Raw genomic sequence first — 54,034 nt, forward strand, 5'->3', positions numbered from 1 at the left:
GCGCGGTATCTCGTCCATGGCTATCCTTTGCAGTCCCGCCCTGGCCCCCCAGGCGCCCTTGGTCACGAGACTAGCATGCGAGGCGCACAGTGTCGAGATATGCGCACCATAATGCTGATCTGACCACGTGCCTGGAAGCGGCCTGGCGGCCTAGCGCCCCATGCCGCGCCGGCGCAGGCCGAAATCGTGGCCCACCACCAGCAAGGTGCTGGCCACCAGGCTGGACAGGCCCACGATGAGCTGGATCAATTTATCGTCAGGCAAGATCCACAGCGACGATGCCGGCGTCTCGCAACCGGTGGCGGCACTGATCAGGGGCGCCACCCAGGCCGCGTCCGGCGTCACGTCGAGCACGACGGCGCCATCGGCGCTGGTCTGCAGATAGATATCGCCGCCTTCGGCCAGGGTAAAGCAGATGCCCACGCCCGTTTCGGTGGCGCGGATATTGTCCTGCATGCTGCGGTTATGTTCTTCGATCCACACTTCCACGTCATACGGCGTTTCCAGGTGTTCCCACGGGCGGGGACGGAAACGGGGGCGGACATCGTTATCGGTATTGTCCATCTTGCTATCTACTGGGCCTGACATGCTTGCTCCATCTGCGGTGATGCGGCGGACCCCTCGCCCGCCATCCGCCATTATCCACCGTTCACGGGAAATCCGGTATGCCAGTGTCACCCATCATCAGAAAAACTGACAACCATCAACTTTTTACATCAAATCACCTGACCTATAATGGCGGCCACTTCATTTTTACAGGCTATACATGCAAGGCATCAAACGCAAAATCGTCTACGTCAGCGCCTTTGAAATCATCGGCATGGCCATCTCCACCGCCTGGCTGACCCTGCTTTCGGGCGAATCGGCCACCAGCACGGGACCGCTGGCAATGATGATCACCAGTATCGCCGTGGTCTGGAACCTGCTCTACAACACGGCCTTCGAATACTGGGAAATCCGCCAGGTATCGCGCACGCGCACCGTGAAACGCCGCATCCTGCATGCGATCGGCTTCCAGATCACCTTGGTGATGTATCTGATCCCCTTGATCGCGTGGTGGCTGCACATCAGCCTGTGGCAAGCCTTCGTGCTGGACTTCGCCCTGATGCTGATCATTCCCTGCTACAGCTTCATCTTCAACTACATCTTCGATGGCTTGTTCGACGTGCCGCTATCGGCGCAGCAGCCGGCAGAGACCGGCATCGGTCAGGACAGCTCGGGACGCGCTTCAGCCAGTAACTGAAGAAACGACCGCGCCGCCAGCCCCAGCGGCCGGTCCTTGGTCCACACGAGGTGGATCGGCAGCGCCAGGCCATTGCCCGTATTCTTGAACGCCACCTGGCGCACCCGGCCAGCCGCCAGCGAATGCGCGATGGCCGAGGCGGCAAAATTGCCCCAGCCCAGTCCCGCTTCCACCATCGCCAGCGCCACCGGCAAACTGTCGGTGCGCCAGTAAGACAAGCCCACCATGGGCCGCGCATCGGCCATGTCCAGCTCACGGCTGGCGACGATGATTTGCCGCAAGTTCACCAGCTCTTCAATAAACAAGGGACGATCCACCTCGCTCGACGGATGCTGGGCCGAGACGATGGCCAGCAAGGCGTCGCTGCCCACCAGCTGGAATTGTTCCGCATGATTGATGCGGCCGCCGCCAAACACCATGCAGGCGCTGATGCGGCCCCGCTGCAGCATGTCGTGCAAATCATCCTGCGGCGCCGTGACGACTTCGATATCGAGCAGCGGATGGCGCTGCGACAGCGCCTGCACCGCGCGCAGAAAGGGCGCGGGATCGAGTTCGGCCGCGATACCCAGTGAAATGCGGCTTTCCAGCCCCTGCGACAGTTCCTTGACGTGTACGTGCAACTGTTTTAACTGTTCGGCGATCAGGCGCGCATGCGGCAGCAGCGCCAGCGCGGCCGACGTGGGGAGCGCCTCGCGGGCGCCGCGGTCAAACAGGGTAATGCCCAGCTCGGCCTCGATATTGGCGATGGCCATGCTGACGGCCGACGGCGCCCGGCGCAAGGTGCGCGCGGCGTTCGAAAACGAACCGCCGTCGACGACGGCCAGGAACAGTTCGATGTTATTACTGGAAAGTTTCATGGAAAGCCGAAAAAATGCGGCACTTTTCTGCACGCGGACGGTCTGATTATAGAATGACAACGAGAGGAGTAGCAATGAACCGTCTCGCCCCCTACCGGCCCGGTCATGGCGGCTATGTGTCGGAATTTGGCCGTTTTATCGACGCCTACCTGCAAGCCCACCCCGAGGTGCAGGCCAGCGCGCGCCAGGGATGGCGCATCTGGTGGGAACGGCCTTTGAATTTTGACGAGCTGAAGCGGTCCGGCAAGGATAGCGTGCCGGAACCACCGTATCACTATGGCTGAATCTGCCGGTATGCAGCAGGTTTTGCCTGGCGTTTAACCCTTCCAGGTTCTTTGCAAGCCTGTATCCGCATGGATCCAGCCGCCGCGCGGGCCGGAGCGGTAATAAAAGCCGACGCCGCCCTGCTTGAAGCTGCGTACCAGCGAGCCCAGCACTTCCGAATTCAGGTTGGCCACGCGGATGTCGGCCGCGCGCCCCTTGATGTGCAGCGACTGGCGCGCCGCCGGCACGCCCGCTTCGCGCAATTTGCTGTTCGATTCCGCCGTGCGGTAGCCGGACAAAATCTCCAGCGGCTGCTCGATGCCGTAGCGCGCCACGAACGCTTGCGTGCCCCACAGGGTTTCCAGCAGCTTGGGATCGATGGCCATGGTTTTCTTGCCGTTGACGTCGCGCAGCAAGTGGCACAGCTCCTGGTACGCAGAATCGATGACTTCGCCATCTTTCCAGTACAGCAGCCTGGCTTTCTCATTGCTGGCCGGGCGCACTACTTCCAGGGTACGGGGCTTGAGCCAGAAGTCCAGGTCCAGCGCCTGCGCGTCGAAGATGTCGGGAGGTGGTTCCATCTCCGCCGCCGGCTGGCGCGTCTGCACGCTGGCTGAGCGGTCGATGCTGGCCAGTTGCTGCGGCTGCGGCGGTACGCCGGTACGCGGTGGAGTGGGCCTGGCGCTGGCACTGGCCGAGGCGGGAGCGGCCGTGCGCGATGCACAACCGATAAGTGGCGTGGCTACCAGGCCCAAAGCGGCCAGGCCCATGCCGTGATGGAGGAAATTTCTGCGCGATGCCATAGTCAATCCAATGTAACGATGGGATTACTATAGCCTATTGTGCCGCGAAGAAAAACCCTCAACGCTATCGTACCCGCCCCATTTCGCACTTTTTTCTACTTGTGCCCGCCTCAGGCAGCGGCCGCGATGGGCGCCGTTGCCAACTTCGCATGGGCCAGGCTGCTCAAAGGTTTATCAAGCAAATAACCCTGGCCGACGATAGGCAAACCCGTGGCCACGCCTATGCGTTGCAGCGCTTGCAAGGCGCCCGGCGTTTCCAGGCGCTTGAACACCACGCGGATAGCTGCCTCATCGCAGAGAGTGACAAAATTGGCCACCGCCTGTTCGTCGCTGAGGTTGCCCGCATCGAGTTTGAAGGTATGCGGCTGCAAACGATCGAGCAAGCCGATGGCTTCGTTGACGCTAGTGACGTTGATCGCCAGGCGGAAACCGTTGCGGCGGTAATTGTCGGCCACGTAATTCAATAGCCAGCCCTGGTTCGGCGTCACCGTCGGCAGTTGCAATATGATGCGCTCGATCGGCAACCCCAGCGCGTCAAGGATGCGCTGGAAGGCGTGGCCGTGGTTGCTGCTGACGGCGCTGAGCAGCCGGTCGTGCACATTCAGGTACAGGTCGGATTCTTCCGCTTCCGGCTGGCGGAAGAAATTGATGGCGTGCAGCATGCGGCACAGCCGGTCCAGCTCCACCGATTCATCGTCGCTGGCCGCGTGATCGAGCAGCCGCCATAAGGAAAGTCCCTCGTCGGCCTTCGAGACGCTGCGCGCCAGGCCCTCGAAGGCGACCAGCTTGCCGCTGCCGATGTCACGCAAGGGCTGGAAGCCGCTGGTCATGGTGCAATTAAAAAAGCGCCCCAGCGCCCTGCCTTCCTCATCGAGCCAGACGCTGGTGCCAGCCTGGGTTTCATGCGACAAACGGGCCAGATAGTTTTTCAGGACGGGAAATGGCATGTTAACTCCTCTGCATAGCTGCACCACCGCTCCCTTGTGGGGATGATGTTGCCAAAGTGGGCAGAATAAGCGGCAGGGATTGAAAGGAGAACGAATGCTTTCGCCATTTGATATGCGTTTCGCGAATAAGTCATCGCCTTGCAGGGCAATCCAGCGCATATGGATATGCGCAAACATTCCTTCCTGCGCCCCGCCCCAGCCATTACTGTTGCCCTGTACCGTACTATCTTCATGAAGGCCAAGCACCATGTGCCAGTTACTCGCAATGAACAGCAGCAAGCCCGCCACCCTCGATTTCTCGTTTGCCGGCTTCAAGGAACGCGGTGGGCGCACCGATGAACACCGCGACGGCTGGGGCATCGCCTTTCATTCCAGTAGTGGCTGCACCTTGCTGACCGACCACCTGGCCGCCATCGATTCACCGCTGGCGGCGCAATTGCACGACCGTTCCATCAAGGCAAAAAATATCGTGGCGCATATCCGCAAGGCGACCCAGGGCCGCATCGCGCCAGAAAACACCCATCCGTTTGCGCGCGAGCTGTGGGGCAAGACCTGGTCCTTCGCCCACAACGGCGACTTGAAAACCTGGCGCGCTCCCGCCAACGCGCATTACCAGGCGGCGGGCGACACGGACAGCGAACAGGCATTCTGTTATTTACTGGCCAGCCTGCGCACGCGTTTCCCCGCCGGCGAACCGGCCCTGGGCGAACTGCGCGCGGCGCTGGCCGCCATCGCCACGGAGATCGCGGTGCACGGCACATTCAATTTCATCTTGTCCGATGGCAACGTTTTGTTTGCCCACTGCTCCACGCATCTGCATTACGTGATACGCGAATACCCGTTTTCCGTGGCGCATCTGATCGACTGCGAGCGCAGCATCGATTTTCGCCAGCACAACCACCTCGATGACCGCATCGCCGTCATCGCCACCCATCCGCTGACGCAGGACGAACCCTGGACCGCGTTTGGACCAGGGGAACTGAAACTGTTCGTGGGAGGGGCGTTGCAGGAAGATGTTGCAGAATCAGGGGCAGTGGCGCCGCCACGCGCCGTGTATATACAAATCAGTTATTGAGACAGATCAAGCCGAGTTGCAATTGCAAAAGCGCTTGCGCTTGGGATCGCCGGTGACGATGCCGGTCGGATCGAGCTGTTTCCAGCAGAAAATCGTTTCCACGCCATACGGCGATCGCACATTGCCCGCCTCGACATAACCTTGCTTGACGAAAAAAGCTTCACTGCTGGCCGTGCTATGCAATTGCAGGGCCTTGATGCCCCATTCGCGCGCCTGGACTTCCATCCGTTCGACCAGCGCCTTGCCCGCGCCGCGGCCTTGCGCTTCCGGCAGCAGATAGCACAGGGCCAGCTTGCCGGCGCGCGTCAGCAGGCCCACGCCGACGACGGCGCCCGCATCGATGGCGACCAGCGAAAAATTGGTGGGCGATGCAAACCAGCACGCCACCATCTGCGGTGTTTTATTGCCCAGCCAGGCTTCAAGAATGGCTGGATCGTCCCGATGATCGAGGCTGCAGCATTCGACGATAGATCGCCGCAATACATTGCACGCTTCGAAAGCGTCGGTTGACGTTGCAATACGAATTTCAAGACTCATGTACGCTCACAAAATATTCCGGTTGCCGATGCAGGCGGGTTGCCCCTGTATCGCGCGATTCCGACTATACACCAAGCGGCGCTTTCGGGTTTCTTCGCGCCGTGCTGCAAGGCAGTTTCACCTATGACAGTGCGATTGCAGACTAAGCCCTGGGAAGCGCCTTGCCCACGAATGTTTACAAAAATCGATATCTGTTTTTTAGCGAAAACTGGATTCTGATCTAAGCATATTACGAAAAATTCGTTTCTTTTCCGGCCAGAATTTTAGACTATGTCTGTCTGTTTTCACAACAAGAGTTGAATATGTCCAAACAAAACGCACTCTCGAGCCGTACCCGCCGCTGGTTTCTCGCCAGCACCCTGGCCCTGGGCGCCGCAGCCAGCCTGCCTTTGATGGCCAGCGCTGCCGAACCGGTGGTCTTGCTGAACGTCTCTTACGATGTCATGCGCGAATTGTTCAAGGATATCAACCCTGCGTTTGCAGCCGAATGGAAAACAAAAACCGGTGAAACCGTCACCATCAAGCAATCGCACGGCGGTTCCAGCAAACAGGCGCGCTCCGTCGCCGATGGCCTGGAAGCCTCGGTCGTGACGATGAACCAGGCCAACGACATCGACCTGCTGGTCGACCGCGGCCTGGTGGCGCCCGATTGGGCCAAGAAATTCCCGAACAACGCGGCGCCCTTCTATTCGACCATGGTGTACCTGGTGCGCAAAGGCAACCCGAAACAGATCAAGGACTGGGACGACCTGGCCAAGCCGGGTATCAAGGTGATCGTGCCGAACCCCAAGACTTCCGGCAACGGCCGCTACACCTATCTGGCAGCCTGGGGTTATGCCATCAAAAAAGGCGGCACCGAAGCCCAGGCGCGCGACCTGGTGACGCGTCTGTTCAAGAACGTGCCGGTGCTCGACGGCGGTGGCCGCGGCGCCACCACCACGTTTACGCAGCGTGAAATCGGCGACGTGCTGGTGACGTTTGAAAATGAGGTGCAGCTGGTCCGCAAGGAATTCGGCGACAACTTCGAAGTGGTCTACCCGAGCAGCTCCATCCTGGCCGAATCGCCGGTAGCGGTAGTCGACAAGGTGGTCGACCGCCAGGGCATCCGCAAGGAAGCCACGGCCTACCTGCAATACCTGTACTCGGAACCAGGCCAGGAAATTGCTGCCAAGCACTTCCTGCGCCCACGCTCGGCAGCAGTCGCCAAGAAATACGCGGCCAGCTTCAAGCCGATCAGCCTGTTCACGGTGGACGAGGTCTTCGGCGGCTGGAAACAGGCACAAAAGAAACACTTTGACGATGGCGGCGAGTTCGACAAGATTTATCAGAAATAATCGTCGCATCGCCAGCACACAAACCGGGGCCTGCCCCGGTTTTTTTCATGGCGGCGCCACAACGCCGCCCTGCTCCCACTCCAGCGCGCTGAACAGGCTGGCAATCTCCTTGCTGCGGCGCGTGCCCGTCTTGCCCAATATGGACTGGATCTGGCTGCGCACCGTACTGATACGCACGCCCTGCCGCAAGGCATACCCGGCCGGTTCGACGCCATCGGCCAGCGCCAGCGCCAGCGACCATTCCGCGCCCGTCAATCCCCATGGCCATGGAGCTTTGTGCGGCCAGCGCCGCGCCGACGCCTGGAATAGCGGACGCAGCGACAGCATGGCCAGGCCTGCCTGCTCGCCATCGCCAACCTGCAGCAGGGGCAAGATACCCACTTCCAATGCCGGCCGGCCATCGGCATCGCTGACATACAAGGGCACGGGATGCCCGCCAGCCAGTCCCGCACATGCCAGCCGCACACGCTGCGCCAGCTGCTGCTGCACGCTGCTGGCGCGCAAGCCGACCTGGCCACCGCGCAGATTGACCAGGCCGGATGGCGGCGCGGCCAGCAAACGGTGCGCCGCCTGGTTCATGAATACCAGGCGCAAGCCAGCATCGACCAGCAATAGCGCGCGCGGCAAGACATCGAGCGCCGCCCAGGCCAACGCCCCGCGCACCTGGGCTTGCTGCGCCGTGTCACGCAGGCGAAAGATATTCGGCAAATGGTCGAGCACGCGCTGCAGCTGGGCCTGCGCAGGCTGGTCGTACTGCCCCTGGCGCATCGTACGATGGGCCGAGAGGATGGTCAGCCCACTGCCATCGCTGACCACGCCGCTGCATGAATAGCGGACGCCGCGGCGCAGATAAAAATCCTGGAAATACTCGCTGCGGGCCACCATGCGGTCACTGAAGTACTCCTGCATCAAATGCATGCGCCCCGCCACGCCGCGCGTCAGGATGGCGTAGCCAGGATCGATGGCATGGTAATAGCGGCGATAGCCGGCTTCCCACGCATCCTGCTCCATGCCGCTGAGATAGGCGCGCGTCGGCGCCTCGCCCGCCTGCGGCTTCAGGAAGCAGCAAGCGACATCCCCGCCGGCCAGGCGGGCAAACGCATGCATGGCCGCCGGCCATTCCTCGGGCTGTAGCGCGGCCCGGTAAAAGGCAGCGATAACAGGGTCGGCGCCATCGTGGTCCATACCTTCCTCCCGTGCCACCTGCTGGCAGCGGCCAGCACGACAGCGCAGGGCAAGCTGCCATCCTTCATATGAAGGATGCATGGCGATGATCAAACCAGCACCATGGCTCTTGTCAAGCCACCGGCATGGCCGCTTCTTGACCAGGAAAGCCGCGCTGGCCAGGCGGCGTTTTTATCATTGCCAAGCAGAAGGAGTTGCATCATGTCCCACACTGAGAACGTTGACTGCCCCGCCCCGACCTCCCTTCCACACGGACCACGCCGCTGCAAGGCCGGCCTGGGAGCGATCGCCATGCTGGCCCTTTCGGCCTGCGCCAACTTGCATACCATCAACCGCAGCACCGACCTGCCAAACAATGGCAAGGCCGTCCACCTTGATGCGCCGCAACGCGTCCTGTATGTCATGGCGGACGGCAAGGCATGCGCCGAACCGACGCCGGACGCCCTGCAATCGTACGTATCGGCATTCGGCGGTACGCTCAGTGCCGGCCCCGATAGCGCCTCCATTTCAAACGCCCTGACCGCCAATGCCGCCAGCGTGGGCCTGCATTCACAAAGCATTACCCTGATGCGTGAGCACATGTTCAATATTTGCCAGGCCGCACTCAACAGCTGGATCAATGATGCGGACGTGATGCTGCTCATGGAACGTTCGCAAGACCTGACACTCGGTGTGCGGGCCATCGAGCAACTCACCGGCACCGTGGTGGCAAGACCGGTCGTATTAAACAGTCCGAATCACAACGCGGCAGCCGTCAAGGAACGCATCGGGGCGGCATCGGATTCGCTGACTACGCAAGCCCGGCTGGATCTGGCCATGAAAAAAGAAGATACCCTGCAAGCCAGTCTTGACGCCCTGCTTCAGGCGCCGGAGCAACCGGATGCCACCTTCCTTAAGACCGCACTGGAAGACCCGGGTTCCGGCACTACCGCCAAACGTGGCACGGATACCGGATTGCGCGATGCCCGTACTGCCCTGGCCCAGGCACAGGCACAGGCCGAGCGGGCCACGCTGGAACAGCAGCTGGACGACAAGCTGGCCCACAGCCAGGCTGCGGCGGGCAGCACGCTCCCCCTGGGCCAGGCCGTGCGCACCGCGCCGGTCGGCGACAGCACGGCCGCCTCTCTGGCTGACGCCAGTACGGAGATCGTCAGGATGGTCTTGAACAAGGGCCATTTGACCGATATGTGCATCACCTTCATGAATCATCCGAAAAAACACCTGGAATACAAACAGCACTACAAAGATGTGATGGAACAATGCAAGGCCGTGCTGATCGAGGAGATGCGCATAGCGGCCGGGCAGCAAGACAGGCAGCCCGGCATTTCCCACGTGCCCCTGAATACGCCTTATCGGCTTGACAGGCAGGACCGGGATGATACGCCATCCATCGCTGGGCGCCGGCAGGCAAAGTGAAAGGGATGCATATCTATATGCGCATCGATTCGTAGTCAAAACCGGGCGCGGACCGTACTCTGGCCATATCGCGCCACACGGCGCATTACCAGCACAAAGGAAGCACCATGGCTATCTCGGAAGTGAATGTACGCAACCAGTTTCGCGGCAAGATCAAGGAAATCATCTTCGGACCGGTCGTATCGGAAGTGGATGTGGAAACGCCGCACGGCATCGTCACCTCCGTGATCACCTCGCGTTCGATCAAGGACCTGGACTTGAAAGTGGGCAGCGAAGTGATCGCCCTAGTGAAATCGACGGAGGTGTCGATCGCCAAGATCCAGTAACTATTTCTGCAATGCAGCTGACAGCGCCCCGCCATGCGCGGGGCGTTTGCATTGCAGCTTTATTCACGGAACAGATGGGTAAAGGTCCGGCTGACGGGCAGCTTTTCCGTGCTGCCACGCACCAGCACCTGCATGCGCTCGGCATCGATGCGTTCGGCCGCCTCGATCGCTTTCACATTGACCATGGTGCCACGGTGGATTTGCCAGAACTGCTCCGGGTCCAGGCCGCCCAGCAAATCCTTCAGCGGCGTGCGCACCAGCGCTTCGAAACCGGCCAGCACCACGCGCGTGTATTTGGTGTCGGCCTGGAAGAACAGCACGTCGTTGATATCGATCAAACGTATCTGCTTGCCCACGCTGGCCTTGATCCACTTCATTTTTTCGCGCGGCGGCGCCGGCAGCGCGGCGCGCAAGGAATGCAGCAAGTGGGCCATGTCGGCGGGCGCCGCCTCCAGCTTGTCGCGCAAGCGCCCCAAGGCCCGCTGCAAGCGCTCGGCCTGCACCGGCTTCAACACATAATCGACGGCGCCCGCGTCAAACGCATCGACGGCATACTGGTCATAGGCCGTGACGAACACCACATGCGCCCGCTTGCCGATGCGCTCGGCCACTTCCAGGCCGGACAGGCCCGGCATGCGGATGTCGAGAAACACCACCTGCGGTTCATGTTCAAGAAAACCATCCCAGGCGTCATTGCCGTTTTCCGCCACCAGCACGAGCTGCGCCTCGGGCCAATACAGCTCCAGCATGGCAAGCAGGCGCTCGCGCATCAGCGGCTCGTCTTCGGCGATCATGACGGTGGTTTTCATGCAGTCTCTTCTGTTGGATGGGACAGTAAAATATCGGCGATCACGCCCCCTTCTTCGCCATTGCGCACCTCGAGGCCACCGGCAGGACCGCCGCCATGCTGCGCCGCCAGTTGCAGCCGGCTACGGATATTCTCCAGGCCAAGGCCGCCGCTGGCCGGTACGCCAGTTTCCATCAAACCCATGCCCGTATCCTGCACGCGCAAGCGCAGCATGTTGTCAACCAGCTGGGCCGAAACATGGATCTCACCACCGCGCAGTGCCGGCTCGATACCATGCTTGATGGCGTTTTCAGCCAGGGTCAGCACGATCATGCTGGGAATCATGGTATCGGCCAGCCCGGCAGGCAAGTCCAGCTGAAAGCGCAGGCGCTGCCCCATGCGCGCCTGCATCACGCGCAGATACGCGGCCACCATATCGAATTCGCTTTGCAGCGGCACTTGCTCGCTGCGCATCTTGTCCAGGCTGGTGCGCAAAAAGGCGATCAGGTCGGCCGTCAATGCGGCCGCCTTCGGCGCGCCCTGCTCGGCCAGTTGCTGCACCGCGCCCAGGGTATTGAACAGGAAATGCGGTTCGATCTGCGCCCGCAGCAAACGCAGCTGCGATTCGCTGAGTTCGCGGGCCATGCGTTCACGCTCGGCATCCTGCTCCAGCTTGACGGCCAGCGCTTCATATTCACGGTTGCGCCACATGGCCACGATGGCAATCGGCACCATATAAAACAGGCCGGCGATCAGCAAGGCCAGGCCGCCCACGCGGGCTACGCGCTCCAGTGACAGGTTCAAGGGGCGGGGATCCCCGACAGCGGCAAGCAGGACGCCGGTCAGCGCCCCTATCAGGCAGGGAAACACGAACAGCATCAGCGTCTTGAACTTGTTTTGCACAATCTTGCGGTAATTAAACCAGATACCGACCAGCACCCACGCCAGCACAAAACCCATGAAATTGCTGAGCAATAAAACCTTGATCCAGCCCATCTTGCTTGGAAACATCAGATGCAGCAAAGCACCGATGGCGCTGAACAGCAACATCAGTTTGAGGGCCGCGAGATACATCTGGACGCGACGGCGCTTGAGTAGAAAATCGTGCAATTGCTGGCGCTCGATGGGGGACAATTTTGCCAGCTGCATGGCAAAGTAGCGGCGCGCACAACCTTTGATCTGTGGCGCCATCTCGGGATGCTGCAATACCTGCAGCGTTTCCTCATTCACGGCCAGGCGCCAGTTGAGCCATCTTTGCCACATTTGCCACATCCGCATTCTCCTTGTGATATCCCTATGCATGCAGGCAGTCTACGGCGACGCCCATCCATGGTACAGGCGCAGGTGACGAAACACGAACGGACGGGCATCAACGACGATGCGCAGTGCGGCGGAAGCTGAATCACATGGCAAGATTGCTGGAATATTACGAAGTTTCCATAACGAAATCAATAAATCCAAAACAATTTTCACTCAAGCAATACTCAAGCAATCGTTACGCGCCCAATGCAGATTTATTTCACGATTCACCGCGTAAAGCAGCCTGTGAAGCCCCTGTAGCGTAGACATCGGCCAATCTTTAATGGTATCGTCTACGCTTGGCAACTATTGCCCCGAAGACATATGCTGCGCTGCGGCAGGCGTATGTCGCGGTATTGTGCGCAGCGCCCCTGGTGGCGCCCCAAAACTGCTTTTCCAAATACGATCCCATGCTCAAAAAAATTATCGCCACGGTGCTGATGACGCTATCCACAGCGGCCATCGCCGTGCCCTTCGGTTCCCAGTCCGTGCTGGTGGTCGAAGATGGCACGGGTAAAGTCTTACTTGAAAAAAATGCCAACATGGTTGTGCCGATCGCCTCACTGACCAAGCTGATGACAGCCATGGTAGTGCTCGATTCCAAGCCGAACATGCAGGAAGAAATCAGCATCGACCGTGAAGACGTCGATACGCTGAAACACAGCACCTCGCGCGTGCCCGTAGGCGCCACGCTGAGCCGCCACGACGTGCTGCAACTGGCGCTGATGTCGTCCGACAACCGCGCCGCGGCCGCACTGGCGCGCAACTATCCGGGTGGCTTGACGGCCTTTTCCGTGGCCGTGAACGCCAAGATCAAGGCGCTGGGCATGCACCAGACCGTGATGGAAGAGCCGACCGGCTTGTCGCCAAACAACCAGTCGACGGCGTCGGACCTGGTCAAGATGGCCGTTGCCGCTTCGCACTACCCGGACATCAGCCGTATCACGACCGACCAGAAAGACGTGATCCAGATCAAGGGCCGCGATGTCGAATACCACAACACCAACCGCCTGGTGGGCGCCAAGGGCTGGGATATCGGCCTGTCGAAAACCGGTTTTACGAATGAAGCGGGCCGCTGCCTGATCATGCGCCTGAAGTCGGCCGGCAAGTTCGCCACCATGATCCTGCTCAACGCCCGCGCCAACTCCGTGCGTTCGATGGACGCCGTCAACGTGCGCCGCATGCTGGCGATCGAAAACGGCGAAGCGGAACCGAAGGTGATGCGCGCTTCGGCCACCCGCCATAAAAAAGCCAAAGTACATAAACGCCGCCGCGCACAGTAATATTTATTTCAATAGCGTCAAAAATGGGGTCAGACCCGCCGGCGAAGTGCCTCCCAATGGGAGGCACTTCGATCGTGCAGCGACTGACCCCAGCTTTAGCTTGTCTTCCGGTTCGTCAGCACCACCCCCGCTATCGTCACCGCCCCTCCCACCAGCATCGACATCAGCACCGGTTCGCCCAGCAGGATCGCCGCCAGCAGAATCCCGAACACCGGCACCAGGTTGTTGAAGACGGCCGTGCGCGATGGTCCCAGCGCCTTGACCCCTTCGTAATACCAGACAAAGCCGATCACCGTGCCGAATATGCCCAGGTAGGCGATGGCGGCCCACACCTGCCAGCCGAAGCTGCGCCATGGCACGCTTGGAAATTCAAACGCCGCCCCCACCAGCAGGAAACCCAGGCCCCACATGGCGGCGTAGGTGGTGGCGGCCACCGGCGACAGGCCCCTCAAGGCGACGCGTCCGATCAGGGTATAGGCGGCCCAGCTGGAAATACCGCAAAACATGAACACTTCGCCCGCGCCGATGCCGCCGCCATTGCCATGCAACAAGCCGGCCAGGTCGCCATGCGTGATGACGATGGCCGTGCCGCAGAACGCCAGCACGATGCCCAGCCATTTGATCGAGCCCAGGCGCTCGCGCAGCAGCACTGCCGAAGCCAGCGCCGTGACGATGGGGTTCAATGCCACGAACAGGGCCGTGCGGCCGGCCGGCATGCGCGCCAGGGCGGCCAGGAAAAACAGGTTGTACAGGAAAAAGCCCGTCAAGCCCAGCGCCGCCGTCGTCAGCACCTGCTTGCGGTCCAGGCGCGGCAAGCCGCCTTCGAATTTCCAGGCCAGCAGCACCAGGAACACCACGGCCACGCTGAAGCGCCCGCTGGCGGCCGTCATCGGCGGCATCTGCTGCGCCAGCACGCGACCTGCAATAAAGGTGCCGCCCCAGAACAGGGCAACGAAAATCAGTTTGATATACACCAGCGATGCTGGCGCGGCCAAGGGTACTGCGGATGATACGGAGGAAGAGCGCATGGTTTGTCCTGTGATGCAGCGTCTGCCGCTTGCGCGGCGGGGTGTTGAGATATATATTAATACTAATGTCCACTCATGAAATAATGAGCTTTTACTCATACCATCAGCACCATGACCTTCACGCAACTGGAAATCTTTACCCTGGTAGCCGAGCTGCACGGCTTTTCGGCCGCCGCCGCGCGGCTGGGCATCAGCCAGTCGGCCGTCTCGCATGCCCTGAAAGCGCTGGAAAAGGAAATGGGGGTGGACCTGATCGTACGCCACCAGGCTTCGGCCGAACTGACGGAAGTGGGCCGCCAGCTGCTGCTGCGCGCACGCGAAATCCTGGGCCTGTCCGAAGCCATGCGCCAGGAAGCGGCCGATGTGCTGGGCCAGCACCAGGGTTCATTGCGTATCGGTTCCTTCGGCCCCACCGCTTCCCTGAATCTGCTGCCGGCCATCCTGGCGCAATTCCGGCATAGCTATCCGGGCATCGTGCTGCGCATCGACGAGGGCGGCGACGATGAAGTGCTGCAGTGGATACGCGAACGCCGCGTCGACGTGGGTTTCGTGGTGCTGCCCGACGAACGTTTCGACACCATACCGCTGGTGGAAGACCAGATGATGGCGCTGGTGCCGCGCAGCCATCCGCTGGCGCAACTGCCCGCCATCACCCTGGCGCAGCTATGCGAAGGGCCGTTCATCATGACGGAAGCCGGTTGCGCAGTCCTGATCGAGCCACTGTTCGCCAACGCCGGGCTGCAGCCGCAAGTGCCCTACCATATCAGCCAGATCATCACCATCCTCGACATGGTCAACCGCGGCGATGGCGTCTCGATCGTGGCCGAACTGGCCCTGCCCCAGCGCCTGCAGCAGCAGTATCCCGACCTGGTCGCCGTGCCGCTCGACCCGCCCGTCCGCCGCAAGGTAGGCCTGGCCGTACGCGACCGGCGCCAGAACACGCCGGCCACGAATGCTTTCCTGGAAGTGGCCAGGCTGGTGGCGCCGACCCTGGCGCCTGGGCGCTGACCCGCTTGTAAAACAAAGGATCATGATGAACTTTAGCGAAATAATGTACTGGCGCCTGAATCGCCGGGCAAACGTTGGCGACTACATCGCATGGGCCAACCATTTGCTGGAACAGGGCTGCGACTTGCCAGAGATTGCAGAAATGGCCAGCTTCGCTTTTGAACGCGAACCAGACGCTCAGGAAGTCGAGCGTTACTTCCTGCGCTGCGTACAGTTGCTGGGCTTAAGCATGAGCGACGACGTTTTTCAGGCCACCATCGATTACTGGCGCGATACCTGCGAACGCATGCTCGCCGGCACATTGGCACTCGATGAAGGCATAGCCCTGCTGCACGAGATCGATAACGACTACGAATATTATCTGATGATGCCGTGGGTAGATCTGGCCCGCCATTACACGGAAAAGCATCTGCAGACGGGAACATATCAAATCGCCACCAACGATATCGAGCGCCACGGCGAGGACAACTTTACCTGGATGCTAGTGCGGCAATTTGCAACCATCTGTCAACAAGCACGTCCGGGCCTGCCAATGGGATTGCCAGAAAAATTCCCTGCCATCTGGCATTGCCTGGCATGCAATATCAGCAGCGCGGACGACACCTGGACTACGCAGCGCACAGCACCGTGTCGTGCCTGCGGCAGCGGCGACAGCTTGAAGAACATGCGTTACTACGCCAACCGGGAAGCATATCTGCAGCAGTTTGTACGGCTGACAGACAATCCAACGTCAGAATAAAACTCTCCAGCGATGACTCGCTAAGCCCCGACCAGCCCGCGCAAGCCGCTGGCGCGCTGGGTTCGGCGCAAGATCGCGTCGAACAGCACCGCCTGCGTGGGCGACACCAGGGTGAAGAAATCGCGGGCGCGCGTGATGCCCGTGTAGACCAGCTCGCGCGCCAGCATGGCGCCGCCTTCCTGCGGCAGCACCAGCACCGTGTGGCGAAATTCCGAACCCTGCGATTTATGCACCGTCATGGCGAACGCCGTTTCCACGTGGCGCAAGCGCGTCGCCAGCACGCTGCGCACGGTCTCGCCTTCGAGGAAATACACGCGCAGGGAGCCGGGCCGGGCCGGGTCGCGCAAGGTCAGGCCGATATCGCCATTGAAGACGCCGGTGGCGTAGTCATTGCGCGTGACCATCACGGGGCGCCCCACATACCATTCGCTGCGCCGTATCAGCCCTTCTTTTTCCAGCCGCAGTTCAATCGCCGTATTCAAGCCCGCCACGCCCCACTCCCCTTCGCGCACGGCGCACAGGATGCGGAAGGCTTCAAAGCGGTGCAGCACGGTGCGTACCCAGTCGTCATGCTGCGCAGGTTCGCCGTCCGGCCCTGCATTGACCAGCGCCAGGTAAGACTGATAACCGCCCGGTGCATCGGCACGCCCGCGCAGGGCCAGGCGCAGCACATCGTCGGGCTGCGCCGCGGCCAGCCACGCCACTTGTCCACCGCTGTCGCCGGTCAGCCATTGCTGCGCCAGCCGTGGCTGGCCCGCGTTGACGGCCAGCGCCAGTTCGCCGATCGGACCGCTGAAGCGGTGGCTGTGGCGCAGCATCACCGTCTGCTGCGCCAGCGCACCGGCGCTACCTGCAAATTGCCCGGGAATCTGCACGCCGCTGGCCGCCTGCACATAAGCGATAGTGTCGGCGGTATAGCCGCCCGCCTGCGCATCGTGGCACAGGTCGCCCAAGACGGCGCCCGCCTCCACCGACGCCAGCTGGTCCTTGTCGCCCAGTAGTATCAGCATCGCGGTGGACGGCAAGGCATCGAGCAGGGACGCCATCATTTCCAGGTGCACCATCGACGCTTCATCGACGATCAGCACATCGACATCGAGCGGATTGCCCGCGTGATGCTGGAAGGCGCGCGTGTCGGGCCGCGCCCCCAGCAGGCTATGCAGGGTGCGCGCGGCGCCCATGCGCCTGGCCAGTTCCAGCAATGGCAAACTGTCGCCGGTCTTCGCCGCCAGCCCCGCCAGGGCCTTGTCGATCGATTGCTTCAGGCGCGCCGCCGCCTTGCCGGTCGGCGCGGCCAGTGCGATGCGCAGCTGCTCCGGCTGCGGCGAGACGGCAAACAGCAAGGTCAGCAAACTGGCCACCGTATACGTCTTGCCCGTACCGGGCCCGCCCGTGATGATGGCCACCTTGCCGCGCATGGCAATCGCGCAGGCTGTCTTTTGCCAGTCCGGGCCGCCGTCGGGCGTGCGCTGGTCGAACAGGATATCGAGCCAGCGGCGCACCGGCGACAACGGCGGAACCTCGGTCATGCCGGCCCGCTCGGCGATACGCTGGCCGACCAGGGTTTCATCGCGCCAGTAGCGGCGCAGATACAGGCGCGCGCCATCGAGCACCAGCGGCTGCTGCAGGTCGTCGTCCCTGACCGGCCATACTTGCGGCGCGCGGGCCAGCAGCGCGTGCCAGGCCTCCATCGTCTCGGGCAGCTGGCCAGAGACCGCCAGCACGGCTTGCCACAGCTCTTCCTGCCAGCCCATCAGCTGCGACGGAGCATCGGCCAGCTCGTCGAGCATCAGACAGCTATGGCCGCGCCCTTCCAGTTCGGACAACACCATGCAAGCCACGCCCAGCGCTGGTGCATCTGCTGCGTCTTGCGCCAGGCTGGCGATAAAGCGGGCAAAGGCCGCGCTCAGCCGGCGCACATGGCCTGCTTCGGCAAGGCCATCGAAATGGGAAAACAAGGCGTCCAGCACCGGATCATGCTTCATGGGTTTCTTCCAACAGTAAATCCAGGCCATCGAGCAATTCGGCTTGCGGCGCCAGCCAGTAGCAGCCGCGCGTTTCCGTATTGGCGATACCGCGCAAAAATAAAAAGATGGCGCCACCCAGATGCTCTGCCGGGTCATAGGCTGCTCCAAGGCGGCTGCGCAGCAGCCGGTGCAAGGCCAGCATATAGATGGCGCCCTGGATATCGTAGCGGTGCTGCGCCATGCCGGCTGCCAGCGCCTGCGTGTGATAGGCCGCGTCATTGACGCCCAGCGCATTCGATTTGTAGTCGAGCACCCAGTAACGGCCATCGCGTTCGATCACCAGGTCGGCAAAGCCTTTCAGCATGCCGTGCAACTGGCGTTTTGGCAGCACGGGACGCGGCGCGCCATCCAGCAGCAAGTCCGTGCACAGGCCATCGAGCGCCTCGGTCGACAAATGCTCGCTGGGGAACCAGAACTCCATCTCGGACAAGGTGCTGTCCAGTTCAGAGAGCGAGGCGTCCAGCAGCGGCAGCGGCGTCAGTGCCACTACACGCAGCCAGGCAATCGCGTCTTCCTGGCGATGGCCCCAGCCTGCCCGCTCGCAGCGCGCCGCCAGGCGCGTATCGAAATTGGTCTCATGGACGCAGTCAAAGCCTTCGCCACCCATCCATTCCAGCTGCTCGTGCAGGAAATTACCGGGCATGGAACCGCGCGGGAAGCGGTGCCACGGCGTGTCCTGCACTTGCGGCGCCTGCGGCGCTGGCGATAATACAGAGACGCCCGTGCCATCTTCCAGCAAGGTCTCTTCCTGCGCCCGCTGCGGCACGTGGGCGGCCGTCACGGCGCCGATCTGGCGCGTCAGGGACGTAAAACTGCCGACCGTCCAGTCGCGCTCGAAACTGCCCGTGAACTGCGGCGCATCCTTCAATTCCGGGCGCAGCTCCTTGCGGGCCAGCACGGTGACGGCGTCGGGCTGCGCCAGGCTGCTGACCGCAATCGCCTCGCAATCGCCGCGCAGCTGCTGCCAGCGCGTTTGCAGCTGCTCGGCCGGCAGCTTGTCGCCGCCCGTCAGCAAATAGCCGAGCGCCGATTCATGCAAGGTGTTTTCGCCGGCCTTGCGGGCTGCCAGCGCGGCCACGCCCAGCCACAGGAAATGGCGCGCCCGCGTCAGCGCAACGTACAGCAGGCGCAAGTCTTCCTCGATGCGCGCCTCTTCCACATAGGCCATGGCCTCGTCCGACAGGCCCAGGTCGATATGGCGCTCGCCTTCGGCATCGGCATATTCGACAAAGCTGCGGTTGCGCTTGTCGGTCTTGCGCGCCGTGACGGCAAACGGCAGGTACACCAGCGGATATTCCAGCCCCTTGGACTTGTGCACGGTGATGACCTTCACCAGTTCGGCGTCGCTTTCCAGGCGCAGCACGCGCTCGTCGCCGCTTTCTCCTTCGCCTGCGATCTGCTCGGCCAGCCAGCGTATCAGCGCCTGTTCGCCATCGAGCTGGCGGCTGGCCGACTGCAGCAGCTCGGCCAGGTGCAGCAGGTTCGTCAGACGCCGCTCGCCGCCCGTCTGCTGCAGCAGCATGGCCGGCAATTGCAGGTCGTGGATGAAGCGGCGCAGCATGGCCAGCACGCCCTGGCGCTGCCAGATCAGGTGCAGCGCCTTCAATTGCTCGACCCGCCGTTCCCACTCCAGCTCCTCGTTCGACAGCCGCGCCAATTCGCCCAGCGACAGGCCGATGGTGCGCGTGGCAAACGCGGCGCGCGCCAGGCCGCCATCGAGCGGGTTGGCCAGCGCCGTCAGCCAGCGCAGCACGTCGGCTGCTTCTTCGCTGTCGATCACGGAATCCTTGTCGGACAAATACACGCTGGCCACCCTGCGCCGGGCCAGCGCGCGACGGATGGCGGCCGCTTCCTTGCGGTCGCGCACCAGCACGGCGATATCGGCCGGCTGCAAGCGCACAAATCCCTTGGGCCCATCGAAACCGGCCTGTTCATCGCCCAGCATGGTCACGATATGCTCGGCGCAGTGAGCGGCAAAGTAGTCGCGGTAGCTGTCGCCGCGCAAGGACTCATCGCTGGCGCAGGCCACCTGCAGGGCCGGCAGCGGGCCATCGGCCGACACCAGCCGCTCCTCGCGGCCCTTGGCGCCGACGGCCTCGAACGGCAGCGGATTTTCGCCATTTTTGCGATAGCGGAAAGCCCCCTTCGGCACCTCCTCGCGCTCGGCGTGCAGGAATAACTGGTTGACGGCCGCCACCAGGGGCGCCGTCGAGCGGAAGTTGGTGCCCAGCTGGTAATGGCGGCCAGCGGTGGCGCGCCGCGCCGCCAGGTAGCTCTGGATATCGGCGCCGCGAAAACCATAGATCGACTGCTTGGGGTCGCCGATCAGGAACAGGCCCAGCGACGGCTCATTGTCCGCGATGCGATACAGCAGGTTGAAAATCTGGTACTGGCTGGGCGCCGTATCCTGGAATTCATCGACCATCGCCAGCGGATACTGGTCGACGATGCGCTGGCGCAGGGCGGCGCCGTTTTCGCCGGCCAGCGCATCGTGCAGGCGCGCAAGCATGTCGGCAAAACCGAACTGGCGCGACTGGCGTTTCAATTGCTGCATGCGCCGCGCGATCGACGCGGCCGCATGCAGGTGCAGTGCATGGGCCAGCGGCGTGATGGCCGCCAGTGCCTGCCCCAGTCCTTCCGTGTGGTCGAAACACTCGGGCACCACGGCTGTAAAATTTTTCGCGTAGGCGTCTTCGATACCGGCCGGCGTCAGCCGCTCCCAGGCCTTGGCCGTGATATTGGGTAATAACAGCAAGGGGTCGACTGCCCAGGCGCGCAAGCCATCGAACCATTTGGCCACGTTTTCGGGCTTCATCTTGACGCCATTAAAACACTTGGGCGACGCTTCACGGTGCGTGCGTATCCACTGCTCCATCTGCGTGGCGCGCTCGCTCCAGCCCTGCTTCAACTGCGCCAGCTGCGCGGCCAGCGCGCGCTGTTCGCGCGCGATCAGGGTAGACAGCGATTCATCCTGCGCCATGGCCGTGATATCGCTGCGGCGCGCCAGTTCGCGCACGCCTTTTTTCAGCGCCTCGACGTCACCCCAGCAATCCTGCAGCGCCTGTAAAGATGGCGGCGACAAGGGATAGACTTGCTGGCGCCAGTAATCGTGGGCCGCATCCTCGAACAGGGCCTGCTCGTCGCTGACCAGTTCTTCATCGAACAGGCTGCCGCTATCGAACGCATGCTCGCGCAGCATGCGCTGGCACCAGGCGTCGATGGTAAAGATGGCCGCTTCGTCCATCGTCTCGGCAGCCAGCATCAGCCGGTGCGCCGCCTTTTGCCGTTCGCTGTCGTCCGGGTAGGAAGCGAGCAAGGCGTCAAGATAGGGGTCGCTGCTGTCGGACTCGTGGCGGAAATACGCAGCCGCCTCGATCAGCCGTTCGCGCACGCGGTTCGACAGTTCGCGCGTGGCGGCGCGGGTAAAGGTCATCACGAGGATGTCGGCTGGCAGCAGCGGACGCAGGAAGCGGCTGTCGTCGTCGCCATGGCCCAGCACCAGCCGCACGTACAGCGCGGCGATGGTCCAGGTCTTGCCGGTACCGGCCGACGCCTCGATCAGGCGCGAGCCGTGCAGCGGAAATGCCAGGGGGTTGAGCAGATGACTGGTCATGGTTGTTCTTCTCCTGCGCCGTCATCCTGCGCGCTGATCGGGTCCAGCGTGACATGCTCGCGCAGCCAGTCGGCCAGCGGGCCATACAGCTCGCGCGTGCAGTCTTCCCACGCTTCTTCGGCCGCCAGCGCGGAAAACTCGGGCCACAAACGGGCCAGGCACAATTCCTCGCGCTCGCCCGACAATTCAAAACCACCGTCGTAGATGGCGCGCGGATCGCCCTGCTGCACCAGCGCCAGGCCTGTCTTGCAGGCCGTCGGCAGCGGGTGGTTCATGCCTTCGCGCCACAGCGCCAGCAAGGTGGCCAGCGCATCGCGCGAAGCCTGCTGTTCCAACGGCGCCATGCTGACGATGGCGTCGCGCGCCACCAGGTAGCCGGTGACGGGAAAACCGAGGGCGGCGGCGGCCAGCTGGCGCAGCCACATCAGCATCAGTTTGTCGCCACGCGCCAGGCCCTGCTTGTCCATCACCTTCGATGAAATCTGCATCAGCCAGGCCGTGCCGCTGTCGTTACGGCGCAGTTTATCGAGCCAGTCATCGATACGTACCTCGCCAAACGCCAGGCTGATGGCGCGCTTGTCGGCCGCCAGCGGATACGAAGCGCGCAAGGATAACCAGGCGCTGCGCACGGGCACCAGCGCTTCGACCAGTTGCGCCTGCACCTGCTGGCCGATCAGGCCGATCGGCAGCACGCCTTCGCGCGCCAGCCGGTCCGCACGCGCCTGCAGGCTCACGCGCACGTCGGCGATGTCTTCCACCGCGCCGCCATCGTCCAGCAGCGTGTCTTCCAGCAGGTAGCGTTCCAGCGCGTTGAGGCTGAATGGTTCTTCGTCTTCGCCCAGGGTGGCCGCGTCGATGAAGTTCACGCTGAGGCGCTGGCGGAAGAAATACTTTACGGGCTGGAGCAAGAAGCTGGCCAGTTCGCCCAGTTTCAGGCGGCGGTCGGGATCGAGTTCATACGGACCAAGCGCAAGCTGATTTTTCTGCTGCTCGGCCTGCTGCGCCGCCTCCGTATGCGCCACCCGCCATTCGCCGGCATAGGTCAGCAAGCCGCCATCTTCGAAGTAGCGGCGGCTGAATGGCTGCAGCGCGTGCTCGGTCGTCAAGGAGTGCAACTGGCGGTCCAGCGACCAGCCGGCGGCCAGGTAGTCGCGCAGCTGCGACACCAGCACGGACGGCGGCTGCTCGGCATTGTCGCGCACATTGCGCCCCACCCAGCTGACGTACAGCTTGTCGCGCGCAGCCAGCAAGGCTTCGAGCATCAGGTAGCGGTCATCGTCGCGGCGCGAGCGGTCGCCAGGGCGCGCCATGCCGGGCAAGGCCAGCAAGTCGAAATCGGCCTTGGGTGCGCGGCGCGGGAAGTCGCCATCGTTCATGCCCAGCAGGCACACCACGCGGAACGGCACGGCGCGCATTGGCATCAGGGTACAGAAGGTCACGCCGCCCGAGACGAATTGGTGGTTCAGGGTGGGTTCATCGAGCGCGCCCAGCCAGGCCACGCGCAGCACCGACAAGGGCACGGCTTCGACATAGCCCGCATGCTCGCAAGTTTCCAGCCAGCCCTGCAAGGCGCCTTCCAGCTGCGCCAGGGTCAAGCGGTCGCCTTCATCGCCCGCATCGAAAAACGCCGCCAGCAGCGCGCGCGCCTGGGCGCCCCATTCGGCCGGCGTGCGCGCGCCAGCGAGCACCTCGCGCCAGTACAGCAGCGCTTCGACCAGCTGCGCCAGCGAACCGGCCAGCGCCGCATCGAGGCCGCCCACTTCCGCATACGGTTCGATGCCATGGAAGCTGGCGCCGGCGCCGCTGGCATAACCGAGCAGCATGCGCCGCAAGCCGAAGATCCACGCATTCTGTTCGCCCGCTGCGCCCAGTCCCAGGCCGCTGCGGTGCTGCTGGTCCAGGCCCCAGCGCACGCCTGCGCCTTCGATCCAGGCGCCCAGGGTGGCCAGGTCATCGGCCAGCAAGCCAAAACGGGCCGCCAGCGCGGGCACGTCGAGCAGGTCGCGCACTTCGCTCTGGCGGCAGCGCTGCTGCGGCAGTTGCAGCAGCCACTCCAGGGCGACCAGCAGCGGATTGACGCTGCGGTCCTTGACGTCGCCGATCTCGAACGGGATGAAACGCGCATCCGTGCGCCGGTGCTGGCCGAACACGGCGTGGATGGCGGCAGTAAAAGTGTCGATATCGGGCACCATCACCACCACGTCGCGCGGCCGCAAGCCCGTTTTGGCGCTCTGGGCAAACATGGCCAGCAATTGGTCGTGCAGCACTTCGACTTCGCGCTGCACGCTGTGCGCCACGTGAAATTCGATCGAGTGGTCCTGCGGCTGGGGCGGCAGTTTTTCGTGTTCGGCCAGCGGGCGCAGTTCGCGGATGGCCACCTGCACCTGCTGCAGCAGGGTCTCGCCGGCTTCTTCGCCAAACAGGTCGATGCGCAGGCTGTCGTCGCGCCCTTCGGCGTGCGCGCTTTCATCGAATTCATCGAGCATGCGGATGAAGTCGCGCCCTTGCCTGCCCCAGCTGGCCAGCAGCGGATGGCTGTGCGCGTGCAGCTCTTCGAGCGGGATCTGCGCCAGGTCGGCGCCGTTGCGCTGCTGCTGGCGTTTATAGGCGGCGCGCAGCAAGTCGCGCCCTTCGATGATGTCGCCCCAGTAAAACTGGCAGGGATTGGGCACGGCCAGCACCACTTGCGTGTGGCGCGCCAGCGCAGCCAGCGCCTGCAGGGTCTGATACGGCAAGGCCGAGACGCCGAACAGCACCACCCGGCGCGGCAGCTTGCCGGCTGGCGCCTCGCCGGCAGCAATCGCCGCCAGGAAGCTCTCGTGGATATCGGCGCGGCCCGTGCGGCGCTCGGCTTGCGACACGTCGGCCGCCACCGCGCGCCACAATTGCGCCTGCCAGCGCTGGTCCTGTTTCAAGGGAAGGGCTTCACCACGCGCCGTGCGCAGCTGGTCGCGCCCGGCCGCCCAGTCGGCCAGCCAGTCGGCGCGGTAGACCTGGTACTGGTCGAACAGGTCGGCCAGGCGTTCGGCCAGCTGCAGCCGGCGTTCGGCGTCGCCATCGGCCAGGAAATAGCGCAGCGGCGCGAATACGGGATCGTCCAGCAAGGAAGGCAGCAAGCGCATCAGGCGCCAGGTCAACGGCGATTTATCGAAGGGCGACACGCGCGGCACGCGCTCGCGGCCCAGCATGCCCCGGTAGCTTTCCCACAGCAGGCGCGCCGGCAAGGCGATGCGGGTGGCGGCGCAAATGCCCATTTCCTCGGCCAGGGCGATTTTCAGCCATTCGGCCACGCCATTCGACTGCACCAGGAAGATGTCGGTTTCCAGCGGCGCCAGCGGATGGCTGCGCAGCCACTGGAAGACGGCGGCGCGCAGTTGTTCCAGCTGGTTGCCGTGCAAGATGAGCAGGCCGGGCGTGACGTGAGTGTGCATTCTGTTCCGTTGAGATGGCTAATGGCTAAGGCCTGAAAATCATATTATCGCCTCTGCAAGCATCATCGTGCACTCAACGCGCATCGTACAGCGCAAATTCCAGCATAATTTGTTCGGCCACCTGTGCCAGGGCCGGCGCCATCGCCGCGACCAGCGCGCGCGCCTGCGGCAAGTCGCCGCCACGGCGCAGGCCTTCGATCGACAAACATAGCGCGGCGAAGGCATTCGCGCCCACCGCGCGTGCCGACGATTTGCTGCGGTGGCCCAGGTCCGCCAGGCGGCCCAGGTCTTCCAGCGCCAGCGCCTGCTCCATCTCGGCGATACCGTCGCGCGCCGTGTCCAGGAAAAGCTGCGCGTACTTGCGCATCTTGGCCGTATCGTTGCTGAACGTGAGCGCCAGCGTCGCCAGGTCGAGGACGGCCGTATCGCGCCACTCGCCGCCCTGGTTCAGCGATGGCGACGACTGCAGGTTTCCCGGAGGCGCGGAAGCGGCTGCGGCAGACGGCGCGGCGTGGCCGATGCCGCCACGCAGGCGGAACCATTTCGCCAGCAGGTGAAACAGCAGATTGGGCGCGATCGGCTTGGTCACGAATTCATCCATGCCCGCCTCCAGGCAACGGGCGCGGTCTTCGCTGCCGGCATTGGCCGTCATGGCAATCACCAGCACGCCCGCCAGGCGCCGGTCGGCGCGGATGCGGCGCGTGGCCTCGAAGCCATCCATCTCCGGCATCTGCACGTCCATCAGCACGCAGTCATAGCGCTGCTTTGCCAGCAGTTCCAGCGCTTCGCGGCCATTGTTGGCGATGGTTACGGTAGCGCCCGCGTCTTCCAGCAACTCGCAGCCCACCTGCTGGCTGAAGACATTATCTTCCACCAGCAGGATGGACGCGCCGCGGATCACGCCCAGCACTTCGGACTCGACCTCGTGCATGCTGTCGTCATGTACGCCCACGTATTTTTCCAGGCGCGCCGTAAACCAGAAAGTGCTGCCATGTCCAGGCTGGCTGGCCACGCCTACCGTGCCGCCCATGAGCTCGGCGAGCTGCTTGCTGATCACCAGGCCCAGGCCGCTGCCGCCATATTTGCGCGTCGTCGACGGGTCGGCCTGGTGGAATGAGCGGAACAGCTGCGCCACTTCTTCCTCGCTCATGCCGATGCCCCGGTCCTGTACTTCGAAACGCAGCATGCATTGATCGTCGCGCTCGTCGGTCTGGCGCACCCGCACGAAAATATTGCCGTTTTCAGAAAACTTGATGGCGTTGCTGGCCAGGTTCAGCAAGACCTGCTCCAGCCGCAGCGGATCGCCGCGCCAGCGCTGCGGCAAGCCGGGCGGGATATCGAAACGGAAGGCCAGGCCGCGCGCGGCGGCCGCATCACCGAGCTGGCTGGCGATATTGGCCAGCAGGGTGTCGAGCCGGAAGTCCAGCACTTCCAGTTCCAGCTTGCCCGCCTCGATCTTGGAAAAATCGAGGATATCGTTGATCAGGCCCAGCAGATGCTGGCCCGAGTGGTAGATTTTTTGCAGATAATCGCGCTGACGGAGATCGGTCACCGACTTGAGCGCCAGGTGGGCCATGCCGATGATGCTGTTCATCGGCGTGCGGATCTCATGGCTCATGTTCGACAAAAAGTCGCTCTTGGCCTGGCTGGCCGCATCGGCCTGCTCTTTCAGGCGGTGCAGTTCCGTCACGTCGGTGGACAGGCCGATCACGCCCGTCACGGGTCCTGGCAAGCCCAGCGGCACTTTCACGCTCCACAAATGGTGAACTTTGCCTTGCGCATCGACAAAACGTTCTTCGCCGACAAACTTGACGCCATTGTCGAACATCTGGCGTTCGGTATTGAGCACGGCGGCGGCCATTTCGCCACTCATCAGTTCGCTGTCCTGCCGGCCGATCACCTGTTCCGGGCTGCGCCCCAGGATATGCGCCGCCCTGGCGTTCACATAACGGTAACGCAAGTCGGCATCCTTCATGTAGACATAGGCATCGACGCTGTCGAGCACGGTATCGAGCAAGGCGCGCTGGGCGATGGCGTAGCGGCGCGACCGGTACAGAGTGTAGATATAGCCATAGGCCAGCAAGGTGCCCGCCACGCCGACCAGCAGCGCCAGCCAGGGAAAGTAATGATCGAAATTGCTGTATAACTCAGTCTTGCGGATTCGAAAATGCGCTTTCCACGCGCCGCCCTGATACTCCACCGGCAAGACCTGATCGAAATACGCATCATCGCTGCCGGGCTGCGGCGGCGCCACCGCCAGATCCTTGCCGTCGTTGTACAGCAAACGGTCCTGCGGCATGAGGCTGAGTTCGGCGTCAGCCGACACATTGGCCGCGCCAGCTTCGCGGGGCCAGGCGTACAAAGCCAGGTGCAGCGATTCCAGCACGCTGTGCTGGAATGCGCTGTGTACCAGCTGGGCCACGCCAAAACCGATGCCAACCGAGCCCTGATAGGCGGCGCGGCGCTCGCTTTCATTCGATAGCGGCATGCCGTTGCGGTACACGGGCAGCCGCAAGCCCAGCCCCACGTGCGCGGGCGGCCCCTTGATCATGATCACTTGCCCAGAAGCACTGGCCTGGCCGCTATCGCGCGCCAGCGCCAGCGACTGCGCCACCAGCGGATTGGCGGCGATATCGATGCCGTGGCGTTCGGACAGCAGCGGGTCCGGCTCCAGATAGGTGAGCACCGTGTAATCGGGCCGTAAACCCGGCGGGCGTATCGTGAAATCGGGATAGCCCTCGCGATGCAAACTGGTGTCGGCGCGCACGGCGGCGACAAAGGCGGCGCGCTGCTGTTCGGTGATGGCCGCCGCATAGTTGATCGATTCGATGGCGGGAAACTGATGCACCAGGTCCAGGCCGGCCACATAATCGTGGAATTGCCGGCGCGACAATGGATCACTGGTACGGAACAGCGCCTCGAGCCCATGCAACAAGTCCGAATAGCTCTTCACGCGCGCCGCCAGGCTATGCTGGGCGCCACGGGTCAGATTGTCGAAGCGCTGCCACGCATCGTCATTGACGGTACGCGCCGCATCGGCGTACAAGGCACCGCCTATCACCAGCGCCAGCAGCGTGCCCCCCGCCCAAATCTTGAAACCTGATACCGTCCAGCTCCTGTTCAGAGTGTGCATTGTCGATCGCTTATTCGGGTTCCTCAAGTAACGGGTCCGCAGCCCCGCCTGACTAATGCCAGCATACTATCAAAGCCCGTGCGCGAGATGCTTGCTCACGAAAAAAAATGCAATATGGCAAACGTTGCCATATTGCATTAAGCCCTAATCAAGATGACAAGAGGATTTGCGCCAGAATCCCGCTGAATGCTCACATCCCTTGGTCGCAGGTAACGACTTCTTGATGATCGCTACGGCGGCGAGTAAATCACTGGCGCCTGCGTCGCCAGGTCGGCATGGTCCACGCGCCCAGTAAAAATTTCGCCCGCTGCAGCTTCCGGATAACCCTATGCTTGCAAGAAACTTTTGACCTTCTCGCGCGCCTGCCACTCATTCCATGCCATGACCAGATACGCACCCAACTGCTCGGCACCCTTCTCCCGCCTGCAGATGGTGGCATGGCGATTGCTGGAAAGGCGCTTGTTCCTGACCAGCCAACAAGCCACCAAGCTTGCTGACCGGCCTGCAGGCACTATTACTTCAAGGTCGGCATCGCAAACTCTGCCCCGGCCTGTGTCGAGGCGGGCCAGCGCTGGGTGACGGCTTTCTGTTTCGTGTAGAAACGCACCGCTTCCGGGCCGTGTGCGTGGTGGTCGCCGAACAGGCTGCGCTTCCAGCCGCCGAAGCTGTGGAAGGCCATCGGCACGGGAATCGGCACGTTGACGCCCACCATGCCGACCTGCACGCGGTGCGTGTATTCGCGCGCCGTGTTGCCGTCGCGCGTGTAAATCGCCGTGCCGTTGCCGTATTCATGGGCGTTGACCAGTTCCAGCGCCGTCGTAAAGTCGGGCACGCGCACGATGCACAGCACGGGGCCGAAGATTTCCTCTTTATAAATCGTCATGTCGGGCGTGACATGGTCGAACAGGCTGCCGCCCAGGAAAAAGCCTTTTTCATGGCCAGGCAGCACGAAACCACGGCCATCGCTGACCAGGGTCGCGCCCTCCTTCACGCCGCTAGCGATATAGCCGGCAATCTTGTCCTTGTGCGCTTGCGTCACTACCGGGCCCATCTCGGCCACCATGTCCATGCCGTGATTGATTTTCAGGGCCGCGATGCGGGGCCGCAGGGCCGCCACCAGCTGGTCGGCAACATTGCCCACCGCCACCACCACCGAAATGGCCATGCAGCGCTCGCCGGCCGAACCGTAGGCCGCGCCCATCAAGGCGTCCACCGTCTGTTCGATATCGGCGTCGGGCATCACCACCATATGGTTTTTCGCCCCGCCCAGCGCCTGCACGCGCTTGCCCTGCGCGCAGCCGGTGGCATAGATGTATTCGGCGATCGGCGTGGAGCCGACAAAACTGACTGCGCGCACGTCAGGGTGATGCAGCAAGGCGTCGACGGCCTCCTTGTCGCCCTGCACCACGTTGAACACGCCATCGGGCAAGCCGGCATCCGTCAGTAGTTGCGCCAGCAGCAGGCTGGCCGACGGGTCGCGCTCGGACGGTTTCAAGACAAACGTGTTGCCACAGGCGATGGCCATCGGGAACATCCACATCGGCACCATCACGGGAAAGTTGAATGGCGTAATGCCCACGCAGACGCCCAGCGCCTGGCGGATCGACCAGGCGTCGATGCCGCCAGCGACCTGCTCGCTGTATTCGCCCTTCATCATTTGCGGAATGCCGCAGGCGAACTCCACCACTTCGATGCCGCGCGTCACTTCGCCTTTGGCATCGGTAAACACCTTGCCGTGCTCGGCCGTGATCAGGGCCGCCAGCTGGTCCGAGTGTTCTTCCAGCAATTCCTTGAATTTGAACATGATGCGCGCGCGGCGCAAGGGCGAGGTTTGCGACCAGGCGGGAAACGCCGCATGGGCGGCCGCCACAGCGGCATTCAGTTCTGCGGCCGTGGCCAGCGCCACTGTGGCCGCCACGGCGCCGGTGGCAGGATTGAATACGTCGCTGGTGCGCTCCGAGCGCGAAGTCATCGGGTTGCCACCGATATAGTGGCCGATCGTAGGGGTAGTCATCTTTTCACTCACTTTGTCATCAGCCATTCATGGGCCGGGTCGTTTTTAAAGTGCCAGACCCGTTTCGGGCCGGCCATCACATTCAGGTAATAGCCATCGTAGCCATACGGCACGGTGACGGGATGGTAGCCACGCGGCACCATCACCACGTCGTGGTTTTCCACCGCCATCGCCTCATCGATGGAGCGGTCGTCCGTATAGACCCGTTGAAAGGCAAACCCCTGCTCGGGATTGAGGCGGTGGTAATAGGTTTCCTCCAGCGAACTTTCCGTCGGCACGTTGTCGTTATCGTGCTTGTGCGGCGGATAACTCGATGAATGGCCAGCCGGTGTGAGTACTTCCACCACCAGCAAGCCATCGGCTTCGGCCGTTTGCGGCAGGATGTCGCAGACATAACGCGTATTGGCGCCCTTGCCCCGCACCGAGCGCGTCATCGATTGCGGTTCGATCAGGCGCGCTGGACGGTGGGTGGCGGCTGGCGCACTGCACAGTGCCACTTCGGCTGCATTGCTTGCCGTGATGCTGACCTTTGTTTCCAGCGGCACATACACGGCATACGGCGAACGCTCTTCAAACACGCTGGCGCGTCCGCCGATATCAGTCCAGGTCTGCTCGCCCGCCTGTACCGTTACCGTGCCTGTCAGCACCACGATGCAAAGCTCGCGCGCCCCTGTCTCCAGGGCAATCTGTTCACCGGCCGCCAGGCGATGGGCGGCAAAACCCACGTGCGTCCAGCCGGCCGATGCGGGGGTCACTTGCACGATCTGTTGACCGTGCTTATTGGCTTTGACTAGCAGGCTCATGCTGCCTCCCGACCTGTATTGGGGATTTCGCGCACCAGCTGCGCCAGGTAGTCATAACCCATCTTGGCATATTGATAGCTGGGCGCCACGGCGGGGTCCTGCTCCGCTTCCACCACCAGCCAGCCTTCATAGCCATTGCGGTACAAGCTGGCCAGAATTGCCGGGAAGTCGATGCCGCCATCGCCGGGCACGCTGAACGCGCCATTGATGACAGACTGCAAGAAGCTCCAGTGGCCATTGCGTGCCAGTTTCACCACCTTGGGCCGCACATCCTTGCAATGCACGTGGCATACGCGGTGGATATGTTTATTGAGTATCGTCAAGGCATCGCCGCCGCCAAACGTGATGTGGCCCGTATCGAACAGCAAGCCCACATCCGGCCCCGTCAGCGCCATCAATTGATCGACGTCGGCCGGGGTTTCCACGTAAGCGCCCATATGGTGGTGGTAGGCCAGGCGCACGCCGCGCGACAGGCAATGGGTGGCGAAGGCGGTCAGCTTGTCGGCGTAGTCCTGCCACTGCTGCTGCGACTGGAAGCGGGGGCGCTTGTACAGCGGGCGCGGTTCGCCCTGGATGGCGTCGGCCACTTCGCCATACACCATCACGGTGGCGCCGCTATCGGCCAGCAGACGCAGATGGGACTCTACGGCAATGATTTCTTCTTCGACAGAGCGGTGCACCAGCCGGCCTGAATACCAGCCAGAAACACAGGCCAAATCGTATTTACCCAGCACGGCCCGCAAGGCGGACGCTTCCTTGGGAAACTTGTTGCCCAATTCAAAGCCGGCATAACCGATTTCGGCGCCTTCCTTCAAGGCCGTTTCCAGCGGTGTTTCGCCGCCCAGCGAGGGCAGATCATCATTCATCCACGAAATCGGGTTGATGCCGATACGTACATTCCATGTATTCATCTCAATTCCTTTGCTTCAGGCGCTCGGTTTCATAACGGGCACGCGCGGCGCGCACGCCTTCCTGGGTCGACACGGCGGGCACGGCCACTTCCCACCAGCAACCGCCCTCTTCGGTGGTGCGCGTGTCATCGGTATTGATGCAGATCAAATAAGTCCGGCTGGCGGCGCGGGCGCGCAGCATGGCTTGTTCCAGGCCGGCGATATCGTCCACATGTTCGCTCAAGGCGCCCAGGGAGCGGGCATGCATGGCAAAGTCGATTTGCGGCGCGCCTTCGCCGGCCTGCAGGCAATCGGCCAGCATATTGTTGAACGGCGCATTGCCGCACGCTTGCTGCAAGCGGTTGATGCAGCCATAGCCCCGGTTGTCGAGCACCACGATAATCAGTTTTTTATCGAGCATGACGGAAGTGGCGATTTCCGAATTCATCATCAGATAACTGCCGTCGCCCACCATCACGATCACTTCGGCCTCCGGCTTGGCCATCTTGACGCCGAGGCCGCCCGCGATTTCATAGCCCATGCAGGAATAACCATATTCCATGTGGTAGCCGCCCGGCGTGCCGGTGCGCCACAGCTTGTGCAGTTCGGCCGGCAAGGTGCCTGCCGCGCAAACGACGATATCGCGCGCGGTGGAGTCTGGCGACGAACGTTGCACGGCGCCGATCACTTCACCGTCATACGGCAAGCCGGCCACCGCGCGCTTGCCTGTAATGGCCGCCACCGTTACACGCCATGCCGCGCCCGCCTGCTGGGCCCGTTCATTCCACTGGCCTGCGCTGTTCCAGCCGTCCAGCTGGCGCGACAAGCCCTGCAAGGCCAGGCTGGCATCGGCCTGCACCGCCAGGCCGCGGCGTTTCAAGGCGTCAAAGGCGTTGACGTTCAGGCTGACCAGTTCTGCGTTGGCAAACAGCGCATTCGAGCCCGTCGTAAAGTCTTGCAAACGCGTGCCCACGGCCAATACCAGGTCGGCGTCCGCCGCCAGGGCATTGGCAGCGGGCGACCCCGTCACGCCGATGGCGCCCAGTTGCAAGGGATGGTCCCAGGGCAAGGCGCCCTTGCCTGCCTGGGTTTCCGCCACGGGTACGCCATGGCGCTCGGCAAAAGCACGCAAGGCCGCGCTCGCTTCGCCATACAGCACGCCGCCCCCAGCCACGATCAAGGGTTGCCGGGCTTTGTTCAGCAGCGCCGCCGCTTCTTCCAGTTCCGCTTCGACCGCCGGCACCGCGCGGAAACGCACGATGCGCGGCTCGAAAAATTCCTCGGGATAATCGTAAGCCATGGTCTGCACGTCTTGCGGCAAGCACAGGGTGACGGGGCCGCAGGCGGCCGGGTCCGTCAAGGCAGCGATGGCGCGAGGCAAGGCCGTCAGCAATTGCTCGGGATAAATGATGCGGTCGAAATAGCGCGACAGCGGCTTGAATGCATCGTTGACGGACACGCTGCCATCGCCGCCATCTTCCAGCTGCTGCAAGACGGGATCGGGCGCGCGCGAGACGAACACGTCGCCCGGCAGCAGCAATACCGGCAAGCGGTTGACATGGGCCAGGGCGGCGGCCGTCAGCAGATTGGTAGCGCCCGGCCCGATGGAACTGGTGACGGCCATCATGCGCCGGCGCATATGGGCCTTGGCGTAAGCGATGGCCGCGTGCGCCATCGCCTGTTCATTGTGGGCGCGGTAAGTGGGGAAGTGCTCGCGGTATTGATACAGCGCTTCGCCCAGGCCTGCCACATTGCCGTGGCCAAAGATGGCGAAAGCGCCGCCAAACAGCGGCTGCCGGTCTGGCGTGCGCAGCGCCGCCAGGTAGCGCACCAGCGCCTGCGCCATCGTCAAACGTATGGTGTTTTGATGTGGCGCACTCATGCGGCACGCTCCAGCTGCTGGCGGGTTTCTTGCCACAGCGAAATCAGCTGCTCGAAGTTGGCCCGCACGGCGGCAATCAGGCCTGCATCGTCGATTTCGCCAGCCAGCCAGCGGCGGCCCGGTTCCTGGAAGATGGTGCGGCCGACCATGAAGCCACGGCAAGTGGTGCTGTTGCGGGCCGCTTCAAAACCATCGGCCAGCGCGTCGATGGGCGCATTCAAGCCCAGCAGCACCACGCCCCTGCAGTATGGGTCGCGTTCCTGCACCAAGGCATCGATGGCTTGCCATTGCTGGGCGCTCATGCTTTCCAGCTTCCACCATTCCGGGTAAATGCCCAGGTTATACAGGCGTTTCACTGCCCGATAGACGGTGTCCGGGTGCTGCGGCAAGCTATCGGACGGTATGACTTCGAGCAAGAGTTCGTGGCCGCTCACTTGCGCCGCATCGTACAGGGCCTTGATCTGCGCTTCCTGTTCCAGCCGGTTTTCCACCGTATCGTCCGGATGCAATTGCACCAGGCATTTGATGACATGTTCTTTCGGCCAGCTGGCCAGGTGCGAACCGATCGAGCGGCCCCAGTCGAATTGCAGGGGATTGGAGCCCGGTAATTCGACGGGACGGCCTATCCACCAGCCGCGCCCGGTGGCGTCGTTCAGCGCGTCCAGGCCATAGCGCCCATCGATCAGCACGCCGGTCTTGCCGGCCAGGCCCAGCGCGGTTTCCGTTTGCGCCACGGCTTGCACCATCAGCTGTTTCAAGGCCGAAATCGCCGCTTCGGGTGCGCCCGTTTGTTGCGCCAGCTCAAAGAATTGCGTGCGATGGTCGAAAGCAAACACGCATACTTCGTCCCAGGATTTACGGGCCACCGTCGTGCGGTGCAAGCGCGCCAGGGTGGCGTCCTGGTCGGGATGCGTGAGTCTGGCGGCATGGGCCAGGAAATAATCGAGTTCCACCGGCGACGGCATGGCCGGTGCGCAAGCGTGGCGCGACACCACCAGCGCGCCGCAGGCATTGGCGTAACGGCAGCAGGCCGCATACTCTTCGCCGCGCAGCCAGCCTTTTAAAAAGCCGGAAATAAACGCGTCGCCCGCGCCCAGCACATTGAGCACGTCGACCCGCACGCCGGCATAATTGAAGGCGTCATCGAGATTGGCGGGAATCGCCGCCTCGATCACGGCGCAACCCAGGGGGCCACGCTTGACGACCAGGGTGGCGCTGCTGGCGGCACGCACGGCACGCAGGGAAGCGAGGATATCGGCGCCGCCGCCGGCGATCATGAATTCCTCTTCCGTGCCGACGATCAAGTCAAACTGCGGCAAGATGCCTTGCAGGTGGCGGGTCACCCCTTCGCTGGAAACAAAGCGCGTCTCGCCATCGGCCTTGCCCGACAAGCCCCACAGCACGGGCCGGTAGTCGATGTCGAGCACGGTGCGCACATCGTTGGCCCGGGCCAGTCCCAGCGCCCGGGTGCTGACATCATGCATGGCCGCCGTGGAAAAATGCGTGCCGGTAATTAATAAAGCCTTGCTGGAGGCGATAAAATCTTCGTCCACCGAGGCAGGTTCGATGGCCATGTCGGCGCAGTTTTCGCGGTAAAAAATCAGCGGAAACGTGTGTTTATCCTTGATGCCCAGCATCACCAGCGCCGTCAGCCGATCCTGGTCGATGCCCACGTGGCTGACGTCGCAGCCTTCGCGGGCCAGGGTGTCGGTCAGGAAACGGCCCATATGGTCGTCACCCACCTTCGACAGCATGGCCGATTTCAAGCCCAGGCGGGCCGTGCCGAACGCCACGTTGGCGGAAGAACCGCCCAGGTATTTGGCAAAGCTCGTCACGTCTTCCAGCGGGCTGCCGATCTGCTGCGCGTACAGGTCCACGGCCAGGCGGCCCAGGCAAATCACATCGAGCGCACGGCCGTGGGCAAATTGTGTCGTATTTTTCATGGCTATCCTTAGATCGTGACACCGTCGAGTTCATTCATCAGCGTTTGCATTTCTGCACCGCCGGCCATCATGTCCAGTACTTCATCCTTGGAAACAGTTTCCTTGGTGTAAGTGCCCAGGGACTTGCCCCGGTTCAGCAAGGTGAAGGAATCGCCCACCGGATACGCATGGTGCACATTGTGGGTAATGAAAATCACGGACAAGCCCCGTTCGCGCGCCTTGTAGATCAGCTTCAGGACATTGAACGATTGCTTGACGCCCAGCGCAGCCGTCGGCTCGTCGAGGATCAGCACTCTTGCGCCGAAGTGGATCGCGCGGGCGATTGCCAGGCACTGGCGCTCGCCGCCGGACATGGTGCCCACGGCCTGGTGCGGGTCGCGCACCATGATGCCCATCTCGGCCAGCTTGTCGCGCGCGGTGGTGGCCGCGTATTCCATGTCCATCACGGGCAAGACGCCAAACATTTTCTTGATCGGCTCGCGGCCCATGAAGAAATTGCGCGCCACCGACAGCAAGGGTACCAGCGCCAGGTCTTGATACACAGTGGCTACGCCCAGGTCCAGCGCTTCTTTTGGCGAGTTAAAACTGACGGGCTGGCCATCGACCAGGTATTGCCCGGTGGTTGGCCGGTGCACGCCGGCCAGGGTCTTGATCAGGGTCGACTTGCCGGCGCCGTTGTCGCCCAGCAAGCAATGCACTTCGCCGGGTTTCAAACGCAAAGTGACGTTTTGCAAGGCGATCACGGAGCCGAAACGTTTGCTGATATTTTCCAGCGCAAGGATGTGTTCGCTCATGGCTTATCTCGCTTCCGTGACGCGTGCACGGATAAAGTTGTTGAACAGCACCGCGATCAGCAGCATCACGCCGAGGAAGACGCGGAACCAGTCCGAATTGATATTGGTGTAAGTGATGCCGATCTGCACCACGCCGAAGATCAGCGCGCCGAAGCAGGCGCCGACCACGGAACCGTAGCCGCCCGTCAGCAAGGCGCCGCCGATGACGGCCGCGATAATCGCTTCGAATTCCTTTTGCAAGCCACGGTCGGCGGCGGCCGAGCCCACATCAAATACTTGCAAGGTGGCAAACAGGCAGGCGCAAAACGCCGTGAAGACAAACAGCGAGACCTTGATGGTTTTCACGGGCACGCCCACGTTCTTGGCCGCATTGGCGTCGCCGCCGACGGCAAAAATCCAGTTGCCGATGCGGGTGCGGGCCAGGACAAAGCCAGCCACCAGCGCCAGCACTGCCCACCAGACGATGACCTTGGGAATGCCTTTCACCAGCGGCGCGCCATTGTCGAGCGCGGTGATCCAGCCTGCCTTGGCCATCCAGACAAACAGCGAGGTGCCCACTTCGCCGTGGAACAGGGTGGTCGCGAGCCAGTCATTGGCCGCCAGGTCGCCGATGCCGCTGACGATGGTGCGGTTGGCAAACATGATCGACAAGGCCAGGGTCAGGCCGCGCAGGATGAACAGGAAAGCCAGGGTGACGATGAAGGAAGGCAAACGGGTTTTGATGACCAGGTAGCCATTGAGCCAGCCCAGCGCCATCGAACCGGCAAATGCAAACAGAATCGCGGCCCACACGGGCCAGTGGAAATACACGGAAGGGATGGCGATCATCATGCCGGCAAAACCGATCATGGAGCCGATGGACAGGTCGAACTCACCGGCAATCATCAGCACGCAGGCGCCGATGGCGATGATGCCCAGGTAAGCGGCCACTTGCGCCCAGTTGACCACGCCGTCCAGGTTGAACATGCCGGAATCGCCGGCCGTCAGGATGAAGAAAGCGAAGACCAGGATGGCGCCCGAGATCGAGGCAAATTCCGGCCGGCCGAACAGGCGCTTGATCCAGCTGACCTGGCCCACCCGCTCGTCCTTGCCAGGATGGGTCGGTGGCTGGACTGGCGGCGTGCCGGCAGCGGCCACGCCGCCCTGTTCCACGCTTAATTTCACGGTACTCATGCTATGTCTCCCTTGTTTTATAGCAAGCTGCCAGCCTGGCCCGACATCAACAGTCGCGGGCGGCAGCACCCGCGCGCCGGCAGAACTGGCCTGCGCGCGGGGACAACGTTGTTACTGCGATGAATGGAAAGTAGATGCTTAGCGGAATTGGCCGGCGTACTTCTCGACCTTGGAAATATTGTCCTTGGTCACGTAACCAGGACCGGAACCGATATGGCGCGGGCCATACGAAGGCGCCAGGCCATATTCCGCCAGGCGTGCCTTGAACTTGGGATTGTTCATCAGTTTTTCGCGTACCTTGGCCAGGTCGGTAGTCTTGTCCTGTTTCATGATGGCCAGCACGGCGACGGGGATATAGCCTTGCAAATAGGGCTGCTGGTCGATGGCGAACTGGATGCTGCCATCCTTGATGCCTTTCGAAATATCATCGGACAAGTCGAAGGTGGCAAACCAGATCTTGCCTTTCAGTCCCATTTTTTCCAGCGCTTTCAAGGAGGAGTGGGCCGAAGTCGGGCCCAGCGCCAGCACGGCCTGGGTTTTCGGATTGTTGCGCAGGTAGGCGCTGAGTTTACTTTCGATGGTGGTCGGATCTTCCCCCACGTCCAGGGTGGCCGCCTTGAAGTCGACGCCGATTGCTTCGGCAAAGCCACGGCAGCGCTCGAACGACGAGGGATTGGTGGCGTAATGATTGACACACACAAACGATTTGATGCCGGCCGCCTTGGCTTTTTCACCAGCGCCCTTGCCTGCCTCGTATTCAGGCTGGCCCACGTGCATCACGGCGCCCAGCTGCTCGCTTTGCGCCAGGGTGCCCGAGTTGATGGTAATGAATGGGATTTTCTTGGCGGCAACCAGACCCAGCGGTTTTTGCAGCACGCTGAAGTCGGCGATGCTGACGATCACGCCATCATAGTTGCGGGCCGCCGATTGCTCGACCAGCCGCGCCATGTCGGCCAAGTCGCCATTCGGGGGATTGCGGTAGTCGACGGTGACGTTGAAATCTTCACCAGCTTGCTTGACGGAATTTTTGATGGTGTTCCACCAGGAATCGGAGTCCGGCGCATGGCTGATCAGCACGAATTTCTCGCCGGCCGCGTGGCTGGCGCCCATGCCCAGGGTCAAGCCCAGACCCAGGCTCAGGATGGCTAGACTCTTGAGTATTCCCTTACGCTTATTGCTTTGCATGAATGTCTCCTTGAAGGATTAATTTTTATAGTTGCCAGCTTTATAGCGTGTCACCGGCAGTCCCAAACAAGCTGGCAAGACCGATGCACTGCGCACAGCTTAGGCCACAAAAAAAACAAATGCAATAAAATTTTCAAAATAAATTTAAATAGAAAATCGTTTCTATTTTTAGCATTCACTCCTATAATTCTCGCCAGAACCGGCCGCCTCCCACCATCCATCGCGGCCCCGCAAGCAGACAAGGAAGAACCATGGCAGCAACCGCCCCCATCGAACAATTGATGCAGCATATCGCCGCCGAATACGACAGCCTGTCGCGCCAGTTGAAAGTCATCGCGCAATACATCGAAAAGCACCGCGCCAGCCTGATGCTCGAACGCATCAGCGACATCGCCGCCGCCTGCGACGTGCAGCCCTCGGCCATCGTGCGCTTTGCGCAGCGCTTCGGCTATTCCGGTTTCAGCGAAATGCAGGACGTATTCCGCCAGGCCTACACCGACCAGGCCGGCGCCACGCCCGATTACCAGCAGCGCATCCGCAAGCTCATTTCCACCCGCGACGCAGCCCTGAGCGTGGGCGACCTGACGCGCGAATTCATCGGCGCCAGCAGCACCGGTCTCGATGACCTGGGCGCCAGCCTCGATGACGCGCAGCTGGAAGCGGCCGTCAACCTGTTATTAAAAGCAGAAAATATTTATGTGATCGGCGTGCGCCGCTCATTCCCGATCGCCTCTTACATCGCCTACGCCCTCGAACACACGGACAAGCGCGCCCACCTGGTTTCCGGCCTGGGCGGCATGCACCGCGAGCAGATGCGCAGCATACGCCCACGCGATGTGGCGATCGCCATCAGTTTCTCGCCTTACGGCAAGGAAACCCAGCAGTGCATCAAGCTGGCGCAAGACAAGGGAGCGAAAGTCCTGGTGATTACCGACAGCAAGCTCGCGCCGCTGGCGCGCAGCGCCGATGCGCTGTTGACCGTCACCGAGGGCAGCGCCTTCGCCTTCCGCTCACTGACCAGCACCATCTGCCTGTGCCAGGCGCTGTTCATCGCGCTGGCCTACAAACTAGAGCTCGACATCGAAGAAATCCATCACCCAGGAGAACATGATGATTGAAGTAGCATTGTTTGGCGCCGGACGTATCGGCAAGATCCACGCGGCCAACCTGGCCGCCCAGCCCGGCGTCCGCTTCAAGTACGTGGTTGACGTCAATGCGGAAGCGGCCGCCGCGCTGGCGACCCAGCATGGCGGCAGCAGCGCCAGCATTGAAACGGCGCTGGCGGACCCGGCCATCAAGGCGGTGGTGATCGCGTCCAGCACCGACACGCACGCCGACCTGATCCTGCGTTCGGCCACTGCCGGCAAGGCCATCTTTTGCGAAAAACCGGTCGACCTGACGATTGACCGGGCCCGCGCCTGCGCCGCGGCTGTCAAGGAAGCTGGCGTGCTGTGCATGCTGGGTTTCCAGCGCCGCTACGACCCGACCTTTGCCGCCGTCAAGCGCCGCATCGAGGCCGGCGAAATCGGCACGCCGGAAATGCTGGTCGTCACCAGCCGCGACCCCGGCCCGCCGCCCGTGAGCTATATCAAGGTATCGGGCGGCATCTTCAAGGATATGCTGATCCACGATTTCGATATCTTCCGCTGGATACTCGACGACGAAGCCGTCAGCGTGCACGCCACGGGCAGCTGCCTGGTGGACCCGGCGATTGCCGAAGCGGGCGACCTGGACAGCACCGTGGTGACCATCCGCACGGCCAGGGGCCGCTTGTGCCAGATCAATACCACGCGCCGCGCCGCCTATGGCTACGACCAGCGCTTCGAAGTGCTGGGCAGCAAGGGCATGCTACAGGCCGGCAACCACAAGCCGACCGAAGTGACCGCCTACGGCGCAGACCACGTCAGCGAGGACAAGCCGGAAGACTTTTTCCTGGAACGCTACCGCGTGGCTTACGCCCAGGAAATGGCGCACTTCTTTGACGCTCTCACCAATGGCACGCCGCTGCGCACCACCGTGCACGATGGCCTGAAGGCGCTGGAACTGGCGGAAGCGGCTACCATCTCGTGGCGTGAACAGCGTGTGGTGAACCTCTAAAAACAAAAATACTGGAGACACATCATGTCATCACCAAAATTACGCATCGGCATAGTCGGCCTGGGAAGGCTGGGCCAGCGCCATGCCATCAACCTGGTGCAGCGCGTGCCGAACGCGGAAGTGGTCGCCGCCTGCAGCCCCGTGCCCGCCGAACTGGACTGGGCCGCCAGCACCCTGGGCATCACCAACGGCTATACCGATTACGACGCTTTATTAAGCCACCCGGGCCTGGACGCCGTCTTTCTCGTCACGCCCACTTCCTTGCACGCGGAGCAAATCATTGCCGCCCTGCGCGCTGGCAAACATGTGTTTTGCGAAAAACCGCTGTCGCTGGACCTGGCCGATTGCCTGAAGGTGGAAGCGGAAGCGGCGCGCCACCCGCAACTGGCCACCATGATCGGTTTCGTGCGGCGCTTTGACGCCAGCTACCATGACGCGCAGCAAAAAATTGCCCAAGGGCTGATCGGCAAACCGTATCTGGTGCGTTCGCAAACCTGCGACCAGAACGACCCCAGCGGCGCCTTCATGCGTTTTGCGCCCACCAGCGGCGGCATTTTCCTCGATTGCAGCGTGCACGATATCGACCTGGCACGCTGGCTGCTGGGCAACCCCATCCCCAGCCGTATTTACGCGACCGGCACGAATGCCATCCACAAGGGTTTACAGGAATATGGCGATGTCGACAATGGCCTGGCCACGGTGGAATTTTCCGATGGCAGCATGGCCACCTTCATGGCCTCGCGCACCATGGCGCATGGCCATGAAACCCTGACGGAAGTATTCGGTACGCAAGGACGCTTGACGATCGGCAGCAATCCACGCCTGAACCGGGTCGATATTGCAGATGTGCATGGCGTGCGCAATGAATGCACGCCCGACTTCTACGCCCGCTTCGCCGACGCCTTTTTGATCGAGGCGCAGGAATTCACGGACGCCGCGCTGGGCAGGCGCCAGCTGTCGCTGACCCTGCACGACGCCACGGAAGCAACCCGCATCGGCCTGGCCATGACGCAAGCCATGCGTGAACAACGCATCATCGAGTTTTAAGCCGCCGAAGCCGCCTGGGTCTGCGCCGGCTGCACGGCCAGGCGCAGACCCATGGCGCGCAGAATCGCCGTGATGGTGGTGAGCGAGGGATTGCCCTCGCTGGATAAGGTGCGGTACAGCTGGGTGGAATTGAGCCCCGCTGCTTCCGCCACCGCCTGCACGCCGCCAAAGGCGGTGGTCAGCTGGCGCAGCACGATCAGCAGTTCAGCATGCTCACCATCCATTAAAATATTGTTGATCAGCTCGACGGCGAATGCGGGATCGTCGCGGTAGAGTTCGGCCATCGCCTCGTCATGCCCTCTGTCTCTCATGCTCCCTCTCCTTCCAGTCCCGCCAGTACAGGCAAGCCTGATCGATATCGTGTGCTTGCGTGCGCTTGTCTCCAGCGCACAGCAATAAAATCAAGTGTGGACCGGACAGCGCATAATACACGCGGTAACCGGGCCCCACATCGATGCGCAATTCCCAGACGCCATCGCGGCAAAATTGATGATCACCCAGGTTGCCCGTCGCAACGCGCAAGACACGCCGGATGACGGCCAGGCGGGCAGTACTGTCGCGTTGGCGCCGCAACCAGTCCGTATAGATGTCCTTGCCACTGTGGTTCAGATAATGACGGAGCTGATACACGATATTCGTCCATAAACGAGAAAACATCAAGGAAAAAATACATCAAACCAGATGCAGTCCCCATCTTGCGGCCAAATACCACGCCACGGCAGAGAAAGCAGTGCACGGCTGATCCATATCAAGGTGTTCATGCACAATATCTGCATGGCAAGCCCTACCCCGTTCCACAGTGTTCTATACTGACTGCGCCGCCAGCGCCACATGGCCCTGGCCACCTCAAAGGACACCGCATTGAACGCAATCGCCGAGATCGCCAACGTGGCTGAACGCTACGTCAAACTGGTACTGGCCATGGGCCAGCATGACGCTTCCTATGTCGACGCCTATTACGGCCCGCCCGGCTGGCAAGACGATGCCATCGTTCAGCAACTGACGCTGGCGGACATCGCCATGGGTGCGCAGGCAGCGCTGGCGCGCCTGCCATCGACAGCCGGCTTGCCGAAAGAACTGGCCCTGCGCGCCTTGAACCTGGACAAGCAGTTGCAGGCGCTGCTGGCCAGAGTAGAGATGATGCAAGGCAAACGTTTGAATTTTGACGAGGAAAGCGCGCGCCTGTACGACGCCGTCTCGCCCCACCACGAGCGCGCATATTATGAAAACCTGGTGGCCGAGATCGACGCCTTGCTGCCAGGAACAGGCACCGTCAGCGAACGTGTCAACGCTTTCCGCGCGCAGTTGATCATTCCCGCAGACAAGCTGCGCGCCGTGATGGACGCCGCCATCCGCGCCGGGCGCGAGCGTACCTTGCGCCATATCGCCTTGCCCGAGGGAGAAGATTTTGTGCTGGAGTTCGTCAGCGACAAACCGTGGAGCGGCTACAACTGGTACAAGGGCAACTATCAAAGTGTGATCCAGATCAACACGGATCTGCCCGTGTATATCGACCGCGCCGTCGACCTCGGTTGCCACGAAGCGTATCCCGGCCACCACGTCTACAATGTGCTGCTGGAACGCGACCTGGTGCGCGCCAGGGATTGGGTCGAGTACTGCATCTATCCCCTGTATTCGCCGCAATCGCTGATCGCCGAAGGCACGGCCAATTACGGCATCGAACTGAGTTTCACGGATGATGAAAGGCTGACTTTCGAGCAGCAGGTGCTGTATCCGCTGGCCGGCCTGGACCCGGCGCTGGCGCCCCGCTACGCACAGTTGAACCGCTTGCTGGCCAGACTCAGTTATGCCGACAACGACATCGCACGCCAGTATCTGCAAGGCACGCTCACGCGTGAAGAGGCGCTGGAATGGCTGGTCAACGTGCGTTTGTATCCGGCTGAAAAATCGTCCCAGCGCTTGCAGTTCTACGATGCGATGGGCGCCTACGTGATCAATTACAATCTGGGGCAAGACATGGCGAAAGCCTATATCGAGCGCCAGGGCAGCACGCGTGAGCAGCACTGGGCCGCGTTTCGTGACCTGATGTCGTCACCACGCGTACCCAGCGATCTCTTGAACTGATCACCTGATACAGGGGCACCGCATGAGCATGTACCAAAAAGCAAGTTCCACCCTGCTATTTGCACTGGCATGCCAGGCGGCCCTGCTGGCGCCGGCAGCCGCCCGCGACGATACGCCCCTGAGCGCTCGCCAGCAGGCACTGATGGCCACCGTGGTCGGCAACGCGGCCCATCCCCGCATCCTGCAAGTGAGCCTGGCCGAACTGCATCCCACGCAGCCGGCCATCGGCTACGACCAGGTATATTACAAGCTGGGCCGTTATGCCGCCGAAGACCAGCACATCGCCGAGATCGAGAAACCCAAGAAATTTTCCGACCTGTGCGAAGCCAATGGCCAGGGCGATGTATTGCCCGGCACGGCCAACGTGGCAGGCGCCACCCTGGGCGCACCGCCGCCCGGCTACCGCTGCAAGGCGGCGGTCGGCAGCCGCCCCAACGATATGAAAACGGTGGTGATCGGCCCTCAGGGCAAGCTCTACCTGACCGATGGCCACCATACGCTGTCCACTTTCTGGGATGCCGACAATGGCCGCAACCACCAGCTGAAGGTATGGGTCAAGGTCAGCGACAATTACAGCCAGCTCAGCGAACCGGCGTTCTGGGCCCGCATGGAAAAGGAAAACAAGGTCTGGCTCAAGGATGGCAAGAACCGGCCCGTCACGCCGCAGCAATTGCCAAACACCATCGGCCTCGGGTCGCTGGGCGATGATCCCTACCGCGCCCTGGTGTATTTCACCCGCGAAATCGGCTACGAGCCGCCATCGCAAGCGGCGGAATTCCTCGAGTTTTACTGGGCCGACTGGCTGCGCAAGGTGGTGAAACTGGACGACTATCGCTTGAGTGACGCGGCCAGCTACAGCGCGGCCATTCTCGCGGCCGCGCAAGCGATGGTGGCGCTCGACAAGGACGCCATCGTCAGCCATGGCAAGAGCGCCGCCAGCCTGGGCGCGATGGACAAGGTCGACAGCGAAGAACTCGATGACCTGACGGGCAAGAAAGGCAAGCTGAACTACGCCATCGCCTGGCGGCGTGGACTGGCACGCTGAAGGAGATGGCTAACAACTGTTGTAAGCAAGCACAAGGGGCTGGGTAAACATCTTGCCAGCCTCCGCCCTCTCCCTGCGATGGTTATAATCAAATGCTAACCAATCCAGGAGTATCGATGAGCCGTCTTGTCGCCAGTATTATTTTTTCCGCCCTGTCAGCAAGCCAGGCAGTTGCAGCCACCACCACTGTTGCGGAATTCAATCCCGGCGCATACAAGCTGCAAAACGGACAGATCAATGAAGTGATGGTGTTGGGAACAGCCCATCTGTCACAACTGCCGAAAACATTCGACGGGGCCAACCTGAACGGCTTGATCGACCGCCTGGCAGAATGGAAGCCGCAAGCCATCGCCATCGAAACAGTCTCCGGGATGCAATGCGCTTATATGCGCAGCTACCCGCAACGCTATAGCAGCAGTATCAAATCCTATTGCTGGGACCCTGCCCCGGCCAATGCCGCAACCGGCCTCGATGTGGTCTCAGCCAACGTTGAAGCCGAACGCATGCTCGCTAGCTGGCCTGCATCGCCATCGCCCGCACAACGCCGCAAGCTCGCTTCGCTGTTCCTGGCCGCCGGTGAGCGCCCCTCGGCACTGGTGCAATGGCTGCGCCTGCCGGCCGGCGAGCAGCACGCAGGCGACGGTTTGAATGACGACCTGGTCAGCATCCTCAACAAGCTGCGCGAGCGGCGCAGTGAAGACTCGCTGCTCTCTGCCATCCTGGCGGCAAAGAGCGGACACGAACGGCTTTACTCCATGGACGACCATACGGCGGATATGCCTGATGCTGATCCAGGTGATCAGAAAGCTTCCAACGAAGCCGTCATGAAAGCCTGGAATAATCCAGCCTCGGCGGAACGCCAACGACTGGGCATGGAAGCGAACAAGCAATTGACGACACCATCTGGCGTATTGTCCATGTACCGCATCCTGAACCAGCACGGCATGGCCGACCTGACGTTCCGCAGCGACTTCGGCGCCGCGCTGGAAGAATCGTCGCCCAAGCATTACGGCCGACAATACGTGGCCTATTGGGAAGTACGTAACTTGCGCATGGCCGCCAATATCCGCGAAATGATGACGCCGCGCCCTGGCATCCGTACCCTGGTCATCGTCGGCGCTTCGCATAAAGCCTATCTGGAAGCGTACTTGAACCAGATGCATGACGTGCGCATCATCCCTACCGACGATACCTTGCGCTGATTTCCGCGCGGGCCGCTCTGTCAGGCAATAGCGGCAGCCTCGAGCGCGCTGGCGATAAAGGCCACGCTGCTGTGTAGCGCCGCCTGCGATTCGGGCTGGTGCGCCGCGACGAAATGCCAGGCGTGGAACATGCCTGGCCAGGACTCCAGGGTCACCCGCACGCCGCTTTCGGCAAGATGCGTCGCCAGGCGCAAGGCGTCGCTGAGCATGACTTCGGATTCGCCGATCTGTATCATGATCGGCGGCAGCCCCTTGACGTCGGCAAACACGGGCGACGCCAGCGGCGCATCGGCTGGCGCACCGCCCAGGAAAAAGCCCGCCATGATATCGAGCCCTGCCTTTGAGACGGTCGGATCGATGCCATCACGCGTGACCATCGAGGCCCCCGTATGCTGCAAATTGGCCCAAGGCGAAATCGCCACGCCAGCGGCCGGCAGCGGCAAGCCTTGCTCCCTGGCCGCCACCATGGCCGTCACCGTCAGCGCGCCACCGGCCGACTCGCCGATCAGCACGATTTTATGGGCAGCGATACCGGACGCCAGCAAGCCCGCGTAAAACTGCAACGTGTCGTCTATCGCGGCCGGAAAAGGATGTTCAGGCGCCAGCCGGTACGCCGGCAGGTACACCCTGCTCCCCAGCGCCTTGGCATAGTTGCCGCCTATGCCAAGATATGACGACGGGTCGCCCACCAGATACGCGCCGCCGTGGATATACACGGCCACGGCGTCGCTGGCCAGGTGCGCCGGGGTGATCAACAAACCGGGCACGCCACCCAGCGTGACCGCTTCCACCGTGACATCCTGTGGCGGCAGGTTTTGCGCCAGCACCGTGTTGTACGCCGTGCGCACTGCCGCCATCGCGCCAGCGTCCTCCTGGTTCACCAAGGCCATTCCCACCTCGGTGGAAATGGCGTTCCATTGATCGATAAATTGCCGGGTTTGTGTTGTCAGCATGTTGTATTCCATCCATTTCAAAGTGTCCAACGCCTGATTGGCGAGCACGGACATCGTAGCGAAATGAATGGGGAACCGGCCTCTACTCTGAGGCGACGCAAGTGATCCGCCCACTGCATCGCCCTCCGTTATGAAAGGCTAGTCCGTATGGCCAGGGCAGATCGGAGTCGAGATGAAGGCGCGGCCACGCCAGATTGACGGCCATCGCAAATACAAATTGCAATATTGGCAGTTTTCGCATGTCATCAAGCCGACATATTTCCCCGTTAGCATACCGGCACTTTTATGCCGACAACAACGGGAGAACCATGTTCCAGCCTCACAGCGCCTTGCGCCGCACGACCTTATCGATTTCTCTGGCCCTGGCGCTGGGCACCGGACTGACAGCTTGCGGCGGCAGCGACACGCCAGGCGCCGCAGCTGATCCCGTCGCATCGGCACGCATCGTCAGTATCGTGGCCGCCACCGGCAAGGCGCTGGCCGGCAGCGTCGTCAATGTGTACGACGCCACCCAGACCAGGGTCGGCTTCAGCGCAACCGATGCCAGCGGCAAGATCAACGTGGCCATCAGCGCCACGGCGAAAGCGCCGTTCCTGATCACCGGCACGACGCCAGACGGCACCACCCTGTACTCGGTATCGCTGACTGAAAAAAACATCAACCTGACGCCGCTGACCTCCGTGATCGCCATGCAATTGCTGGGCGCCACGCCAACCGCCGCACCGGCCGCCACCCTGGCCGCGATCGATGCAGGCAAGCTGAAAACGGCGCAAACCCAGCTGGCTACGGCGCTGGCGGCGCCACTGCAAACCCTGGGCATGGCGGCCAACTATGATTTCGTCAACGGTCCATTGACCCCGAGCAGCAAAGACCCGGCCGACATCCTGCTGGACAATGTGCAAGTCAAGCAGAATGGCGCCGACATCGATATTCTCAATGCCAGCGGCAGCATCGTGGCGCAGATCGTTGGCGGCGGCGCGCCTGTCGCCACCGGCAAGAGCGTGCTGGAAACGCCACCGGTACTGAACGCCCGCCAGCAGACCCTGGCTGCCACGGCGGCCGGCACCGACGCCGCGCCCGTCTTCCTGCAAGTGTCGCTCGATGAATTGCACCCGACGCAGCCGGCCATCGGCTACGACCAGATTTACTACAAGCTGGGCCGCTATGGCGCGGAAGACCTGGTCATGGCCAAGACCAACAAGCCGAAAAAATTCGCCGACCTGTGCGAAGCGAACGGCCAGAGCGACGTGCTGACCAAAACGGCCAACGTGGCCGGCGCCACCCTGTCCAACCCGCCCGCCAGCTTCCAGTGCAAGTCGCCAGTAGGCAGCAGCCCCGGCGACATGAAGACGGTCGTCATCGGCCCGAACGGCACCCTGTACCTGACCGATGGCCACCATACCTTCACCAGCTTCTGGGATGCCGACAATGGCCAGAACCACCAGCTCAAAGTCTGGGTCAAGGTGACCGACAACTTCAGCAAGCTCAATGAATACGATTTCTGGACGCAGATGAAGAAGGCCAACAAGGTCTGGCTGAAGGATGGCAGCAACAAGGCGATCGCCACCAGCCAGCTGCCGGCCGCCATCGGCCTGAAATCGCTGGGCAACGACCCGTATCGCTCGCTGGTGTACTTCACGCGCGACGCCGGCTACATCGTGCCGACGCCATCGACGGAATTCCTCGAGTTTTACTGGGGCGACTGGCTGCGCAACAAGCCCGTGGTCGACATGTCGAAAGTCGACACCAGCGACGTGACGAGCTATATGGCTACCATTACAACGGCCTCGAAAGCCATGGTGGCGCTGCAAAAGACCGATATCGTCAGCGGCGGCATGACGGCCGCCAGCCTGGGCTGGAGCGGCGTCTTCAACCAGGCGGCGCTGGACGACCTGGTCACGCCGACCGGCAAGCTGACCTACGCCATCGCCTATAAAAAATCGCTGGCAAAATAAAGCCCGGCGCTGCTACGCAAAAAAGCCCGCTTATCGTTGCGATAAGCGGGCTTTTTAATGGGGCTACCGGCAGCTTCAGGCGATACGTTCGCCATTCGCAGGATCAAACAAGGCAGCCTTGGACAGGTTGAACGACAGCTGCATCGCCTGACCCGGCTTGACGGCCTCGCGCGGGTGCGTGCGGCAGGTCACGGCGGCGCCATTCAAACGCGTCGTCAGCAAGGTATCGGGACCGGTCGGCTCGACCAGGTCGACCAGGCAGCTCAGTTCTTGGCCCACGTCGCCATGCGCGCTGCTGGTGTCGGTAATCTGTTCCGGGCGCACGCCCAGGATCACCTCGCGGCCCGCATAGGCACGCAGCTTCTCGGCCTCGAACGGCAGTGTCAGGCGCAGGTTCTGGCCTGCATTCTCGATGCCGACAAACACCTCGCTGCCTTGGATCACGGGTTTCACCGTGATGAAGTTCATCGATGGCGAACCGATGAAGCCTGCCACAAACAGATTGGCCGGATTGTCATAGATTTCCTGCGGCGTGCCCAGTTGCTGCACCACGCCATCCTTCATCACGGCGATCAAATCGCCCATGGTCATCGCTTCGATCTGGTCATGCGTGACGTAGACGATGGTGGCCTTCAAGCGCTGATGCAGGCGCTTGATTTCGGCACGCATCTCCACGCGCAGCTTGGCGTCCAGGTTCGACAGCGGTTCGTCGAACAGGAACAGCGAAGGCTTGCGCGAAATGGCGCGGCCCATGGCCACGCGCTGGCGCTGGCCGCCCGACAGTTGCGCCGGACGGCGGTCCAGCAAGTGCGTGATCTGCAGGGTTTCGGCGACGCGGGCGACGATTTCTTCCTGCTCGTGCTTGGGTACCTTCTTCACGTTCAGGCCGAAGGCGATATTCTCGCGCACCGTCATCGATGGATACAGGGCGTAGGACTGGAACACCATGGCGATGTCGCGGTCCTTCGGTGGCAAGTCATTGACGACCTTGCCGTCGATCAGGATCTCGCCCGAGGTGACGCTTTCCAGGCCTGCCACCATATTGAGCAGGGTCGATTTGCCGGAGCCGGAGCCGCCGACGAGGATCAGGAACTGGCCATCCTTGATTTCGATGTCGATGCCTTTCAAGACTTCGACGCCATTGGTGTACACCTTGCGGATGCTGCGTATCGATAAACTGGACATGTAGTATTTCCTTAACCTTTGACTGCGCCCGCGGTCAGGCCGCGCACAAAATAACGGCCTGCGACCAGGTAGACCAGCAGGGTAGGCAGCGCGGCAATCACCGCGGCCGCCATGTTGACGTTGTATTCCTTCACGCCCGTGGACGTGTTGACCAGGTTGTTCAAGCCCACCGTGATCGGCTGCGAATCGCCGCTGGCGAAGACGATACCGAACAGGAAGTCGTTCCAGATCTGCGTGAACTGCCAGATGATGCAGACGACGAAAATCGGACCCGAGATCGGCAGCACGATCTTGCGGAAGATCAGGAAGAAGCCGGCGCCGTCGATACGGGCCGCCTTGATCAATTCTTCCGGCACGCCGATGTAGTAGTTACGGAAGAACAAGGTGGTGAAGGCCGTGCCGTACACCACGTGCACGAACACCAGGCCGGTGGTAGTATTGGCCAGGCCGAAGCTGCCCAGCAACTGGGCCATCGGCAGGATCACCACCTGGAACGGGATGAAGCAGCCTACCAGCAAGCCGGCGAACAGCACTTCGGAACCACGGAAACGCCAGTGTGCGAACACATAGCCGTTGAAGGCGCCCAGGAAGGTCGAGATCAGCACGGCGGGAATCACCATCTTGATCGAGTTCCAGAAGAACGGCTGCATGCCGTCGCAGGTCACGCCGGTGCAGGCGGAATCCCAGGCCTTGGCCCAGGAATCGAATTGCCATACCTGCGGCAAGGCCAGCAGGTTGCCGCTACGGATTTCATCGAGCGACTTGAACGACGTCGACAAGGTTACGTACAGCGGCACGATGTAGTACACCGCGAACAAAACCAGCAGCAGGTATAAAACCACCCGTCCCAGGGTGAGTCGGTTGTTAGTGCGTGTAGATGTCATCTCATTGCCTTTGCGCTGCGCGTTTCCAGGTACATCAGCGGCACCAGCACGGCCACGATGGTGGCCAGCATCATCATGGCCGATGCCGAGCCCAGGCCCAGCTGGCCACGGGTGAAGGAAAACTGGTACATGAAGATGGCGGGTACGGAAGACGAGTTGCCAGGTCCGCCGGCCGTCAATGCGATGACCAGGTCAAAACTCTTGATGGCGATATGCGCCAGGATCAGCAGCACGCTGAAGAACACGGGCCGCATGGCCGGGATCACGATGCGCCAGTAAATGGTCGGCAAGGATGCGCCATCGACCTGCGCCGCCTTGATGATTTCATCGTCGATGCCGCGCAGGCCGGCCAGGAACAGCGCCATCACGAAGCCTGACGATTGCCACACGCCGGCGATCACCACCGTGTAGATGGCCATGTCGGAATTGACCAGCCAGTCGAAGGTGAACGAGGTCCAGCCCCAGTCGTGCATGACTTTTTCCAGCCCCAGGCTGGGGTTCAGCATCCACTTCCAGGCGGTACCGGTGACGATGAAGGACAGCGCCATCGGATACAGATAGATGGCGCGCAGCGCGCCTTCGGCGCGGATTTTCTGGTCCAGCAGGATGGCCAGGAACAGGCCGATCACGATGCTGCAACCGATGAACAGGAGACCGAAGATGCCCAGGTTCTTGAGCGAGGTCCACCAGCGCTCATTGCCGAACAGTTCGTAGTATTGCAGCAGGCCGGCGAACTCGTAGTTCGGCATCAGCCGCGATTCGGTCAGCGACAGCCAACCGGTCAAAATAATGAAACCATAGACGAATATCAGGCTGGCGATGAGCGTCGGGCCCAGCACCATCTGTGGTATCCATCGGTCAAAATGCTTGCGTAGGGACATAAGACAGCCGTAGAAGTAGAACTGCGTGTGGCTATCGCGCTGGCAGGCGCCCGGCGATAGCCTGCGGTGATGCAGAAAGCGCCGGCGGTCAGGCCGGCGCCGTCGTGATTACTTCACTTTTGCCGCTTTGGCCAGTTCGGCAACCGCGTCTTTCGAGCTCATGTTGGTGTTCATGAACTTGGCGATCACGTCGAAGATCGCGCCCTGGGTGGCCGATGGCAAGGCCATGCCGTGGGCGAACGATGGCACCAGCGCGCCGGTCTTGTTGGTCGCATCCATGTCGTCCATCGACTTGATGGCGCAGGCATCGAACTTGTCACGCGAGACGCCCGAACGCACCGGGATGGAACCCTTGTTCAAGTTGAAGATCGACTGGAACTTCGGATTCATGATGGCGTTGGCCAGGGCGATCTGCCCTTTCTTCGCATTCGCATCCTTTTGCGTGAACATGGCAAACGAGTCGATGTTGAAGGTGTAGGCCTTGTCGGTACCCGGTGCGGCGACGCACTGGTAATCCTTGCCCGGCACTTTGCCGGCGGCGGTGAATTCGCCCTTGGCCCAGTCGCCCATGAACTGGAAAGCTGCCTTGTTGTTGATGACCATGGCGGTGGCCAGGTTCCAGTCGCGGCCTGGCGCATCCTTGTCGATGTAGGTCTTGACCTTGCCCAGGGTGTCGAACACCTTGATCATGGTCGGGCCGGTCAGTTCCTTCTGATCCAGCTTCAGGATGGCTTTTTTGTAGAATTCGGTGCCGCCCACGCCCAGCGCGACCGATTCAAACACGGTCGCGTCCTGCCATGGCTGGCCGCCGTGGGCAATCGCGATGCCGCCCGATTTCTTGACCTTGTCAGCCGCTTCGAAGAAGGCTGGCCAGGTGGTCGGGGTGCTGGTCACGCCGGCTTTTTTCAGCACTTCCGGGTTGACCCACATCCAGTTGACGCGGTGGACGTTGACCGGTGCGGCGACATAATGGCCTTTGTATTTCATGATGTCGGCGACCACTTTCGGCAGCACGCTATCCCATTTGCCTGGAATGGCGGCATCGTCGATATTGGCCAGCACGCCTTCAGCGCCCCATTCCTGGATCGATGGACCCTTGATCTGGGCGGCGGTCGGAGGATTGCCGGAAATGACGCGGGTTTTCAGCGCGGTCGCGGCGTTTTCGCCAGCGCCGCCAGCCACGGCGAAGTCTTTCCAGCCGAAGCCGCTTTCCTTGACGATCTGTTGCAGCTGACCGACGGACTTGGCTTCGCCGCCCGAGGTCCAGTAGTGCAGCACTTCGACATCGGTCGCGAACGCGCTGCCGGCGAATGCCAGGGTGGTCAGTGCTGCCAGTTGGGTGATCTTGAATTTCAGTTTCATCTCCACATTCCTTTTTTGATCAAGCTTTTAGGGGCTTCGGCACAGCAGGCCGAACAAGGTGAAAAATGCGCCTGTATCGGCGCTCTTGCGCGCCTGTCCGCACACAAACGGGCAGGCGCATCAGTCGAAAGCTGGCGCCGCCCATGACAAAGTTGCATAATAATTCATATCACGGGACGACGCCGAAAAGCGCATCCATCAGGATGCGCCAGGGTACTTAAAACCAGGTTTCGACCTGGAAGCCGTACGACGTGCCGCTGGTATTGTTGTTATACACCGGGCCCGAATTGTTGGCGGCGTTGACCGAGGCGGTCGCCGC

General features: G+C 62.0%; 45 protein-coding genes (1 of these 45 running past the window's edge). 16 read left to right on the forward strand and 29 right to left on the reverse strand.

The annotated features are described in order from the left end of the window. Together ACL9RI_RS22585 and ACL9RI_RS22590 are read right to left on the reverse strand one after the other, a co-directional pair. On the reverse strand, positions 1-18 hold the 5' portion of the coding sequence (locus ACL9RI_RS22585) for a putative bifunctional diguanylate cyclase/phosphodiesterase (protein ID WP_422728730.1). It extends 2,151 nt beyond the left edge of the window; only the first 18 of its 2,169 coding nucleotides appear in the window; the start codon lies at positions 16-18; its stop codon lies off the left edge, out of view. A gap of 132 nt (positions 19-150) precedes the next feature. Then, positions 151-588, reverse strand: coding sequence for a hypothetical protein (locus tag ACL9RI_RS22590; RefSeq protein ID WP_422728731.1), 438 nt, complete (start codon positions 586-588; stop codon positions 151-153). A 178-nt stretch (positions 589-766) separates the two neighbouring features. Between ACL9RI_RS22590 and ACL9RI_RS22595 the strand changes: the two genes are divergently transcribed. Continuing rightward, positions 767-1,243 (forward strand): PACE efflux transporter, encoded by a 477-nt coding sequence (locus tag ACL9RI_RS22595; RefSeq protein WP_422728732.1) that lies wholly within the window; start codon positions 767-769, stop codon positions 1,241-1,243. On the opposite strand, the gene ACL9RI_RS22600 is transcribed toward ACL9RI_RS22595, so the two are convergent. Continuing rightward, a complete protein-coding gene (locus ACL9RI_RS22600; protein ID WP_422728733.1) occupies positions 1,207-2,100 on the reverse strand; it encodes a LysR family transcriptional regulator in 894 nt (297 codons plus the stop codon). The two genes, ACL9RI_RS22595 and ACL9RI_RS22600, sit on opposite strands and share 37 nt — an antisense overlap. Before the next feature lie 74 nt (positions 2,101-2,174). Between ACL9RI_RS22600 and ACL9RI_RS22605 the strand changes: the two genes are divergently transcribed. Next, positions 2,175-2,384 (forward strand): DUF3460 family protein, encoded by a 210-nt coding sequence (locus ACL9RI_RS22605; RefSeq protein WP_422728734.1) that lies wholly within the window; start codon positions 2,175-2,177, stop codon positions 2,382-2,384. A 33-nt stretch (positions 2,385-2,417) separates the two neighbouring features. On the opposite strand, the gene ACL9RI_RS22610 is transcribed toward ACL9RI_RS22605, so the two are convergent. After that, positions 2,418-3,167, reverse strand: a complete 750-nt coding sequence (locus tag ACL9RI_RS22610; protein ID WP_422728735.1) for a YcbK family protein — start codon at positions 3,165-3,167, stop codon at positions 2,418-2,420. Positions 3,168-3,277: 110 nt separating this feature from the next. Further along, positions 3,278-4,114: an EAL domain-containing protein gene (locus ACL9RI_RS22615; protein ID WP_422728736.1), complete on the reverse strand. Its 837-nt coding sequence runs from the start codon at positions 4,112-4,114 to the stop codon at positions 3,278-3,280. A 247-nt stretch (positions 4,115-4,361) separates the two neighbouring features. Here ACL9RI_RS22615 and ACL9RI_RS22620 point away from each other — a divergent pair, with 247 nt between their 5' ends. Then, the gene (locus ACL9RI_RS22620) at positions 4,362-5,189 is read left to right on the forward strand and encodes a class II glutamine amidotransferase (RefSeq protein WP_422728737.1); all 828 of its coding nucleotides are present in this window, start codon (positions 4,362-4,364) and stop codon (positions 5,187-5,189) included. 6 nt (positions 5,190-5,195) lie between these two features. Here ACL9RI_RS22620 and ACL9RI_RS22625 read toward each other — a convergent pair whose 3' ends face one another. Beyond that, the gene (locus tag ACL9RI_RS22625) at positions 5,196-5,726 is read right to left on the reverse strand and encodes a GNAT family N-acetyltransferase (RefSeq protein WP_422728738.1); all 531 of its coding nucleotides are present in this window, start codon (positions 5,724-5,726) and stop codon (positions 5,196-5,198) included. Between the two features lie 302 nt (positions 5,727-6,028). Here ACL9RI_RS22625 and ACL9RI_RS22630 point away from each other — a divergent pair, with 302 nt between their 5' ends. Further along, entirely contained in the window at positions 6,029-7,060 is a 1,032-nt protein-coding gene (locus ACL9RI_RS22630) for a sulfate ABC transporter substrate-binding protein (RefSeq protein WP_422728739.1), read from the forward strand. Positions 7,061-7,105: 45 nt separating this feature from the next. Here the strand turns inward: ACL9RI_RS22630 and ACL9RI_RS22635 are convergent, their stop codons facing one another. After that, positions 7,106-8,245 carry a LuxR family transcriptional regulator gene (locus ACL9RI_RS22635; RefSeq protein ID WP_422728740.1) on the reverse strand — a complete coding sequence of 380 codons (1,140 nt, stop codon included), beginning with the start codon at positions 8,243-8,245 and terminating at the stop codon, positions 7,106-7,108. Between the two features lie 201 nt (positions 8,246-8,446). Here ACL9RI_RS22635 and ACL9RI_RS22640 point away from each other — a divergent pair, with 201 nt between their 5' ends. Together ACL9RI_RS22640 and ACL9RI_RS22645 are read left to right on the forward strand one after the other, a co-directional pair. Beyond that, the gene (locus ACL9RI_RS22640) at positions 8,447-9,661 is read left to right on the forward strand and encodes a hypothetical protein (RefSeq protein ID WP_422728741.1); all 1,215 of its coding nucleotides are present in this window, start codon (positions 8,447-8,449) and stop codon (positions 9,659-9,661) included. Between the two features lie 107 nt (positions 9,662-9,768). Then, positions 9,769-9,987: a TOBE domain-containing protein gene (locus tag ACL9RI_RS22645; RefSeq protein ID WP_034757699.1), complete on the forward strand. Its 219-nt coding sequence runs from the start codon at positions 9,769-9,771 to the stop codon at positions 9,985-9,987. A gap of 59 nt (positions 9,988-10,046) precedes the next feature. On the opposite strand, the gene ACL9RI_RS22650 is transcribed toward ACL9RI_RS22645, so the two are convergent. Together ACL9RI_RS22650 and ACL9RI_RS22655 are read right to left on the reverse strand one after the other, a co-directional pair. Beyond that, positions 10,047-10,796 carry a LytR/AlgR family response regulator transcription factor gene (locus ACL9RI_RS22650; protein ID WP_422728742.1) on the reverse strand — a complete coding sequence of 250 codons (750 nt, stop codon included), beginning with the start codon at positions 10,794-10,796 and terminating at the stop codon, positions 10,047-10,049. Continuing rightward, positions 10,793-12,037, reverse strand: a complete 1,245-nt coding sequence (locus ACL9RI_RS22655) for a sensor histidine kinase (protein WP_422728743.1) — start codon at positions 12,035-12,037, stop codon at positions 10,793-10,795. Before ACL9RI_RS22655 ends, ACL9RI_RS22650 begins: the two co-directional genes overlap by 4 nt. Before the next feature lie 446 nt (positions 12,038-12,483). Here ACL9RI_RS22655 and ACL9RI_RS22660 point away from each other — a divergent pair, with 446 nt between their 5' ends. Then, complete coding sequence (locus tag ACL9RI_RS22660) at positions 12,484-13,356, forward strand: serine hydrolase (protein WP_422728744.1); 873 nt, start codon at positions 12,484-12,486, stop codon at positions 13,354-13,356. A 95-nt stretch (positions 13,357-13,451) separates the two neighbouring features. Here the strand turns inward: ACL9RI_RS22660 and ACL9RI_RS22665 are convergent, their stop codons facing one another. Continuing rightward, positions 13,452-14,384 (reverse strand): DMT family transporter, encoded by a 933-nt coding sequence (locus ACL9RI_RS22665; protein ID WP_422728745.1) that lies wholly within the window; start codon positions 14,382-14,384, stop codon positions 13,452-13,454. A 111-nt stretch (positions 14,385-14,495) separates the two neighbouring features. On the opposite strand from ACL9RI_RS22665, the gene ACL9RI_RS22670 reads away from it, so the two are divergent. Continuing rightward, complete coding sequence (locus tag ACL9RI_RS22670) at positions 14,496-15,392, forward strand: LysR family transcriptional regulator (RefSeq protein WP_422728746.1); 897 nt, start codon at positions 14,496-14,498, stop codon at positions 15,390-15,392. Between the two features lie 22 nt (positions 15,393-15,414). Further along, a complete protein-coding gene (locus ACL9RI_RS22675; RefSeq protein ID WP_422728747.1) occupies positions 15,415-16,131 on the forward strand; it encodes a hypothetical protein in 717 nt (238 codons plus the stop codon). 20 nt (positions 16,132-16,151) lie between these two features. Here ACL9RI_RS22675 and recD read toward each other — a convergent pair whose 3' ends face one another. The 12 genes from recD to ACL9RI_RS22735 all read right to left on the reverse strand — a co-directional run bounded on the left by recD (position 16,152) and on the right by ACL9RI_RS22735 (position 39,019). Continuing rightward, positions 16,152-18,116 (reverse strand): exodeoxyribonuclease V subunit alpha, encoded by a 1,965-nt coding sequence (recD, locus tag ACL9RI_RS22680; RefSeq protein ID WP_422728748.1) that lies wholly within the window; start codon positions 18,114-18,116, stop codon positions 16,152-16,154. Then, positions 18,106-21,771, reverse strand: a complete 3,666-nt coding sequence (gene recB, locus ACL9RI_RS22685) for an exodeoxyribonuclease V subunit beta (RefSeq protein WP_422728749.1) — start codon at positions 21,769-21,771, stop codon at positions 18,106-18,108. Before recB ends, recD begins: the two co-directional genes overlap by 11 nt. Continuing rightward, the gene (gene recC / locus ACL9RI_RS22690) at positions 21,768-25,202 is read right to left on the reverse strand and encodes an exodeoxyribonuclease V subunit gamma (RefSeq protein WP_422728750.1); all 3,435 of its coding nucleotides are present in this window, start codon (positions 25,200-25,202) and stop codon (positions 21,768-21,770) included. Before recC ends, recB begins: the two co-directional genes overlap by 4 nt. 73 nt (positions 25,203-25,275) lie before the next feature. Beyond that, entirely contained in the window at positions 25,276-28,335 is a 3,060-nt protein-coding gene (locus ACL9RI_RS22695; protein WP_422728751.1) for a CHASE domain-containing protein, read from the reverse strand. Positions 28,336-28,849: 514 nt separating this feature from the next. Further along, entirely contained in the window at positions 28,850-30,349 is a 1,500-nt protein-coding gene (locus tag ACL9RI_RS22700) for a CoA-acylating methylmalonate-semialdehyde dehydrogenase (protein ID WP_422728752.1), read from the reverse strand. A gap of 8 nt (positions 30,350-30,357) precedes the next feature. Beyond that, the gene (iolB, locus tag ACL9RI_RS22705; protein ID WP_422728753.1) at positions 30,358-31,152 is read right to left on the reverse strand and encodes a 5-deoxy-glucuronate isomerase; all 795 of its coding nucleotides are present in this window, start codon (positions 31,150-31,152) and stop codon (positions 30,358-30,360) included. Next, on the reverse strand, positions 31,149-32,063 hold the full coding sequence (iolE, locus tag ACL9RI_RS22710) for a myo-inosose-2 dehydratase (RefSeq protein WP_422728754.1): 915 nt from the start codon (positions 32,061-32,063) through the stop codon (positions 31,149-31,151). The genes iolB and iolE overlap by 4 nt, the downstream gene beginning before the upstream one ends. A gap of 1 nt (position 32,064) precedes the next feature. After that, entirely contained in the window at positions 32,065-33,924 is a 1,860-nt protein-coding gene (gene iolD / locus ACL9RI_RS22715; protein WP_422728755.1) for a 3D-(3,5/4)-trihydroxycyclohexane-1,2-dione acylhydrolase (decyclizing), read from the reverse strand. Next, a complete protein-coding gene (locus ACL9RI_RS22720) occupies positions 33,921-35,867 on the reverse strand; it encodes a bifunctional 5-dehydro-2-deoxygluconokinase/5-dehydro-2-deoxyphosphogluconate aldolase (RefSeq protein ID WP_422728756.1) in 1,947 nt (648 codons plus the stop codon). Before ACL9RI_RS22720 ends, iolD begins: the two co-directional genes overlap by 4 nt. A gap of 8 nt (positions 35,868-35,875) precedes the next feature. Beyond that, positions 35,876-36,661 (reverse strand): ATP-binding cassette domain-containing protein, encoded by a 786-nt coding sequence (locus ACL9RI_RS22725; RefSeq protein ID WP_183676388.1) that lies wholly within the window; start codon positions 36,659-36,661, stop codon positions 35,876-35,878. Between the two features lie 3 nt (positions 36,662-36,664). Further along, on the reverse strand, positions 36,665-37,834 hold the full coding sequence (locus tag ACL9RI_RS22730) for an ABC transporter permease (protein ID WP_422728757.1): 1,170 nt from the start codon (positions 37,832-37,834) through the stop codon (positions 36,665-36,667). A 138-nt stretch (positions 37,835-37,972) separates the two neighbouring features. Next, the gene (locus ACL9RI_RS22735; protein ID WP_422728758.1) at positions 37,973-39,019 is read right to left on the reverse strand and encodes a sugar ABC transporter substrate-binding protein; all 1,047 of its coding nucleotides are present in this window, start codon (positions 39,017-39,019) and stop codon (positions 37,973-37,975) included. A 251-nt stretch (positions 39,020-39,270) separates the two neighbouring features. Here ACL9RI_RS22735 and ACL9RI_RS22740 point away from each other — a divergent pair, with 251 nt between their 5' ends. The 3 genes from ACL9RI_RS22740 to ACL9RI_RS22750 are packed head-to-tail and all read left to right on the forward strand — an operon-like array spanning position 39,271 to position 42,163. Beyond that, entirely contained in the window at positions 39,271-40,137 is an 867-nt protein-coding gene (locus ACL9RI_RS22740; protein ID WP_422728759.1) for a MurR/RpiR family transcriptional regulator, read from the forward strand. After that, the gene (gene iolG, locus ACL9RI_RS22745; RefSeq protein WP_422728760.1) at positions 40,130-41,116 is read left to right on the forward strand and encodes an inositol 2-dehydrogenase; all 987 of its coding nucleotides are present in this window, start codon (positions 40,130-40,132) and stop codon (positions 41,114-41,116) included. The genes ACL9RI_RS22740 and iolG overlap by 8 nt, the downstream gene beginning before the upstream one ends. Before the next feature lie 24 nt (positions 41,117-41,140). Then, positions 41,141-42,163: a Gfo/Idh/MocA family oxidoreductase gene (locus ACL9RI_RS22750; RefSeq protein ID WP_422728761.1), complete on the forward strand. Its 1,023-nt coding sequence runs from the start codon at positions 41,141-41,143 to the stop codon at positions 42,161-42,163. Here the strand turns inward: ACL9RI_RS22750 and ACL9RI_RS22755 are convergent. Next, complete coding sequence (locus ACL9RI_RS22755; protein ID WP_300759340.1) at positions 42,160-42,474, reverse strand: DNA-binding protein; 315 nt, start codon at positions 42,472-42,474, stop codon at positions 42,160-42,162. The two genes, ACL9RI_RS22750 and ACL9RI_RS22755, sit on opposite strands and share 4 nt — an antisense overlap. Next, the gene (locus ACL9RI_RS22760) at positions 42,455-42,793 is read right to left on the reverse strand and encodes a type II toxin-antitoxin system RelE/ParE family toxin (RefSeq protein WP_422728762.1); all 339 of its coding nucleotides are present in this window, start codon (positions 42,791-42,793) and stop codon (positions 42,455-42,457) included. The genes ACL9RI_RS22755 and ACL9RI_RS22760 overlap by 20 nt, the downstream gene beginning before the upstream one ends. A gap of 231 nt (positions 42,794-43,024) precedes the next feature. On the opposite strand from ACL9RI_RS22760, the gene ACL9RI_RS22765 reads away from it, so the two are divergent. The 3 genes from ACL9RI_RS22765 (at position 43,025) to ACL9RI_RS22775 (ending at position 46,495) form a co-directional block, all read left to right on the forward strand. After that, positions 43,025-44,248 carry a hypothetical protein gene (locus ACL9RI_RS22765; protein WP_422728763.1) on the forward strand — a complete coding sequence of 408 codons (1,224 nt, stop codon included), beginning with the start codon at positions 43,025-43,027 and terminating at the stop codon, positions 44,246-44,248. Between the two features lie 22 nt (positions 44,249-44,270). Further along, positions 44,271-45,293: a ParB/Srx family N-terminal domain-containing protein gene (locus ACL9RI_RS22770; RefSeq protein WP_422728764.1), complete on the forward strand. Its 1,023-nt coding sequence runs from the start codon at positions 44,271-44,273 to the stop codon at positions 45,291-45,293. Positions 45,294-45,409: 116 nt separating this feature from the next. Then, positions 45,410-46,495 carry a DUF5694 domain-containing protein gene (locus ACL9RI_RS22775; RefSeq protein ID WP_422728765.1) on the forward strand — a complete coding sequence of 362 codons (1,086 nt, stop codon included), beginning with the start codon at positions 45,410-45,412 and terminating at the stop codon, positions 46,493-46,495. Between the two features lie 20 nt (positions 46,496-46,515). On the opposite strand, the gene ACL9RI_RS22780 is transcribed toward ACL9RI_RS22775, so the two are convergent. After that, positions 46,516-47,448, reverse strand: a complete 933-nt coding sequence (locus ACL9RI_RS22780; RefSeq protein ID WP_422728766.1) for an alpha/beta hydrolase — start codon at positions 47,446-47,448, stop codon at positions 46,516-46,518. A 308-nt stretch (positions 47,449-47,756) separates the two neighbouring features. Between ACL9RI_RS22780 and ACL9RI_RS22785 the strand changes: the two genes are divergently transcribed. Then, positions 47,757-49,403: a ParB/Srx family N-terminal domain-containing protein gene (locus ACL9RI_RS22785; RefSeq protein WP_422728767.1), complete on the forward strand. Its 1,647-nt coding sequence runs from the start codon at positions 47,757-47,759 to the stop codon at positions 49,401-49,403. 75 nt (positions 49,404-49,478) lie between these two features. Here ACL9RI_RS22785 and ACL9RI_RS22790 read toward each other — a convergent pair whose 3' ends face one another. The 4 genes from ACL9RI_RS22790 to ACL9RI_RS22805 all read right to left on the reverse strand — a co-directional run bounded on the left by ACL9RI_RS22790 (position 49,479) and on the right by ACL9RI_RS22805 (position 53,715). Next, a complete protein-coding gene (locus tag ACL9RI_RS22790; protein ID WP_422728768.1) occupies positions 49,479-50,588 on the reverse strand; it encodes an ABC transporter ATP-binding protein in 1,110 nt (369 codons plus the stop codon). Positions 50,589-50,599: 11 nt separating this feature from the next. After that, the gene (locus ACL9RI_RS22795; RefSeq protein ID WP_422728769.1) at positions 50,600-51,472 is read right to left on the reverse strand and encodes a carbohydrate ABC transporter permease; all 873 of its coding nucleotides are present in this window, start codon (positions 51,470-51,472) and stop codon (positions 50,600-50,602) included. Continuing rightward, positions 51,469-52,353 (reverse strand): carbohydrate ABC transporter permease, encoded by an 885-nt coding sequence (locus ACL9RI_RS22800; protein WP_422728770.1) that lies wholly within the window; start codon positions 52,351-52,353, stop codon positions 51,469-51,471. Before ACL9RI_RS22800 ends, ACL9RI_RS22795 begins: the two co-directional genes overlap by 4 nt. A gap of 108 nt (positions 52,354-52,461) precedes the next feature. Next, positions 52,462-53,715: an ABC transporter substrate-binding protein gene (locus ACL9RI_RS22805; RefSeq protein ID WP_422728771.1), complete on the reverse strand. Its 1,254-nt coding sequence runs from the start codon at positions 53,713-53,715 to the stop codon at positions 52,462-52,464. Between the last annotated feature and the right edge of the window lie 319 nt (positions 53,716-54,034).

This window comes from Janthinobacterium sp. Mn2066, assembly GCF_049319705.1.
Lineage (GTDB): Bacteria > Pseudomonadota > Gammaproteobacteria > Burkholderiales > Burkholderiaceae_D > Janthinobacterium.

Bases quoted from the DNA above. Each gene is read 5' to 3' on its own strand.
- ACL9RI_RS22590 (WP_422728731.1), bottom strand. From the start codon at position 588: ATGTCAGGCCCAGTAGATAGCAAGATGGACAATACCGATAACGATGTC.
- ACL9RI_RS22595 (WP_422728732.1), top strand. From the start codon at position 767: ATGCAAGGCATCAAACGCAAAATCGTCTACGTCAGCGCCTTTGAAATC.
- ACL9RI_RS22600 (WP_422728733.1), bottom strand. From the start codon at position 2,100: ATGAAACTTTCCAGTAATAACATCGAACTGTTCCTGGCCGTCGTCGAC.
- ACL9RI_RS22605 (WP_422728734.1), top strand. From the start codon at position 2,175: ATGAACCGTCTCGCCCCCTACCGGCCCGGTCATGGCGGCTATGTGTCG.
- ACL9RI_RS22610 (WP_422728735.1), bottom strand. From the start codon at position 3,167: ATGGCATCGCGCAGAAATTTCCTCCATCACGGCATGGGCCTGGCCGCT.
- ACL9RI_RS22615 (WP_422728736.1), bottom strand. From the start codon at position 4,114: ATGCCATTTCCCGTCCTGAAAAACTATCTGGCCCGTTTGTCGCATGAA.
- ACL9RI_RS22620 (WP_422728737.1), top strand. From the start codon at position 4,362: ATGTGCCAGTTACTCGCAATGAACAGCAGCAAGCCCGCCACCCTCGAT.
- ACL9RI_RS22625 (WP_422728738.1), bottom strand. From the start codon at position 5,726: ATGAGTCTTGAAATTCGTATTGCAACGTCAACCGACGCTTTCGAAGCG.
- ACL9RI_RS22630 (WP_422728739.1), top strand. From the start codon at position 6,029: ATGTCCAAACAAAACGCACTCTCGAGCCGTACCCGCCGCTGGTTTCTC.
- ACL9RI_RS22635 (WP_422728740.1), bottom strand. From the start codon at position 8,245: ATGGACCACGATGGCGCCGACCCTGTTATCGCTGCCTTTTACCGGGCC.
- ACL9RI_RS22640 (WP_422728741.1), top strand. From the start codon at position 8,447: ATGTCCCACACTGAGAACGTTGACTGCCCCGCCCCGACCTCCCTTCCA.
- ACL9RI_RS22645 (WP_034757699.1), top strand. From the start codon at position 9,769: ATGGCTATCTCGGAAGTGAATGTACGCAACCAGTTTCGCGGCAAGATC.
- ACL9RI_RS22650 (WP_422728742.1), bottom strand. From the start codon at position 10,796: ATGAAAACCACCGTCATGATCGCCGAAGACGAGCCGCTGATGCGCGAG.
- ACL9RI_RS22655 (WP_422728743.1), bottom strand. From the start codon at position 12,037: ATGTGGCAAAGATGGCTCAACTGGCGCCTGGCCGTGAATGAGGAAACG.
- ACL9RI_RS22660 (WP_422728744.1), top strand. From the start codon at position 12,484: ATGCTCAAAAAAATTATCGCCACGGTGCTGATGACGCTATCCACAGCG.
- ACL9RI_RS22665 (WP_422728745.1), bottom strand. From the start codon at position 14,384: ATGCGCTCTTCCTCCGTATCATCCGCAGTACCCTTGGCCGCGCCAGCA.
- ACL9RI_RS22670 (WP_422728746.1), top strand. From the start codon at position 14,496: ATGACCTTCACGCAACTGGAAATCTTTACCCTGGTAGCCGAGCTGCAC.
- ACL9RI_RS22675 (WP_422728747.1), top strand. From the start codon at position 15,415: ATGATGAACTTTAGCGAAATAATGTACTGGCGCCTGAATCGCCGGGCA.
- recD (WP_422728748.1), bottom strand. From the start codon at position 18,116: ATGAAGCATGATCCGGTGCTGGACGCCTTGTTTTCCCATTTCGATGGC.
- recB (WP_422728749.1), bottom strand. From the start codon at position 21,771: ATGACCAGTCATCTGCTCAACCCCCTGGCATTTCCGCTGCACGGCTCG.
- recC (WP_422728750.1), bottom strand. From the start codon at position 25,202: ATGCACACTCACGTCACGCCCGGCCTGCTCATCTTGCACGGCAACCAG.
- ACL9RI_RS22695 (WP_422728751.1), bottom strand. From the start codon at position 28,335: ATGCACACTCTGAACAGGAGCTGGACGGTATCAGGTTTCAAGATTTGG.
- ACL9RI_RS22700 (WP_422728752.1), bottom strand. From the start codon at position 30,349: ATGACTACCCCTACGATCGGCCACTATATCGGTGGCAACCCGATGACT.
- iolB (WP_422728753.1), bottom strand. From the start codon at position 31,152: ATGAGCCTGCTAGTCAAAGCCAATAAGCACGGTCAACAGATCGTGCAA.
- iolE (WP_422728754.1), bottom strand. From the start codon at position 32,063: ATGAATACATGGAATGTACGTATCGGCATCAACCCGATTTCGTGGATG.
- iolD (WP_422728755.1), bottom strand. From the start codon at position 33,924: ATGAGTGCGCCACATCAAAACACCATACGTTTGACGATGGCGCAGGCG.
- ACL9RI_RS22720 (WP_422728756.1), bottom strand. From the start codon at position 35,867: ATGAAAAATACGACACAATTTGCCCACGGCCGTGCGCTCGATGTGATT.
- ACL9RI_RS22725 (WP_183676388.1), bottom strand. From the start codon at position 36,661: ATGAGCGAACACATCCTTGCGCTGGAAAATATCAGCAAACGTTTCGGC.
- ACL9RI_RS22730 (WP_422728757.1), bottom strand. From the start codon at position 37,834: ATGAGTACCGTGAAATTAAGCGTGGAACAGGGCGGCGTGGCCGCTGCC.
- ACL9RI_RS22735 (WP_422728758.1), bottom strand. From the start codon at position 39,019: ATGCAAAGCAATAAGCGTAAGGGAATACTCAAGAGTCTAGCCATCCTG.
- ACL9RI_RS22740 (WP_422728759.1), top strand. From the start codon at position 39,271: ATGGCAGCAACCGCCCCCATCGAACAATTGATGCAGCATATCGCCGCC.
- iolG (WP_422728760.1), top strand. From the start codon at position 40,130: ATGATTGAAGTAGCATTGTTTGGCGCCGGACGTATCGGCAAGATCCAC.
- ACL9RI_RS22750 (WP_422728761.1), top strand. From the start codon at position 41,141: ATGTCATCACCAAAATTACGCATCGGCATAGTCGGCCTGGGAAGGCTG.
- ACL9RI_RS22755 (WP_300759340.1), bottom strand. From the start codon at position 42,474: ATGAGAGACAGAGGGCATGACGAGGCGATGGCCGAACTCTACCGCGAC.
- ACL9RI_RS22770 (WP_422728764.1), top strand. From the start codon at position 44,271: ATGAGCATGTACCAAAAAGCAAGTTCCACCCTGCTATTTGCACTGGCA.
- ACL9RI_RS22775 (WP_422728765.1), top strand. From the start codon at position 45,410: ATGAGCCGTCTTGTCGCCAGTATTATTTTTTCCGCCCTGTCAGCAAGC.
- ACL9RI_RS22780 (WP_422728766.1), bottom strand. From the start codon at position 47,448: ATGCTGACAACACAAACCCGGCAATTTATCGATCAATGGAACGCCATT.
- ACL9RI_RS22785 (WP_422728767.1), top strand. From the start codon at position 47,757: ATGTTCCAGCCTCACAGCGCCTTGCGCCGCACGACCTTATCGATTTCT.
- ACL9RI_RS22790 (WP_422728768.1), bottom strand. From the start codon at position 50,588: ATGTCCAGTTTATCGATACGCAGCATCCGCAAGGTGTACACCAATGGC.
- ACL9RI_RS22795 (WP_422728769.1), bottom strand. From the start codon at position 51,472: ATGACATCTACACGCACTAACAACCGACTCACCCTGGGACGGGTGGTT.
- ACL9RI_RS22800 (WP_422728770.1), bottom strand. From the start codon at position 52,353: ATGTCCCTACGCAAGCATTTTGACCGATGGATACCACAGATGGTGCTG.
- ACL9RI_RS22805 (WP_422728771.1), bottom strand. From the start codon at position 53,715: ATGAAACTGAAATTCAAGATCACCCAACTGGCAGCACTGACCACCCTG.